The sequence below is a fragment of the Planctomycetota bacterium genome (assembly GCA_021414025.1).
GTDB lineage: Bacteria > Planctomycetota > Phycisphaerae > Phycisphaerales > SM1A02 > SYAC01.
The window spans coordinates 173015-230685 of the sequence record JAIOPG010000008.1; the positions used below are offsets into that span (position 1 = coordinate 173015).

Genomic DNA, 57671 nt, shown 5'->3' on the forward strand with positions numbered 1-57671 from the left:
AGTTGAATAGCAGTCATTTTGAAGATCTATATGGATCGTTTTGAGATTCATGTCGAATAACCTCTCATGATGAGCTTCCTTAGGCCCCCCCTCTTCGCTCGCCTTCTGACCAAATTGATCATGGTTGCGTTCATTGCGTTCTCGCCCGTAGCGGTCGGACAGTCGGTGTCTGCATGGGGCTACACGGGGTACTCCAACATTGACAATCTCTCGTCGCTCACGTGGGTGGCTGGTGGGTATACCCACACCATCGCGCTCAGATCGAACGGCACCGTTGGATGCTGGGGGGACAACACCTACGGCCAATGCAATGTGCCCGCAAACTTGAGCACCGTCACGCAGGTGGCCGGAGGCTTTGCCCATACGGTCGCGCTCAAAGCAGACGGCACGGTGGCGTGCTGGGGGGACAACGCACAGGGCCAGTGCAATGTGCCCGCTGACTTGGGCACCGTCACGCAAGTGGCCTGTGGCAAGTACCACACCATTGCGATCAAGTTGGACGGCACGGTCGTGGCATGGGGGCGCAACCTTTACTTGCAGTGCAACGCCCCCGCGGGCTTGGGGACGGTCGTTCAGATCGCCGGAGGAAGCAACCACACAATCTCAGTCAGTTCAAACGGAACGGTCGCGTGCTGGGGGTTCAACTTTTATGGCCAGTGCAACATACCAGCCGATTTGGGCACAGCCACTCAAGTTGCCGCAGGGGAAGCGCACAGCATCGCGCTCAAATCGGACGGAACCGTTGCGTGCTGGGGGGACAACTCAAAGGGTCAATGCAATGTGCCTGCAGACCTGGGCACCGTCACGCAAGTGGCCGCAGGCGACTATCACAACGTCGCTCTCAAATCGAACGGTTCCGTCGTATGTTGGGGTCGCAACACTTCCGGCCAATGCAATGTGCCCGCTGGCTTGGGGAGTGTCATTCAAGTCGTTGGAGGTGGTTCCCACACCACGGCGCTCAAATCGAATGGAGTCTCCCAAAGTTGGGGGGCAAACAGCGTCGGTCAGTCCGATGTCCCCGCAGACTTGGGCACAGTCGCTCAAGTGGACGGGGGCTCGACCCACACCGTCGCGATCAAAGCAAACGGCGCTGTCACGTGCTGGGGATACAACAACTATGGCCAGTGCAATGTGCCGGCAAACCTGGGCACCGTCACGCAGGTGGCTGCAGGTGATAATCACAACATCGCTCTCAAATCCGATGGGACTGTGGCATGCTGGGGGCGCAACGATTATGGCCAGTGCAATGTGCCGGCAAACCTGGGCACCGTCACGCAGGTGGACGGAGGTTCGTTACACACAATCGCGCTGACATCGGACGGCACGGTGGCGTGCTGGGGGGACAACTCGCAGGGCCAGTGCAATGTGCCCGCAAACCTGGGCGGCGTCACGCAAGTGGCCGGGGGTTCTTCCCACACCATTGCACTCAAATCAAACGGCTCCGTGGTGTGCTGGGGTCGCAATGTCGACGGCCAGTGCAATGTGCCCGCAAATCTGGGCACGGCCGCGCAGGTGGCCGCAGGCGGTTCACACACCATGGTTCTCCAAACCGATGGCACCGTCGTGTGCTGGGGATACCAAGGCTCGGGACAGTGCATTGTGCCGGCAAACATAGGCACCGTCACGCAGGTGGCCGCGGGAAATAGCTACACGATGGCGCTTCGAGACAATGGAACTGTCGTTGTCTGGGGAAGCAACCTGTATAGCCAATGCGATATCCCCGCAGACTTGGGATCTGTCTCTCACATCGTTGGTGGGGTGAATCACGTCATCACACTCAAATTTACAGCTCAATGCCCTACCGATCTGGATGGCTCGGGCGAAGTGGATGGCGGCGATCTCGGGCTCGTGCTGCTTGACTTCGGTCCCTGCGACGGATGCCCGACCGACCTCGATGGCTCAGGCGAAGTGGACGGCGGCGATCTTGGACTCGTGCTGCTTGACTTCGGTCCGTGCCCGTAAATTGAATACCCTCCGTCTTCAGTGAATCAACCTGCTTCGGGCAACAAGCTGCCGGCGCTGACGCTTTCCTTCTGGATCATGAAGATCTGCGCCACCACGCTGGGCGAGACGGCGGGTGATCTGCTGTCGATGACGCTGAATGTCGGCTACGCGGTGAGCACCGTGATCCTGCTCTCGGTGTTTCTGGCCACACTCTTTGGCCAGCTCCGCGCCCGCTCCTATCTTCCGTTCCTCTACTGGTCGGTGATTCTTTCGACCAGCACCGCTGGCACGACGATGTCGGACTTCATGGACCGCACGCTGGGCCTGGGCTACGCCACCGGCAGCGCAATCCTGTTGGGCTTGCTCCTCGCGATCCTCGGTTGCTGGCGTCTGACGGAGAAGTCCCTCTCGGTGACCAACATCCGGTCCTTCCGCGTCGAAGTTCTCTACTGGATCACGATTCTCTTCTCGAACACGCTGGGCACCGCGCTGGGTGACTATCTCTCCGACGACTCGGGGCTGGGATTCGCAGGCGGGGCCACGCTGGTCGGCGGACTGATCGCGCTGGTGGTGCTGGCCTATTTCTTCACAAAGATTTCGCGGACGGCGCTGTTCTGGATTGCGTTCGTGCTGACGCGACCCTTCGGCGCCGAGATGGGCGATGTGCTCACCAAGGACACCGACAAAGGCGGCCTGGGATTCGGCACGATCGGATCGTCGGTAGTGCTCGCCGCGGTCCTGATCGCGGTGATTCTCTACACCATGCCAAAACAGAAGCGGCCGTCCGCTGCAAGTTGACGGCGGCACTGCCGCTGCATCACTCGGACGATGGCGAAGACGGACGAATCAGCCCGCGCGAGGTGGAACGCCCAGCGCCTTGCGCTTGCCGTCCACGAACTCCATGTGGTGATCCACGTGGTGCGAATAGATCTCCACCAGTTGCTGCAGCGAGACCCGGCCCCGCTGCGTGTGGATGCCGGTGCGGGCGAAGGCCTCGGCCGGCAGCGATTTCAGCCATCGCGCGGTGAAGTTGCGCAGCGCCTCGAAGAGGTTCAGCACCTCGGCGATGTCCTGCTTGTCGCTGGGCAGCTTGGCGATGAAAAGGTTCTCGTCGTAGGCGATGAGCAGCGGATCGTTCTCCGCGACCATTCGCCGCATTCGATGCGTGGAGGCGAGATCGCTGTCCAGAATGTGCACGACGACCTCCTGGATGCTCCAGGTGCCGGGGCCGATGCGCTTGTTCAGCTGCTCCTTGGTCAGCCCGGCGCAGGCGGCGCGCATCTTGGCGGAACCCGATTCATATTCGGCGATGGCTGCAAGTGGTGTCGACATGGAGATGCTCCCGGGGATTACTTCTTGCCGCCCGGAGCGGGCGCAGAAGGCGGAGCATTGGCGGGCGAAGTCGGAGGCTTGCGGTCCTCCTCTTCCTTCTTGAAGAGCTCGTGGCCCTCATCCTGTTCCTTTGAGAGTTTTTCGTAGAGAGACTTGGCGGTCTTGGAATCGTTGGCCAATACCGCCTGCTCCAGCGCGATCGCGACGTTCAGGGTCTCGATGAGCTCGGTGCGCATGGCCAACTGGTACTTTTCGGTGTCGTCGCCGAACTTCGCCTTGGCCTGCGGTGCCATGGGAGCAGTCCCGATCAGGCCCTTGGCCGCGACGAGCCCGGCTTGGATCAGCTGGATGCTTTCAAGATCCTGCTTCTTGCTCGAGGCGTCGAACTCGGATTCCTCCAGCCCCTTGAAGCCCCGGTTGGACTGCTTCATGGCGCCCTCCATGTCCTGGGGTCCCCCGCCGGCACCCCGCACGCGCGGCGCGGCGCGATTGCCCCGCATCTTCGCGAACTCGGCCTCCTGGGCCTTGGCGAAGGCCTCGACCTCGGGCTTGTCGATGAAGCCATCCTTGTTGGTGTCCATGATGGCGGCTTCCTCGCGCAACTGGGCCGGGAACTCCTCGGGGCTCAGCTTGCCGTCGCCGTTCTTGTCGTTCTGCATGATGCGCTTCACCATCTCCTCGGCGCTGGGCAATCCCGGGGGACGCCCGGTGGCGGGATCGATCGTCGGCACAACCGGGCGCTGCGTCGCGGGATCGAGCTCGGGCGTCATCGGCGGCTTCGGCGGCGGATTCGATGGCGGGCTCTTTGGCGGGGTCTGCGCCCAAGCGAAAGAGCAGAACAACAGTGCCGCGGACGATAGAAGGGCGATGTTTCTCATAAGGATTGAAATGTTAGCAACTGCTATTGCGGGCACGGACCCCATTCAAGCAGCATCAACCCCATATCTCCGCCGTCCACCATGCCGTCCTGGTTCAGATCCGCCGCTTCATTCGCGGGGTCGGAACCGTATTCCAGCAGCAGCAATCCGGCATCCGCGCCGTCGACGTCGTCATCCCCGTTCAGATCGGCGGAGCAAACATTCTCCCCTTCGATCTTGACATCCATGCTCCCTTGCAACACCAGCGCCGGTCCGGTGAAGGGATTCAGAATTTCTCCATTCACAAAGTCCGGGATCGTGCCGATGAACCAGCCCGGCAGCTGGGTGCTATGCCCGTTGACCACATTGAAGATCTGGCCGGGCGGAGGCGGCGGCGCGATGAAGCCTGCGCCCAGCTCGACGGAACAGTGAAGGGCGCTCGGTGCCACCAGGTTTTGAAGCATGGAAGTGGAGCCAATGATGTTCATGTCTCCCCCCGCCCGCCACTCGAATTCGTTGACCACCGTCCCGATGGAGCTCTTGCAGGAGAGGAAGTATTTCTTGACCGTGATCGTCGTCACAAAGACCCGGTGCGATCCTGGCGCCATCATGTCGTCGTCGGCCGAGGCGTCCACGCTCGTCCCCGGCTTCAGGATGACTTCCTGGGTGCCGTCCTCTGCCCACACAATCAGGTCGGAAAGTTTCACCTCGAAATCAAGGGAGTTGTGCAGTGTGATGACATCGGCCTGGACGGTTGAAGTCCCAATCAAGAAAAACACCAAACCCCATGCGGTTGAATTTTTCATGCCGAACCTCGTTGTTGCAGGAAAGGTCCTTGCGGATGCGCGGGCGCGAGCCCGACAAGCCCATCCGAAAACGGCAATTCCAAAACGCAATCCTAGCCTATTGTTGCGGGGCGACCAAATCCGCGGCCTTCACGCAGCGGAATCCGACATGGTTGCTGGCGGTGCGCACCTCGCCCTTGCCGCGCGTTCCGACCATGTAACGGGTGCAATACTGGTCAGTGCAGAGGAAGGAGCCGCCGCGATGCACACGCTTCTTCTCGCCGGGCTCCGCCGGGTCGTATGGCGTCTCGGGTCCCCTCGGATTGCGTGGCACTCCGCCGGCCAGCTTCAACCGGGCATAGGTGTCCGCGCGGTACCAGTCGCTGCACCACTCCCACACATTGCCCGCGACATCGAAGAGGCCATAGGCGTTGGGTGGATATTGACCGACCGGCGCGATGCCCTTGAAGCCATCCTCGCCGGTGTCGCCATCCTTCACGGGGAAAGTGCCCTGGTAAATGTTGGCGACGAACTTGCCGCCGGGCTTGAGCTCGTCGCCCCACGCATAGAGCTTGCCCGCCGCGCCGCCGCGGGCCGCGAACTCCCACTCCGCCTCCGTGGGCAGCCGCTTGCCCGCCCACTTCGCGTAGGCCTCCGCGTCTTCGTAGGCCACCTGCACCACGGGATATTTTTCGCGCCCCTTGATGTCGCTGTTCGCCCCCGTGGGATGGCGCCAGTCCGCGCCGGGGACATAGCTCCACCACTGGAAATAATCGTTCAGAGGTACGGGCTTCGGCGTGGGCGTAAAGACCGTGGAACCCGCGACGAGATTCTCGGGCGGCGCCGTGGGAAACTCCTCCTTGGTCGGCTTCTGCTCGGCCACGGTGACGTAGCCGGTGGCCTTGACGAATTGCTCGAACTGCTCGTTGGTCACCTCAGTCGCGTCCATCCAGAAGGCGTCGGCGTAGACGCGGTGCACGGGCAGCGAGTCGAGCGTGGTGCCCGGAAGGCAGCAGACCGATTCGCTTTTTGCGTCGCTGCCCATGGAGAATTCGCCGCCCGGAATCCACACCATGCCCTTGGGAGCCGGTGATGGCGCAGCGATCTTGCTTGGAATAGTTGCCTCGAAAGGCGAAGCCGGCGCGGGCACGGATTGATCGGCAGAGCCCGCGAGCCCGAGCACGCCGGCACATGCGGCGGCGAGTACAACCAAACTTCGAATCCTCATGCGAGCATCCTAGTTGGGTTGAACGGCGGTGGGCATTGGCAGGCCCTCGCGGATGCGCAGCGAAAAATTCGGATCCTGATCGGCCTTGTTCGCCGCATCGTTGACATGGCTCCTCGCCACGAGTTCCTCGTACGGCAGGCTGGTGTCGATCCGGTGATTGGCGTACATCTGCTCGGCCGCGTAGCCGCTGAACAATATCTTCCAGCTCATGTGCGCGGGTAGATTGACCGACTTCGCGTTCTCAAGGACGTTGGTGGCGCAATTGCTCGTCGCGGCATTGTAGAACTGCGGTTCCCGCGCCAGCTGGTTGGCGTGCTCCAAGTATCCGAGCAGAAGCTCCCTCGCCTGTTCCGGTGTGAAGGTCGAGCGGTACAGATAGACATCCTCATGGCGATAATTGGTGCGGAGCCGGATGACGTCGCGCTCGTCGGAGAAGATGTAGACCAGCTCGAACTGCCGGAAGAAGCCCTGGACGGTGGAATAGGACTCGGATTGCTGCATGCGGGCCTCGATGGAGACGGCCAGATACTGGTCCCCGTCAAATCCGAAGCTGACCATGGCGTGCGCGATTGCCGGCGAGCCCCAGTACACCAGCATGGCATCGACCGTGCGCAGCTTGGAGAGGTCGTAGGTGCGGGTTTCCCAGCGCGGCGCGAAATCCGTCTCCGTCTTGTAGTCGAAGTTGCGGACATTGTGGATGGTCACCCGATCGCCGACGATTTCCGCGGAAGGAAGGGAGGCGGTCTCCGGCCTCCAATCCCGGTTGTTGGAGGGCGTCCGCGAGAAGAACCAGAGCACCGCCATGGCGAACATGGCGAAGCAGGCGAGGGCGCCGTAGCGGCGCGGCCGGATGAAAATCACGCAGGCGAGGGCCGCCGCGGCATAGACCCCCGCCGGAATCGCCCGGGGACTTCCACCGGCCAGATCGGTGTAGTAGACGGCGAGCACAGCCCATCCCGTGGTGCCCAGAAGGAGCATCGCCAGAAAAAAATATCCGACCGCCCTTGCAAGGGACCTCGTGCGGCGGATTTTCGGGGGCTGGGACGCGCCAGGCGAGTCGTTGACGGAATGAAGCGGTGAGGTTGAAGTCATCGCGTTGAGATATAAACCCGGGATTCAGGCATCGCCATCATTCGGAATCCAGCTTCTTGATGATCTCCGGCGGCAGCTGGCCCGGATAGCCGTCCTCGACCATCCAGAACCCGTTCTTGTGCACTTGGAGAGGGCGGCCATATTCCGCACCCGGAGGCAGCTGGTAGCGCAAGAAAAGGATCAGGTCGGAGCTGACGGCGGGATTGGAGTGAAAGTAGTCGTGGCCGAAGGCGCCGGTGTTGGAGACGTGGGCGTCGATGATTTGCGTCGACTTGGAAGTGCGCAACAACTCGAGTTCCTGGGGCGTGAACATGTCAGCCTTGACCTCGCCAAGCCGGCTCAGTCCGCCGAAGAGCCAGCTCGACAGCCCCAAGGCCCCGTCCTTGGAATTGATGTACATGGCGAAGCGCTCGGGCACCTGTCCCAACCGCACCGTGATGAGTTTTTGCATGACGATGTCCAGATCAATGTCGGGGGCCGCCAGCACCAGCGTGCCGAGCTTCAGCAGCTCACGGGTGTTCCGTCCGCTGGCGCGGATCTCCATGTAAAGCTCCCTCAATGCGTTGATGGTCGTGTCCGTTCCACGGCTGTGGCAGATGATGTTGATCTTCTTCACATCCGGGTTCTTGGCGATCTTTAGCAGCATCTGCTTGAGGTGGAACACCGTGAATTCGCTGGACGCGCTGTCGTAGTTGTAGCCGCGCAGAATGCCCGAGCTGCCGGCGGGCCATGTGTAGGCGATGGGCACGCCCTGCCGCCCGAAGAAATGCCAGAGCTGGGCGATAGTCTCCACCCCGTCGTCGAAGGTGTTGTTGTAGCCGTGGATGAAGAGATACACCTCCTTGTGCGTCGTCTTGGCCAGCTGGGCCGAAAGCTCGGCCTCCATGAAGCCTTCGGCGAGCAGCTCCTCTGCATCAACTTCGTCGCCGAGCATGTTGAAGGCCGCGGGATCGGCCGTCTGGTTAGGTATTGCGTTCACATCCACGATCTTGACCAGCGATCGCGGCGTGAGCGGGAATCGCACGATCTCGTTTGTATTAACAACCTCGACCTCCAGATTGACCGATCGATCCCTGGCTCGGCTGGCCTTGTCCAGTTCCTCCCAGGAGATGTTGTGGCCGAACTCGACCTGGCTGACTCCAAAGGCCACCGAACGGGAACGTACATATCCGTACTTTCTTCCATTCACTGAATCCGGATCGATTTCCGGAGCGCGGTCGGTGAAATAGAGCACGTCGACCTTGTTGTTCTGGAACTCCGGCGGCACATTTGGAAAAGGATCGACATCACCGGCCAGATACAGATTGGGCGTGGGCATCAGCTGGATCTTGTTCGAGCATCCAGCCAAAGCCACCAGCACGAGGACCGCGGCCGTCGCCGGAGCGACGAACCTTGCCGATGAACGGACCTTCAGGGTTTGAAGCGGGGACTCAATCATGCGCCCGCATCACTTGTCGCCTGAGCCGCGCTGCAAGCTCTCCAGCACGTTGTCGAGGGAGAAGCTGCCGGGCTTCTGGCTCGGTGGGTACTCCTTGAAGGTGGAGAGGAACTCGGCGACATACTCCTGCGCCGGCACAAGCACGAAGAGGTGATCCACGCGCCAATGCCAGTAGTCGATGGAGTGGTCGGCCGCCTCGAAGGGGTCGGAGCGGAGGTTGTAGATCTTGGGAAGCCGCAACGTGGCGTACGCCTCCTGCCAACCCGCCGCGCCTTCGGCGCGCTGCTCCTGGAAGACGATCTTGTATTGGTTCACGCGCAGGGCCGTCAGGTTGCCCTCGTCGCCGAAGTAGAAGAACTCGTGGCGCGGGCTGGGCGCCTTGCCGGCCAGCGCGTCGGTGAGGTTGTAGCCGTCGAGATGCACCTTGAAGGTCGCGTCGCCGATCTTCACGCCCTTGAGCAGCCGCTCCTTGACATCGGGCGCCCCGGCCGCGGCCAGCAGCGTGGGCAGCATGTCCTCGTGGGAGAAGATGTCGTTGAGGACGGTGCCGGGCTTGATGACTCCGGGCCAGCGGATCATGCAGGGCACTCGGTAGCCGCCTTCCCACTGGGTCCCCTTCTCGCCGTGAAACGGCGACTGGCCGCCGTCGGGCCAGGTCATCTTCTCGGCGCCGTTGTCGGTGGAGTACATGACGATGGTGTTGTCCTCCAGGCCGAGCTGCTTGAGCTTGTCCAGCAGCTGGCCGACCATCGAGTCATGCTCGACCATGCCGTCGGGATAGACGCCCAGACCGGTCTTCCCCTTCCATTCCGGGCCGAGGTGCGTCCAGATGTGCATGCGCGTCGAGTTCCACCAGACGAAGAAGGGCTTGTCGGATTTTGCCGCCTTCTCCAGATAGTCCAGCGTCGCCTTGGTGATCTCGGCGTCGATCGTCTCCATGCGCTTCTTGCCCAGCGGGCCGGTGCTCTCGATGCGCTGCGTGCCGTCGGGATTGGCCCAGCAGTGGAGCACGCCGCGGGTCGCGTACTTCGTGATCAGAGCCGGATCCTTGAAGTAGTCGGGGTTCTCGAACTCCTCCTCGGCGTTCAGGTGGTAGAGCGAGCCGAAAAACTCGTCGAATCCGTGGGCGGTGGGAAGAGTCGAGTCGGCGTCGCCGACATGGTTCTTGCCGAACTGCGCCGTCTGGTAGCCCTGCGCCTTGAGCAGCTGGGCGATGGTCACGTCGCGGGCCTGCAGTCCCTCCTTCGCGCCGGGCAGGCCGACCTTGAGCAGGCCGGTGCGGAAGCCGCACTGGCCGGTGATGAAGGCGGCGCGGCCCGCGGTGCAGCTCTGCTGGCCATACCAGTCGGTGAAGAGCGCGCCCTCCTTGGCGATGCGGTCGATGTTGGGGGTCTTGTAGCCCATCATGCCCTGGTTGTAGGCGCTGACATTCCAGTAGCCGATGTCGTCGCCCCAGATGATGAGGATGTTGGGCTTCTTGTCCGCGGCATGGGCCGGCGCGGTGAAGCCGATGATGGCGGCGCATGCGGTCAGAAGCGCAAATCCGAACGAGAGCAGATTGGTTTTCATAGGTCGGGCAAGTGTACGTTGAAAGCGAAGGAGCGACCGAGTCGTCGCCGGCATTCCTCGCTAGCGCCCGCCCGATCCGGCTGCCGACTCCTCCGCCAGAGGCATCTCCGAGGCGATCACGAGATCAATGACGGTATTGGTCCGGTGCTCGATTTGCAGGAACTGCGCCGCGTGGATCGGAGACACCTCTGCGGCGAGGCGCGTGTAGGTGCTCTGCATCAGGTCGACCTCGTCGCGCTGCAGCTTGAGCCAGTCTTTGGCAATCGCGTCAGCGGTGGCGTTGTCCACCTTTCCAGTGTCGATGGCGGTCAGGTAGCGCTTGATCAGCGCGATGCGTCGATCGCCCAGCACGAAGAGATCCGCCTCGTATTCGGCGTAGATCGGCCAGAACTTGGCGGCCTCCTCCGGGGTGAGGCGCATCACCTGGTTGATGATGTGGGCCTTGCCGGTGCTGAGCTCCGAGCGGACGCGGGCGACGTAGGCCGCCACTGCGGGATCTTGCTGGGCGGGATCCTTCGCAGGCGTTGAGGCGCAGCCGCACAGGAGGATCATGGCGAGAGGACCCGCGAAACGCGTAATTCGATGAGACATGGAAGTTTCCTTTCGTGGAAGTTCAGGGAGCGACGGAGATGGTGGCCGGTTGGGTGAGGCGGAACTCCAGGACGGCGCCGACCGGAATGGTCACCGACTCCCCCTTGCGAATCAACGATACCGCCCCGCCGATCGCGGCGCCCGCCGCTGCGCCCTGCCCGCCGTCAAAAGCGGCGCCAATGCCGGCGCCGATGCCCGAATTGCGCGCGGTCTTGCGGAAAGAGGTGGTGCCCGCCTCGGAGAAGTTGCTGGTCGAAAGCGGAACCAGCTGGCCGTTGACGATGAGCTGCGAGAGGCTGATCTCAAGTTCGGACTTGCCGAAGAGTCGTCCCGCCCTTTTCGATTCGTTAACCTTGCCGATGACGGAGGTGCCCGCCTTGGCAGCGACCACGCCGTCGACCATCAGGTCGTTCATCAGGAGCGCTTGGAATCCCATTCCTGCCTTGGAGTCGGAGCTCACCTGGCTCTTCATCTGCACCACCAGCAGCGTGCCCCCGGGCACGGTGACCTGCCGGGTCGCGACCGGCGTCGGCGCTGCGGCGGGAGCGGCCTGCGGAGGCGGAGCGGAAGGAGCGGTCTGTGCGAACGACGCCGTCGAAAATGCGCCCAGGATGATCGCTGAGACGAGAGAGTTGCGTGGAGCCATGATGCGGGCAGTGTATCCCGCAAACAACAATCCCCGGCGCAAGGCTCGAAGCCCGGCGCCGGGGGAGGAGAAGTGTTCCAGTGTTCCTAGAGCAGCGGAGTTCCCTTGGGCACCTTCACGACTGTGGTGCCGGCGATCTTGTCGTGCCACGACTGCCTCTGATCGTCGAAGGCGACCCAGATGAATCCCAGGCCGGCGACCGCCAGCGACAGGAATGAGCTCAACCCGCGCACCACGGCGATGCCGCCGTCCACGGGCCGGTCGTCCAGGCGCACAACCCTGAGGCCGCAGATGACGCCGCCGATGGTCGTGCCCTTGGTCGCCCACATCACCATGTTGTAGATGACGAACAACAGCAAGATGCCGCCGCCATCCATGTCCCAGTGGAAGACGTAGGAGACAATGGCGAACACGATGGAGACCATGAAGATGTCGAGGATCGACGCGATCAGGCGGATCCAGAAGCCCGCCCGCTCCATGGTGCTCGCGGAGAAATGCAATGCCTGCGGCGCTGCGCCAACGGCGCCGCCGGCGACCGGACTGACAAGCGGCGGCACGAACGCCGGAGCGGCTGGGGCCGTCGCGGTGACCTCGTCGGCCAGCGAACGCCGGTGATTCTTGTACATGAGCAGCAGCGTGTAGAGGACGATGCCGGTGCCGAACACACCCAGCACCTTGAAGAGCACGAAGCCCAGAATCGGCACGGTGTAGAGCAGCAGCACGATCGCCCCGCCAAGGATCACGGCGATGGCCGGATGCCCCGCGCCCTCGTCGAAGAGCTTGGTGATGCGGCGGCCGATCCATGCCAGCAGGACCACCTTGCCGAAGATTTCCGCGCAGCACATGGCGAGGGTGAACAGAGGGAGCAGCACGAATCCAATGCCAAGGGTCAGCGTCAGCAGCAGCAGAAGGGTGACCACCGGCGTCAGCACCATGATCAGCAGACTGGCCAGAATGGACATGCCGGGCCGCTGCTCAAGCGTCTGCACGCAGCGGTTCACGCCGGAGGGCGCCACCAGCGCCAGGAAGGCGTAGAAACCCAGGACCCCCAGCGCGATGTACCACGCCCACATCAGCTCCGCGTTGAAGGCCAGCGGCCGCGCGTAGAGCAGGCACTCCTTGACCCAGACCTGAATCCCCTCGAAATTGAATGGCCCGCCGATGGCGACGTGGTTGATTTCGCCCTTGATCACGGCCTTGGGATCGCGCTTGATCTCGCCACCGACGCAGACCGCTTCGCCATCGACCACAGCGTCGGGCCCGAGCTCGAGGTTGCCCATGATCGCGACGACATCGCCCTTGATGTGTCCGTTGACGTAGGTGCTGCCCATCACCGCCACCGCGGCGCCGCCCACGGTGCCGCTGTTGACCCGCGTGTTGCCGAGAATCGAAACGACCGCGTCGCCCACATTGCCCGAGGAGGTGGAGGAACCCATCACGGAAACCACGGCGTCGCCCACCTCGCCATTGGCGGTCGATGAACCGAAGATGGAGACCACCCCGTCCGCCTTCACCTCGGCCGGCTGAATGCTGTCCTTGCCGAAGCTGACGATCTCGTTGCCGGTGTGACTCCGGTGCACAATGGTGCCCCGCGAACGCCGGGTGCTCTTGACCGTTGTGGCAGGAGCGCTGCCGTCGTCCGCCTGGTCGTCCATCGCGGCGAGCTCGGCTGGTGCCTCGGGAGTCTCGGGCGCGGCAATCTCCGCGGATGAATCCACGGCATCGTCGCCGGCCTGCTCCGTCTGGGAGGGAGCCGCGGCGTGGGAAGCCTTGCAGGCCGGAACCACGGCCAGCGCCAACGCGAGCGCAAAGAGCATGGAGGCGAACTTGGAGATCAGGGGAAGTTGTGGCGAATTAGATTTCATTGAAGAGGGGTGTCCCATGGTTGCGGATGAAGGTGCGATAGGTGAAGGCGCAGAGGCCGAAGAAAGATGCGTAGAGCGCCGCGATCAGCGCGATGCTTCCGTAGTGCCAGAGCGGCGGAATGGTGGCCAGCATGTCGTTGGTGAAATCGAAGACCCAGGTGCAGGCGTTGAAGGCCTTGGCGAAAAGGCCCAGCCGGTCTTCACTCTGCTCCAGGAAGTCGCTGGTGCGGATGCCGTTGCTGAGGATATAGAAGGCGGTGACCACCACGACGCCGACCGTGGCGGCGAAGGCGAGGAAGGTCATGCGGATCCCCTCAGGCCATTCACTGAAGGACTTGCGGTGCCAGGGCAGCGCCGCCCGCTGCTCAATGGCGGCCATCACGCGCGACTCGAGGGTCCGCGGGGCGCGTCGTGATGGCAGCTCGCTCAGATGGCGGTGGATCAAGTGCTCGAGCTCGCGGGGCGACCGGTCACTCATGGGCGATTCTCGCGGACTCCAATGGCCCCGGCGTGCCGGCGCTGCGGGCCAGGATCTGCGCCAGTGCCTCGCGGCCGCGCAGGATGTCCGTCTTGATCTTGCTCAGCGACACGCCGAGCTTGCGGGCGATCTCCAGATAGGAAAGCTCGCCGAAGTGGAAGAGCACCAGCGGCACGCGCTGGTGCTCGGGAAGATTCTGCAGGGCCCGCTCGACCCAGAGGCGCCGCTCCGCGGAGTCATCCGCGGAGACCAGGGATTCGGGGGCGGCAAAATCGATCTGCTTCTCCCCTTCTCCGTCGCCGCCGCTGCGCTGCGCCATGTCGGTGAAGAAGCGCCAGCGCTTCTTGTAGCGCTGGAGGTAGTTGATGGAGAGGTTGGTGGCGACGGTCTTGAGCCAGCCGCCGGCGGTCTCGCTGTGTCGCAACGTGTCGAAGCGCTCGTAGGCCTTGACGAAGACATCCTGGGCGATGTCCTCCGCCTGCGCCTCGTTGCCAACGAGCCGCACTGCCGTTGAATAGACCATGTCCTGGTATTTGCGCATAAAGGTTGTAAAGTCGGCCGGAGCCGGCGTCCTCGGGGTTGGTTCGTTCACTCTGGAAACTTCATCCATGCTCAGGACACGGCGGGATGGGGTGAAGTTGCAGAATCTTCAGGACAGGCATTTTTGAGCCTCCAACCCCCGTGGAACGCGTCCGAAGGGGCTATTTGGTGTCCGCGACCTGCATCACCAGCAGGGTCCGATCGTCGTTGGCCGGGGCGCCCCGGGTAAATTCGTCCACAGCCTTCAGCGTCGCCTCCAGGAATTGTCCGGGCCCGCTCACACAGGGACGGATCGCCTTGTCCAGCCGCTCGGTGCCGAAGAGTTCGATGACGCCGGAGCCGTGGGCCTCGGTGATGCCGTCGGTGTAGAAGACCACCACGTCGCCGTTCTTGAAGGTGGCCGTGGTCTCGTCGTAGCGCTCATCGGGATTGATGCCCAGCGGCAGGCCGCTGACGCTGTTGAGCGGATCGATCGAGCCGTCGGCGTGGCGCACCCGCGGCGTGGGGTGGCCGGCGCTGGCGTAGGTGATCGAGCGCTTCGCCGGATCGTAGATGCCGTAGAACGCGGTGACGAAGGTGCCGGAGCCGGTGGTGTAGCGCGCGGTCAGATGATGGTTGATGAAGCTGAGCAGCCGGCCCGGCGGCTCGGGGGGTCCGTCGTGGGTGTGCGCGATGCTGTGGGTGACGGCCATGAAGACCGCCGCCGGCGTGCCATGCCCGCTGACATCGGCGATGAGGATCCCCCACTTGCCGCCGGGCAGCGGGAAGAAGTCGTAGTAGTCGCCGCCCGCCTGCGTGGAAGTCTGGTAGTGCGCCGCCAGGCGCAGCCCGGGGATTTCCGGCAGGCTCACCGGCAGCAGCGAGCGCTGGATGTCCGCGACGATCTGCATCTCGCGGTCCACCACTTCGTAGGCGGATTTCGCCTTGTCGGCCATCACCAACGTCTGGGTCGCCATGCCGAAGAGATTGCTCATCCACACATGCTCGGGCAGGCTCTCATGCCGGAAGGTGCCCGGCTCGCGGCTCAGCAGCACCACCATGTTGATGGCCACTCCCTTGTCGTAGAGCGGAATCGCCACCAGCGAGCGCATGCCTGCGAAGTACTCCGCGGCGGGATCGTCCGGCGCGATCTCGAGATCGTCGATGATGCGCGGCTCGTCGCCGTAGAGCAGCTCCCCCAGCAGGCCCCGGTCGAATTGGGGAAGGCGATCCTTCGATTGCCATGGATTGACGGCCTCCTTCCACTGGCTTGATCGCGTGATGCGGTAGCTCGGCGCCTGCAGGTCGCGGCGGCTCAGCGCCACCAGGCCGTCGCGCGGGATGAGCTCGGCCATGCGCTTGCCGTAGAGCTGGACCATCCGCTGCGGGTCGGTCTGCGAGCTCAACTCGCGCATCGTGCTGACGATGAGCTTGAGCTTGTCGCGCCAATCCGCCTTCTCGTCGAGAAGGCAATGGTCCCTGATCTTCGTCATGCGTGGATCGTAATCGAGCCCGCTCTCCGGGACGGCCCCTTCATGCCGATGCGCCGACGACATGGCTCAAGGCGGGGCCTTGAAGGACCGCAGGGACTCCAACGCCGCGGGATCGACCAGCGCCAGCACGAGCATCACCAGGACTGCCAGAGCGCTCGCCGCCACCATGAAGAGCACCTGCCCTCCCAGATAGACACCGATTCCCTTGAGGAAGGTGGTGACCCGGGGCCGGTCGGGGAAAAAGGTGAGGTAGGTGAAGCCGAAGAAGAGCAGCGAGAGCAGTCCGAAATAGGCCGGAGGCAACTCACCGGAAATCTTCCTGTAGACGAATGAGAGCATGGACAGCCAGAAAAGATGCCCGGTCGTGTAGAACAAAGGAACCGTGTGCTCGGTGAGGTTCAGGCCGCTGCGGCGAAAGAACAGAAACCGTGCGGCGAAGGCCTGGAACGGAATCGCCAGAAACACCACCCACTTGATATTGCTGGCGATCCAGTGCGCCATCAGGTCCGTGATGCGCGCGTTCGAGCTCGACAACTGGAAGGCATTCTGCTTGCTTTGGATCTGCTCCACGTAGTCCAGATCGAGAAGGCTCAGGAGCACAAGCAGAAGCGTGATCATCAGGAAGAAATACCCCACCGGGGTGCAGTACTTGACCCGATTGCCCGCGATGTACTCCCGCGCGACTTGGCCCGGACGGATCGTCAGATCCCGGAGGGTGCGGGGAAACTTGCCGTCGAATTCCAAGAGGCGCGCGACGATTTCGTTCAGGCTCTCCCGGAAGGTGATGCGCTGCGTACCGGACGACTGACCGCATTGGGGGCAGTAGCGGGCGGTGGTTTCGGCGCCGCAGTTCACGCAGGCGATTCGATCATTCCCGGGTTCGCGCGGCGCTGATGAATCCATCTCACTGGGATCAGATCAAGAATTCGCCTTGGCGGCCGGTGCCATTCGCGCGGCGGCCGGCACCAGCGGCTGGCTGGTGCACTCCTTTAGGAAGACCGCAAAATCCTTCTTGAACTTCTCGCGCGAGGGCTGGTGGATGTAGAGCATGTGCCCGGCCGGGTAGTAGGTGAAGCTCATGTTGGCGCGAATGGGAGGATCCAGGTTCATGCTCGCCACCACATTCTCGGCGCCGAAGAACGGCGTGGCCAGGTCGTAGTAGCTGCAGGTGACCCACACCTTGAGATAGGGGTTGCGCGTCATCGCCTTGCGCAGGTCCTCGGCGGTGTTGGGGAAGCCGTTGCCCGCATCGCCGAAATTCCACGGATAGACATCCCCGATGGTTTCATAGGACAAATCGCTCTCGAATTTCAGCTCGCGCCGAACATAGTCGTTGAACGCGGCGGTGAGCGGTCCGGAGACGGCCTCGTCGCTGGGGTCGTAGCCATCCCCCCTGCCCTCGCCCGGCGCGTAGCTGAGGCCGGTGAAGCGGGAATCAAAGCGCCCGACGATGCGGCCCTGCGGCTTGAGCAGCTCGGTGAAGAAAATGCCGTCGCGCATGCGCAGCTTGAGCAGGGTGAAATAGTCCGCCGACATTCCGGTGAAGCGGTTGAATTGCTCGGCGATCCTTTTCTTGTCCTCGGCGCTGACCGCGTCGCCGCGCAACAGGGCGAGGGCGTAGTCCTTGCCGGCGAAGGCGCGGGCCTCGGCGGCGACCTCCTCCACGCTCTTGGCCTGCATGTCCGGCGACAGCTTGTTGTGGTACCAGGCGGTGACGGCGTACGACGGCAGGAAATCGACGTAGGGATCGATGTTCTGCGGCGAAAACTCCAGCGTCTGGAAGTTCAGCACCGACGAAACCAGGATGATGCCGTTGAGATAGAGGCCGTAGCGGTTCTGCAGGTAATCGGAGAGGCCCGCGGCGCGGGTGGTGCCGTAGCTCTCGCCCAGCACGATTTTCGGCGAGAGCCAGCGGGAATTGCGCGAGGTGTAGAGGCGGATGAAATCGCCGACGCTGGCGATGTCCTCCTTGAGGCCGTGGAACTGCTTTGCGTCCTCCTTGGGCATGGGACGGCTGTAGCCGGTGGAGACGGGGTCGATGAAAACCAGGTCGGTCATGTCGAGCCAGGTGGACTCGTTGTCGGCCAGCTTGTAGGGCGGCGGCGGCGCCTCGCCTTCCGGCGTGAGCGCCGCGCGGCGCGGGGCGAACGAGGCCATGTGCAGCCAGACCGATGAGGAGCCGGGGCCGCCGTTGAAGGCGAAGGTGAGCGGGCGCGTGGCCGGGTCGGCGACATCGTCGAGGGTGTAGGCGGTGAAGAAGACCTTGGCCTTGGGCTTGAGGTTGTCCTTCAACTTGTTCGTGTCGGAATCTTTCTTGTCGGCGTTTTCCTTGGCGCCGGGACCCGATGGCGGCGCGTCGTCCTTGCCCTCCTCGGCCTTGAGCACCATGTAGCCCGCGGTCGCGTGGTACTTGATCTCCTTGCCGCCGACCACGATGGTGTGCGCGGTGACCGAGAGCACGGGTTCTTCGTCCGCAGCTTTCTTGTCGTCCTTTTCGGGAACGGTGACGGGCTTGGCGTCGGCGGGCTTGGTGTCGCCGGGCTGACGTGCCGCGCCGACGAGCATGGCGGGTGCCAGCAAAAGCAGAAGCGTGGCGGCCGCGATCCGAGTGGTGCTTGAATTGTTCATAGCAGGTCAGGGTAACGCGCCCTCCCGGTGGCGTGCTCCCGGAAGCGAGTCAGATTTCGCCGGATTCCCCGCTTTGAATTGGCGTTTGGCCCAGGAATTCTGCGACCGCGGCGGCGAGAGCCCTGACGCGCTGCTCGCGCCCATTCACGGTGTAGTCGAGGATGATGGCCTTGTCGGGCTGAGTAATTAGAAGATTGGCACGGAGGCACTTCCGCGGCTTGGAATTTTTCATCCCCCCGGAGAAATAAGTCTCCAACTCGACCGAAGTGTTGCCGACGAGCGCGAATTCATGCTGCTCGAGCTGGCCGCGGACGAGCGATCGACGGAGGTATTCGCCCTTTGAAATGCCCGCGTCGAGCACGAGCCTTTCCCGCTGCAGCAGGGCGTCCGTCATCAATCCCAGGATGAAGAGCAGGAACAGGGCGCCGAAACCGAGCACGAGGCGAGTTGCCCAATCGGGAAACTCCATCCAGAAATAGGCGACGCCACCGAGCATGGCGCCGAGGACGAGGAACCCACCGAGGAGATTCGAAAGTCCCTGGGGAACTCCGCGAAGCTCAAGGCGGACCGGATCCTGGGTGTGAATGGTCATGCGGTTGCGATGGCGTCGGGAGGACTGGCAACCTTTGCGCGGATGCCCTTGAGGACGACGCGAAGGCTGTCAAGCAGGTTGTAGTAGAAGATCAGCGCGATGAGCGGTCCGATCCCAACGCAGGGGAAGCCCAGGACGAAAATCAGAGGACCGAGCCAGCGCAAGCGCGTGGCGCCGTTGAAGATCTTGGCGCTGGGCACGCGCGGCGCCATCCAGCGGATGTAGTTCATGGCGGCGAAGAAGGCCACCACCCAAGCGACGAAATCAAAGACCTGAACGAGGATCGCGACCAGCGTGAGCACGATTTCAAGGACATCCTGCGATTGCATCGGCGCGGAGAGCACCGGTGTTGAGCCGAGGTGGAGGCGTGACATCAGCGAAGGGAAGTGCATGAACGAGGCTACGAGTTGCGTCACGGCGTTGACACCGGCGACCACCATGGCGGCGCGGATGATCCGCCGCGGCCGCTCCCCCTTGTTGGTGGAGAGCTGACCCGGGTCCGCCACGCTGAGTCGCCACCAGCCGTAGATCGACATGGCGATCACGAGCAGCTCAACGCCGTGTCGGATCGGTCCCAGCGCCGCCACCGACCAGCCCGGCGAGACACTGGTCGAGGTGCCGCCCGAGGTCGAGACCATGAACGTTCCAACGGCCAGGAATGTGAGAATGCCGAGTCCAATGAAGGACACGACATAAAGAATGATGGAGGCCTCGACCCAGAACACACCTTTGTGCAGCGAGGCGAGGTATTCCTCGCCGCAATACTCCAGAAGGTCGCCGCGCAGCGATCGCTCGACCGGCGTGCCGCACTCGGGGCACTTGCCCTCGGGGCTCAGGCCGAAGAGCGTGTAGCCGCAGCGGATGCAGAACTTGTCGGAGGGCACGGTCATGGGGCGCCACCATGTTCCACGGTCGCCGAGATCATGATGGGGCGATCCCGGGCTCGCCGTCGATTTTGGTGACGATGCCATTGAGCTCCCTGCGGAGCAGGATGAGCAGGATGAAATAAATCGTCATTGCCAAGAGAGTGCTGATTCGAGGGGCAGTGCTGTTCCAATCCCACAGGCACAAGGGAATTCCAATCCAAATCAAATACAAGGCTAATTGCTTGATGGGGACATTTGGAATGCGATCGGCAAGCCAGCGGATGTAGAGCAGTGCGAAACCGAAAGTTGCGAGCGATACAACCGTTATATAAATCACGATGACGATCACAAGCAGGATTGCCACATAGATCCCTTCAGGTCCAAAGGCATTGGAGGGAAACATGGCCAAAGGCGTGGTCATTGAGAGGAACCACGCAAGGGAATTGATCCCTGTGATGACGATGCCGATACGGAGAAGTCGTCTCCTCAGGCTTCCATTGTCGGCGGAAAGCCTGACCGGGCTCGGAGTGCTGAGACGCCATAATCCGTAAGTCGACATCATGACGGCCATAAATCTGAGGCCATCCCAGATCAGCTCGAATTCGTCCGACGGGTTGTTCGAAGCCTGCTTGATGTGAGACCCGGGACCGAAGTTCGTGGTGTAATCAATGAAAACCGGCAGGACCTTCACCACGATGGAAGCCATGATCCAGAACACACCCGATTGAAGCTTGGTGATGTGTTCCCTGCCAGAATTTTCCAGCAGGGGGCCGCCCGCTTTGACGAAGCCAAGGTCCTGGTAAAGGGCGATGGCCGGAATATTCGTGCGGGTCACAACGAGATGCACTTCCCGCTCCCCCTGCGCGACGAGGTCCTGCATGGCGTTGATCAGGCCGGCGCGGGCAAGCCCCTTGCGTTTTGCGATCGGAGCCGTCATCGAGAACGCAATGAACGGCCGGTCCTTCCAGCGCGTGACCAGCGTGGCCGAGAAGATCACTCCCCCGCTCTCGACAACCTTCGAGCATTCGGGATTGAGGGGGCCGTACTCCCCGGCGAATGTTTTCTGAATTTCCTTCGTCGCGTCGTCAAGCGTTTCCCCCTTGTCATCGACGGTGCCCTGGTAGGCGGCGAGCATGAGCATCGCCAAATCGGGGATGTCCGATTCCTTTGGAGTGCGCATGCCGTCCACTTGCACTCGCTCGCGTTGACCGAGCTGGGCCCGCATATGGAAGCGCGGAATTTTTTGGCTCATCTTGCGGAAGCGGCGGACGATTTCGCGCGCCGCGTCGCGGTGGATTTCGAACTCTTCGCCTTGTTCGTCGAGCCCCTGGCGTTCGCGGCCGTTCGCTTGGCTTTCGCTTTCACCGCATCGGCGCGCGATTTTTCATACCACTCGACGTATTGCTTCACGGTGGTGCGCTTGATGATCTGCCCAACCACCTCCAGCGGCAGGTCTTCCAGCTTCTTGAAGCGGATGCAGCACTTGCCCATGTCCAGTTTTCTGCCCGACTTCGCGAGCTCGCTGCGCAGCCACGCCTCGTTCTGCCGAGAGCCGCACATCACATACAGCGACATGTAGTTCTTCTGCGAGGCCAGACCTGCAAACCCCAGCGGCAGGCTTGGGTCGCAGTGGTACCCCGGCGGATAGAGGCTCTTGGGCACGCTGTAGGCGATCATGCCGTAGGCCATGCCCTCCTCGAAACCCTTGTTCAGATTCTTCATGATCGTCTTGTGCACCGTCGAAATCGCGGCGCGTCGGTCGGGTGGAAGTTCGGCGATGTACTTCGCCGGTGTTGTCGCTTTGCTTTGCATGAGTTCCTCTTATTTTTTCCCGGACAATTCCGCTGGCGCGGTTGGTGCCGCTGCAGGCGGTGCCAGAGGCGTCGCGGCAGCCGGCGGCTCGCCTTCTTTCATTGTCATGGTCATCTCCATCTTCTGCTCGATTGATTGTCCCTCTCCTTCGACCGTCCTGAACATGCACGACTCGCTTGCAACTTGCATTGCCGAATCCTTGGGAAACGGATTGTTCAAACTCATTGTCATCCGACCATGACCGCTGGAGGCATATGAATGCAAACGCGCTTTTGCGTCGGGCGGCATACCGGGTATGTCCATGTCCTGCGGCGGCGCTGTTTGCTTCAATTCCACCTGAAGGTTCAGCAGGTCGCCTTCGATTTTCTCCAGCGTCATCGTCGATTCCTGCGTCATGTTCATCCCATTCACGGATATTTCTGACTGCACCTTCCATTTGCCACCAACCCCCACCGCTTCTTCCGGCAACGGCGTGACGAACTGATTCATCGAATCACGCACGCTCTCCACCTGGTTTTTCGCCATCGCATTGGCGTCCGGCGGCATGCGACGCTCCATGTTCTTCAACAACCCTCGATTCGTCATCGTCGAATTCATCGTCATTCCGATTATGGATTTCATCGAGTCCCGCACCGATGCGGAGACCGATGGGGGAAGGCCCGGCGCATCAGCCACCCTGACATCGGTGATCACGAAGTCGCATGCAAAATCGCCGTTGGGCTGCACCTCGGCAATGTGCAACTTGTACACCACCGTCATGGCGGGCATTCCCTGCATTTTCATTGTGCCGTTCTGAATGCTCATTTGCATGGTCATGAACATCGCGGGGGACGCGTCTTTGACGACGGAGAATCGCAAGACACTTCTCGGCGCTTGCCCGGCGTCCAACAATGTGATTATCGGCGAACTCGGTTTCGTCTGCGGCGCGGCGGCGGGCTGCTTGGCTTCCTGCGCCATCAATTGACTTGCTGGCGTCGCCGCAAGAATCACCACACACCACAATGTTGCACATTTCATTGCGTATCTCCTCGAATCGTCGCATTAAACCCGGGTTCCATCTTGTGAGCCTACTCCGTTGCGAAACCTCGCCCGGCGTAGGGCCAGTAGCCGCCGCGCATGTTCATCACCTTGAAGCCGTGGCGGGCCAGATACGCGCCGGCCCGCGCGCTGCGGTTGCCCGAGCGGCAGTACACCAGGACATCGCGATTCTTGTCGAGCTCGCCAATCCGCGCCGGAAGCTGAATGAATGGAATGTGCGCGGCGCTGACCAGATGGCCCGCCTCGAATTCCTGCTTGCTGCGGACATCCACCACTTGGATCTTGCCGCCGCAGACGCATTCGTTGGCGCGGCCGGGGCTGATCTCGTCGATGCGGTCCTGCCAGCAGGGCTCGTCGGCGACCTTGTCGAAGGACTTCGGCGAAATGAACCCAACAACGGAGTCAATGCCCACGCGGGAGAGAAGCCGCACCACGCTCTCCACCTTGTCCGCCTCCGCGAGAATAATGACCTCGTCGCCCGGCTCCACATAGTTGGCGACCGTCGGGCCGAAGTACGGGTCGAAACCGGCGCTGATGGATCCGGGCCAGTGCTTGTCCAGGAACTGCGCCCAGGGCCGCGTGTCCACAATCACGCAGTGCGGGTCGCAGGCCGTGGCGGCGAACTCCGCTGGGGAAAGCTCGCGCGGCTGCGGCAGTTTGTCGATGATCGCGGCCCCCTCTTCGTTGGCCTTCTTCACGCGGCCGAAATAAGGCGGCGGATCGGGCTGGTCCCGCAGGAGCACGCGGGCGAATTCCTGCGCGTCATCCTTGGAGCGCAGCGGCCGATTGATGACGCGCTCGATGCCCATGGTGGTGCGCGGCAGGCGGCAGATGAGTTTGCCGCAGGCGCTGCCGGCGCCGTGGCCCGGCAAAATCATCGTGTCGCCGGGCAGATCATCCAGCATCTCCAGGCTGTTGCGCAGGCGCTCCGCCGCCTGATCCACGGTCATGCCGCCTGAGGTGAGAAAACCAAGATCGGGGCGGCCCACGTCACCGGCGAAAAGAAAATCGCCCGACACCAGAAGCTGCGGATGCCCGTCGACGTTGAGCACCTCGTAGGAAATGCTCTCGGTCGTGTGTCCGGGCGTGTGCCGCACGCGAAAGCGCAGCGTGCCCACGGAAAACTCATCGCCCTCGCACACCTTGACCACGCGCGCCTCGGGATGGAACGGCCCCGTGGTCACCCACTTGGGCAGCACGCCCAGGCCGCTGACATAGGCGGTGACCGGATGCTTGGCGGCGAAGGCGTTCATGCCGCTGAGAAAGTCGGCATGCAAGTGAGTCTCGGCGACGGCGGTGATGGTGAAGCCGGCGTGTGCCGCGTCCTTCAGGTAGCGATCGATGTCGCGGGCAGGATCGAACAAGATCGCCTGGTGCGTCTGCGGGCAGGCCACGAAGTAGCTGGCTTGCGCAAGGGACTCGTCGTAGACGCGGCGCAGGATCATGAAGGGTCAGGATACTCTCGCATCCTCGGCCAATCCCGGATTTTTCACTATACACTTCTGCTTCCGCAATCACGCCACAACCTCCGGAGCCCACCCATGAATCCGATCCCCCACTTCGTCCGAACGGTCGCCTTGGCCACCCTCAGCCTGGCGGCGTGCAACGCCAATTGGAGCGTCCATCCCTTCACCGCCAATGAAGCCGTGACGCAATCGTTCACGACCACGGTTCCAACCCGCGTCGTGGCCGAGATGTTCAACGGCAGCATCGAGGTCATCACCGGAACCGATGCCACGATCAAGATCGACGTGGACAAGCGCGGCGGCGGCGACACGCAGGCCGCAGCCCAGGAGGACCTCAAGAATGTTTCCGTGACCATGACGCAGACGGGCGACACCGTCAGCGTGATCGCCAAGCGCACCGACGCGCGGGTCGACATCGGCAATAGCGGCGCGTCGGCCAGCCTGCGCGTGCCGGCGGGCACGGTCCTTGAACTGCACTCGGGCAACGGCAAGGTGGTCGTCTCCGGTCCGGTCGGCAAGTCGAAGGCCGTGACCTCCAACGGCGGCATCGAGGTCAAGGGCGCGGCCGGCCCGCTGAGCCTCACCACCAGCAACGGCAGCATCACAGTCAATGGCGGCTCGGGTCAGCTCACGCTGGAAACCAGCAATGGCGCCATCAACATCACCGCGGACAACGTGGACGTGTCGGCGCGCTCCTCCAACGGCGCGATCAACTTCAAGGGATCGCTGGCCGCGGGCGAGCAGACCTTCCGCACCGGCAACAGCAGCATCAAGCTGACGCTGCCCGAGGGCGCCGCCTTCAGCTTCGACGCCCAGACCAGCAACGGCAAGATCAACTCCGATTTCAAGGTGACCGCCTCGGGCAATTTCAACGACACTTCGCTCCAGGGCACCGTGGGCGAGAATCCCCAGGCCAAAATCGTCCTGCACACCAGCAACGGCAACATCTCGCTCAAGCAGAGCAAGTAAGAAACAATTTGACGCTGTAAACAAAGTGGGCCTCGGAGTCATCCGAGGCCCATTTATTGTTTCAAGTTCGATGCAAACTTACGGACAGGCGCCAAAACCCAGCAGCAACAACCCGATATCCGCCCCATCGACTTCGCCGGAGCCGTCCAGATCGGAAGGGCAGCCCGGGCATGGCCCAAAGTCCAGCAGCATGAGCCCCACATCTCCGCTGTCGACCTCTCCGGATCCGTCGAGATCGCCGAAGCATGGCGCAATGTTGACGACCACTTTGAAATTGTCGTACTCGGTGACGCCGCCCGTGATCGCGGCGCTGAAGCTCGCATTCATCGTGACAAAGCCGAAGCGGATCGGCATGCCGGTCGCCGAGAAATCCGGGATGCCGGGACCGTTGATGCAGTAGAAGTTCGATGCCACGAGTCCGGTCGCGCTGAAGGTGTTCCACGCGGGACCCGAGAGGTTCATGAAGGGCGACTGCACATAGATCTGCCCGCCCTGCTTCAGCGCGAAGGCAAGTCCGGGGATCTGCCCATTGATGACGCTGATGGTCTGCGCCTGGACTTTGAAATCGACGCTGGCGATCGCGCCGAACATGGTCGCCTCGTATCGAGTCGATGAATTGGTGCCGTAACGGCTGAAGGCATAGAACCAGCCGGAATTGGCGGTGACGCTCTGGGTGATCCGGCGATAGGAACCGGGGTTGCCGCCCAGCGGAATCTGGCTGGGAGTGCTGGTGCCGCTGCCGACAATTTCAAAGCCCCATTCACTCGGATTGAATATGCCGTCCTCGAACTCCACGGTGTCGGCGAGGGCGACTGCGGGCAGGGCCGGCGCGGCCAAAAGGCAAAGCAGACTGGCCACGCGAAGGAGGCGGAGGCGACTTGAAACGAAGTTGCGACTGTCTTTCATGGTGATCTTTCGAAATGGATCTTGGAACAAAAGTTTGCATCAATTCATCAATGTTGATTTCAGAGTCACTCGCACGCGCCGAAGCTCAGCAGCACCAGCCCGATGTCGCCGCCGTCGACCTCGCCCGATTCATCAAGATCGGTCGTGCAACCGGGGCACGGTCCGAAGTCCAGCAGCACCAGACCGATGTCGCCGCCGTCGACCTCTCCCGAGCCGTCGAGATCGCCGAAGCATGGAGGCGGCGCGATGTTCACCGTCACCTGGTAGTTGTCGTACTCGAAGACGCCGCCCGTGGAGGCGCCGTTGAAGCTTCCATTGATCGAGACGAAGCCGAATCGAATCGGGGCGCCGGAGTTGGAGAAGTCCAGCGATTCACCGCCAATGCCATTGATGCAGGTGAAGTCCGCGGGGATGAGTCCGCTGTGGCTGTAGGTGGTCCACGAGCCGGCAAACTGGCTGAAGAACTGGTTCTGCACGAAGATCAGTCCGCCCTGCTTGATGCCCATCGAAAGGTCCGGAACGATGCCGTTGAGGACGCTGACCGTCTGCGCCTGGATGGAAAAATCCACGCTCTCGATCGCGCCCTGAGCCGAGGGGACATACCGCGTCGACTGGTTGGTGCCGAATTTGCTGAAGGCGAAGAACCAGCCCGTGTCGGGATCGACTGCCTGGACAATGCGGCGAAAGGCTCCCGGATTGCCGCCGCTGGTGACCTGGCTCGGCGTGCTCTCGCCGCTGCCCACGACCTCGAAACCCCAGCCGGCCGTCGGGAAGGTGTCGTCGGAGAAGACCACGGAGTCCGCGGCCGCGGTTGGAGCCAGCGCCAGCATGGAGGCCACGGCGCAGAACATCGACATCTTGTTGCGTGAATTCATCTTGCTCTCCTTGATGTGAAATCGAAAGAAAAGCTCACCCGGGATCGAGGAAGCTCAAGTGCAGTTCGGCATGGCGAAAGTGAAGCTGGTTCCATTCATCGTGGGTGAACTTGCCGAACACGACGCTCGGGACCCGCTTGGACTCGCTCTTCTGGCGATGGATGGCGCTGCGGAGCGCGTTCAATCCATCCTGCGTGGAGGTCGGTCCGAAGACCAGCTCCGCGGCCGCGTTGGGCGGCAGCGTGAACCCCGCCGACATGTGACGCAGCACGCGCTTCTTCATCAGCGGCCCGATCAATTTCACGAACCAGGGCGGCTGGGACTTGGCGCCGTCGATCGACATGTTCATGGCATAGGCCAGGTGGGCGAAGACCTGCCCCGGCGACCAGTTCCCGAGCTGCTTGACGCTGCGGGCGGCGGCGATGCGCTCAGCTTCCTTCAGGATCTGATCGAGAGACTCAAACTTGAGTTCGCGCCGACCCTTGACCTTGCCGGTGACGACCGGAGCGCCCTGGGGTGGCCCCGAGTGAGTGCCCGATGTCGGCCGATCCAAGGTCGATGTCGCCATGGGGAAATCCTATCGAAACAACAAGATCGGTTCAATACACAAAAGGCACGAGCCGCTTGGTGTTCCCCATGTATTCGAGGTATTCGGCGCCGAGTGCCCTGAGCAACGCTCGCTCCTCCACCGAAATGCGCCACAGGAAGACTGCGACGATCGGCGCCACGAGCACGATCGTCGCCGCCCAATTGAAGAGCAGCAGACCAAGACCGAAGGCGATCAGGAGCACGCCGGTGTAGCTCGGATGCCTCACAAATGTGTATGGACCATCGCGCACGACGCGGTGGTCCGCAGCGATCGCCACATCCACGGTGAAGAAACGGCCCAAGTGGAAGATGGACCACCACCGAAGAATGGCCCCGCCCAGGAAGAGCGAGGCGGCAAGCCAGTACACCGTGCTGGAATAATCGAAGTCGAACTGCGGCAGCCAGTGCGAAATGCGAATCGCTCCGTAGATCGACGCGGCGATGGCGATCCACAGCATGAAGAGCGAGCCCTTGTCCTTGGTCGTGGCGGATGAGCCGGCGCGCTTGAACAGGGCCAGTGCGATCTCCGAGAGACCGAAGGCCATGAAAAAATAGCTTGTTGCTAGGTGCGGCATGGATCTCGTTGGGCGGGACGCTTGCCCTTTGCGCTCACGCCTTTCGATAGAGGCCGTGCTGGTAGTAGAGCCAGGGCAAGGCCGGCGCCGAGCGGACCAGGGTCCAGCCGCTCGAGGGGCGCATGCGCTCCTCGTAGCGCTTGCGGGCTTCGCGCAGCGCCGCGTCGTCGAAGATGTCGATGACCTCGGTCAGCAGTCCGGTGGACATCGCCGCCTTGATCTCGGTCGGGTTGGCCTCCACGATGCCGATGCTCTCGGGGGAATACTTGCCGACGGTGTTCTTGGAGTAGAACCACTGCGCGGAGCGGTCGATCAGCTCGAAGTAGCTCTGGATGACCTCGCGGTCCATCTCCGCCATCGAGTTGATGTTCATGAGGAGGTCGTGCGGCGGGATCCCGGAGGCCTGCTCGGCCTGGACGAATTCGAGCTTGCGGAAGTCCTCGGGGCGCAGGACCCGCTTCAGGTAGCGCTGCGAGAGCGCCAGGCATTCGGGCAAATCGATGATCGTGTAGCGCGTCAGCTGCGGACGCGTGACCAGCAGGACATGGGCGGTGCGGCCGAAGCCGGCGCCGATCTCGCCGATCGATGCAACGCCGGCGAGATCCTTCTCCAGGAAGAGGACCTCCTCAATGGACTGCAGATAGTCAAGATCCACCGCCATTCCGCGGGCCTTCACCGTGACCGGCGCGCCGACGGAAGTGTCCAGCATCTTGTGGATCTCGAAGAAGCGCTCCGGCATTCCAACGAGCATGTTGAAAAGCACCGTCTTGTAGTTGCGCTGGTTGCGCGCCACCGGATCCCAGGAGGAAAGGCGGTTGTTGAGCGTGCCGGGACGGCGGAAGGTGGCCAGGTCGATGGTCTGCGCCTGCGCGAAGACCCCCTTCTGCAGCCCCTGCCACAGCGCGCTGGCCCGGAAGTTGTCGCTCGTCCGCGTCATGCGTGTGGATGGTAATGCATCGGCCGCGAATCACGGCGCGGCGGGAGGCATTTCCGCGGGCTCCTCGGGCGCCGCCGCCCCCAGCAGCGTGCGCTCGCGGTTCTCCACGAATTGCTGCAGATAGAGCGTGCGATAGCGGCCATGCGCCCGCATGAGCTCCGCGTGCGTGCCGCTCTCCACGATCTCCCCCTGGTCCACCATCAGGATCTTGCTGGCATGGCGGATGGTGGAGAGGCGGTGCGCGATGATGAAGCTGATGCGCTCCGCGAGCACGCGCTCCACGGCGCGCTGGATCTGCCGCTCGGTCTCGCTGTCCACGCTGCTGGTGGCCTCGTCGAGCACGAAGACATCGGGATCCTTCAGGAAGGCGCGGGCCAGGCTCAGCAACTGCCGCTGCCCCAGGCTCAGGCGTTCGCCCCCCTCGCCCACCACGCAGTTCCACGTGTCCTCGAGCCGCCTGACGAAATCATCGGCGCCGACGGCGCGGGCCGCGGCCATCACCTGCTCGTCGGTCGCTTCCAATTTCCCGTAGCGGATGTTCTCCATCACGCTGACATTGCGAAGCCAGGGGCTCTGCTGCACCACGCCCAGGCGCCCCTGGTGCCAGCTCAGGGCGCGCTCGCGCATGTCCACGCCGTCCAGCAGAATGCGCCCGCTGGTCGGCTCGTAGAAGCGCCCGGCCAGGTTGACGATCGTGGTCTTGCCGGCGCCGGTGGCGCCGACCAGCGCGATCGACTCGCCGGCGCGGACCTCCAGCGAGAAGTCCTTGAGCACCGGCTCGCCCACCACGTAGCCGAAGCTGACATGGTCGAAAGTGATGCAGCGGATGCGCGGCGGCCCGCCGTCATTGGCCTCGCCCGGCTTGGGTCCGCCCGCCGCCCGCAACGCGTCCACCTTGGCGCGCACCTGCGGCGAATCCTGGATCTCGGGCACGGTGTCGATGAGCGACTGCACGCGCTCCGCCGCGGCCTGGGCGCCGAGCAGATCGACCACGCGCTGGCTGGCGTCGATCATCGGCCAGGTGAAGAGCAGCGCGTACTGCATGAAGGCGATGAGCTCGCCGGGCGACATCCGCCCCGCCTCGACGCGCAGACCGCCGCGCCACAGGGCGATGGCCACGCCCAGGAAACTCATCGACATCACCACCGGCACGAAGACGCTGCTCTGCACGCCGTTGCGGAAACTGTGCTCCTCCATCTCGGCGGCCAGCGCGCTGAACTCGCGGTCGCTCTCCGCCTCGCGGGCCAGGCTCTTGGTGGTGCGCACGCCGGCGATCGCCTCGTTGAAGGAGGCGGTGATGCGCGAGTTGGTGCGCCGCACCAGGCGCGAACTGTGCAGCAGCCGCTTCTGAAAGACCGCGGCCGCGATGGCCAGCAGCGGCAGCAGGCCCATCATCCAGAGCGCCACCCGCCAGTCCAGCGCCAGCATGAAGGCCGCGCTGCCCACCACGCTGGTCGTCGCCCAGAAGACGTCGAGCATCACCCAGGGCACGATGCCGCTCACCTTGGAGCAGTCGCTGGTGAGCCGCGAGACCAGCCAGCCGGTGGGGCGCCGGTCGAACCAGCTGAAGGGAAGCTGCTGCAGGCGCTCGAAGGCCTCCTCGCGCAGGTCGAAGGCCAGGCCCGCGCTCAATCGTCCCGCCGCCGAGATGAAGATCCACACCGTCGCGCCGAATGCGAAGCCCATGCCCGCCCAGTAGACGACCATCCACCAGAAGTGATCGGTGGTGCCACGCGTGATGGCTTCGTCGAAGAGCCAGGCGTTGAGCGTGGGGCGGAAGCTCTCGATCAGCGCGATCACGACGCCGGAGACCACCATGATGATGGCGGCGCCGCGGCGGCGGATGGCGATGGAGAAGATGCGCCGCCACAATCCAATGGCGATGCCTTTGGGCGGCGGCGCGTCGAGTTCGTCCTGCATCGCGTTCATGGCGCGGGCTCCTCCGCTTCGAGTTCCGCCTGGATGTCCCACAATCGTCGGTAGAGGCCGGGCCGCGCGATCAATTCCTCGTGCGTTCCCTGGTCAGTGACCCGCCCGCGCTCCAACACCACGATGCGATCGGCCTCGGCCAGCGTGCTCAGCCGGTGGGCGATGACCACCGTGGGAAGTCCCTTGCGATTGCGCATCGCGTCCAGGATCCGCTGCTCGGTCTCGCCGTCGACGGCGCTCAGCGCGTCGTCCAGGATCATCAGGTCCGCGTCGCGCACCAGCGCGCGGGCGATCGCCAGGCGCTGCCGCTGCCCGCCGCTGAGGGTGATGCCGCGCTCGCCGATGACGGTGTCGTAGCCCTTCTGGAAGCGCTCCACGCTGGAGTGGATGGCCGCGTCCTCGGCGGCGCTGACCACGCCCTCGTGGGTGAGGTCGGCGCGGGCCAGCCGCACGTTGTCGCGCACGCTGCGGCTGTAGATGAAGGGCGGCTGCAGCACGCTGGCGGTGCGGGCGCGGATCAGGCGCCGATCGAGCGTGTCCAGCGGCGTGCCCCCTTTGGTGATGCGGCCGGAGGTCGGCTCGTAGAAGCGCTGCAGCAGCGATGCGATCGTGCTCTTGCCGCTGCCCGAGGGACCCATCAACGCCACGGTCTCGTTCGGCCCGACGGTGAAGCTCACCTTGTCCAGCACCTGCGCACCGCCCAGGTAGCTGAAGCTCACATCGTGGAACTCCACCGCGCCGGCGGGCAGTCGCTCGGTGGCCATCGGCTCGCCGGGCCGCGCCTCTTCCACCTTGGTGTCCAGCACTTCGTGCAGCCGCTCCAGCGCCACCAGCGCCTTGCCCAGATCGGCCAGCATGCGCCCCAGCATGCGGATGGGCCAGATGTACATGTTGGTGGCGAAGAGGAAGAAGAAATATTCGCCGGCGCCCAGCGTGCCGTGGGCCACGCGCCACAATCCCGCGACCAGCACCAGCAGCATCTGGGCCAGGCATGTCACGTCGCTGAGGCTCCAGAAGCGCGAGAAGGCGTCAAAGAGCGCGATGTCCGCGTCGCGGTGCTCCTGGTTGCGCTTGCGGAACTCCTCGCGCTCGAAACGCTGCCGCCCGAAGGCCCGCACCACGCGGATGCCGGTGATGTTCTCCTGCGCCCGCGCGGTCAGGCGACCCTCGGCCTCGTCCTTGTGGCGGAAGCGCCGGCTCACCACGCGGAAATAAAGCACCGCGAAGGTCACGATGGGGATCACCAGCGCCAGGCTCACCATCGCCATGCTGACATCGATGGCCAGCATCAGCGGCACCGCAAGCAGCACCAGCAGAATGGAACGACCCATTTCGGCGATCTGGTTGGAGAGCAGGTTCTGCACGGTGTCCACGTCGCTGGTGCAGCGCTGCAGCAGGTCGCCGCTTTCGGTCTTGTCAAAGTAGGGAACGGGCAGGCGGATCAGGTGCGAATGCACCCGCTCGCGCAGGCGGCGGGCGCTGGCTTGGCTGGCCCGCGCCGTCATGCGGCCGCGCACCACGCTGAGCACCGCGGCGCAGAGCGCGGCGGCGGCGATGACCACGCCCGCGACCCAGAGGTGCGCGTGCAGAAAGTCGACGCCGCCCAGCAGCTCGGTCACCTTGCGGCTCAAGGGCGGTGCACCGCGCGGGCTTTGGCCGAAGACCACATCCATCACGCTTTGGGGAACCAGCGGCACCACATATTGCAGCGCGGCGACCAGGCCCTGCACCACGATGGCCGCGGCGTAGAGCGGCCGATCCCGGCCGAGGACCGTCCAGAGGTCGGCGAGTCGGCGGATGGATGGAGCGGGTTTGGGCTGGGCGGGCTGCTTCGTCACGGATTTGGCGATCGTAGCAAAGCCGCCCTGCCAACATCACGTGCCGTCCGTCAGTCCGGGCCCCAATAATCCAAGCATGCATCACATGTAGCGCAGCAATCGCCAAAATCAAGCAGCAAAAGCCCAAGGTCGCCCCCGTCGATCTCGCCGTCCCCATTCAGATCCGACTGCGGGGAGTACCCGCCATAATCCAGAAGCAGCAAGCCGACATCGGCGCCGTCGATATGCAGGTCACCATCCAGATCGGAGGCGCAGGAGTGCAGGACGCAGGACTGCAGCCTCTCCTGCTGCACCACCATCGGCCCGGTGTAGGGACCGAAGATTTCACCGCCGGCGAAATCGGGATTGGTTCCGATGAACCAGCCGGGCAGCGCCGGAGTTTGGCCGTTGGTCACCACGAACTGGGCGCCGGGCGGAGGAGGCGGCGCGACGATGCCATCGCCCAAATTCACCGAGCAGCACAAGGCCCTTTCCTGCAGCGGATCCACCAGCATCGCGGTGGAGCCGATGATGCTCACATCGCCGCCGTTCTTCCATTCGCCTTCGCCGACGCCCACTCCCTTGAAGGAAAGAAAGTACTTCTTGACCTTCTTCGAGGTCACATAGACGCGGCTCTCGCCCTCCTTGATCACATCGTCGTCGGCGGAACCGGCGGCGTCCGTGCCGGGCTTCAGGATGATCTCCTGCGTGCCGTCCTCGGCCCAGACGATCAGGTCTGAAATTTTTGTGTCCCATGGAAATGTGTTTTTCACCGTGACCACGTCGGCCCGTGCGCTCGATGCCAACGCCAAAAGAATTCCCGCCCCCATGATGGAATAGTTTTTCATCGGAACTCCTTGTTGTGATCGGAATCGAAATTCAGATGCCCGGGCGAGTGTCCGTGAGTTCCATCCGAAGATGGCGATTCCAAAGGGCAATGCTAGCGAATGGGCCGAGTGCGAACAAGGATGTTCGGATTCATCGGCGTCGACGCAACACGAGACCGGCAAGACCCATCAAAGCCGCGGCGCCTGGAACCGGAACCACATCCTGCGATCCCGCCGAGAAAGTCCAGGCCGCCTGTCCCGAATCCACGCCATCGAACGAGGAATTAAAGGTCCACACCTTGCCATTGGTGGTGAATTGAGTTTGAGCGTCGCTCTTCAAGTTGGCGGCGGCCAGAACATAGAGGGTGGTTCCGCCGGTTTGTGCGGTGGACTTGCCCACAATATTGAGCCACACCGTCATCGTCGGCAGGCCGCCACTGGCGGCAATGTCCGTGGTCTTCAGGCTGAAGCGGCCGAGCATGATCATGTGGTCGGAATAGGCCGTGGTGTTGGTTTCAAAGCCCGGATCCAGCGGGTCACTCTGGGCGACGCCCGCCCCGCCGCCAGTACCGATGATGGACCCGACATTGGAGTTTGGATTCGCGAAGCTGGGATCGGCGATGATGGAGCCCGAAGCGCCGAGTCCCTGACCGCGGCAGCCGATCGTGACGAAAGAATCCCAGGTGCTGTTGCCCGCAACGGAGCCCGGGAGCCAACTGGTGTTGCTGTGTTGGAAGGCCAGCCCACGGCTGTTGACCAGCTTCGAGTGCTTATCGACGCCAAAAGTGGAGGAACCGGTCGTGCTTTCTCCGCCAAAATTCACCACACGCTCGCCGTTGGTGCCCGTGCCAACGCTCGAGTTGTATTTGATAAAGACATCCATGACTGAATACTCGACGCCTGCAGAGGTGACGATGTAGTTGTGCGCGTAGAGCCCCTGCATGCCCGAGACCGAGGCGCTGGCGGCTCCGGCGAAGGAGAGTGCGAGCAGTGTGGAAACCATGTGGCCTGAAGTATTCATGATGGGTGATTCCTTGGGAAAAGGGGAGTGAGGGAGAGTGGTGTCAGTTTGAGTTTCGATGTGCGTTTCGTCGACGCGGCAGGAGTCCGGCAAGTCCGATCAGGGCCGCGGCGCCTGGAACCGGAACGGCATCCGCTCCACTCGCAAATGTCCAGGCCTCCTGGCCGGAATTCACGCCGTCGAAGGATGAAGTGAAGACCCAGGTTTTTCCGTTCGTGGTGTACATGGTCTGGGCGTCGCTTTTCAGGACCGGCCCCGCCAGCGTGTACAAGGTGGTTCCGCCCGTCTGCGCAGTGGACTTCCCGACAAATATCCCTGCGATGTCCAACTTCGCCGGGCCGCCGGCGGCGACAATGTCGCTCACCTTCAGGCTGAAGCGGCCGATCATGATCATGTGGTCGGCGGCGCCCGTGGTGTTGGTTTCAAAGGCCGGGTTCAGCGGGTCACCCTGGGCCCAGCCCGGTCCGCCAACGGTTCCCTGGATCGATCCCACAAGATGTTCGGGATTCACAAAGGTGGGATCCACATAGACACCGGCCGAAGCGCCCGCGCCCTGCGTGCGCGAGCCGATGGTGACGAAAGAATCCCACGTGTTGTTGCCCGTGCCGAACTTCGCATTCGCTCCGGGAAGCCAGCTGCCGTTGCTGTGCTGGAAGGCCAGTCCGAGGCTGTTGACCACGTGGGAGTGCTTGTCAACACCGAAGGTGGCGGAATCGGTCCCTTGCGATCCGCCGAAAACCACCACGCGTTCGCCGTTGGAACCCGTGCCCACGCTCGAATTGTATTTGATGAAGACGTCCATCACGGAGTAGTCAATGCCGGCGTCGCTGACGATGTGGTTGTGCGCGTACAGGCCTTGCACGCCGGAGACCGAGGCGCCGGCGACTCCTGCGAACGAGATCGCGAGCAGTGTGGAAACCATGTGGCCTGAAGTATTCATGATGGGTGATTCCTTGGGACAAAGGGAGTGAGCGAGAGTGATGTCAGTTTGAGTTTCGATGTGCGTTTCGTCGACGCGGCAGGAGTCCGGCAAGTCCGATCAGGGCCGCGGCGCCTGGAACCGGAACGGCATCCGCTCCACTCGCAAATGTCCAGGCCACCTGGCCGGAATTCACGCCGTCGAAGGATGAAGTGAAGTTCCAGGTCTTTCCGCTTGTGGTGTACATGGTCTGGGCATCACTCTTTACATTGGCGCTTGCAATGGTGTACAGGGTGGTTCCGCCGGTTTGCGCGGTTGACTTGCCAACAAAATCGCACCACATGGTCATTGAGGCGGTGCCGCCATTCGCGAGTATGTCGCTGACTTTCAGCGAGAAGCGTCCAAACATGATCATGTGGTCTGCATGGGCAGAGGTGTTGGTTTCAAATGCGGGATCGAGGGGATTTTCCTGCCGTACACCGGCACCGACGTAGCCCGAACTGTTCGAACCCCCAATGATTGATCCGACATCGGAATTTGGATTCATGAATTCAAGATTGCCGTGCACACCCCCGGAATTGCCCGCTCCCTGCGTGCGGGCGCCGACCGTAAGAAACGAATCCCAGGTGTTGTTCCCAGTGCCGCCGTGGGCGCCGGCACCGGGAAGCCAACTGATGTTGCTGTGTTGAAATGGGAGACCAAGATTGTTTTCATATTTCGATATTTTATTGACGCCATAAGTGGCGGAATCGGTGGTGGACTGCCCGAAGAAATTCACCACGCGTTCGCCATTGGAGCCGGTCCCGACATTGGAATTGAACTTGAGAAAGACATCCATGACGGAGTAGTCGATGCCGCCGTCGCTAACGATGTAGTTGTGCGCGTACAGGCCTTGCACGCCGGAGACCGAGGCGCCGGCGACTCCTGCGAACGAGATCGCGAGAAGCGTGGAAGCGATTTGATTTGTGGGTTTCATGATTCAGGGATTTCGTTTCTGTGATTTGATGGGATGAAGGGAAGAGATGGATTTCGCCGACTCAGCTTCGTCGACGCGTCCTGAGTCCGGCGAGTCCAAGCAGCAAGCCCGCGCCCGGGGCCGGCACAGCAAAGGTCCAGGCCTCTTGGCCGGAGGTCGTCCCATCGAACGACGAGTCAAATATCCATGTCTTGCTGTTCGTGGTGTACTTGGTCTGGGCATCGCTCTTCAGGTTGGCGCTGGAAATGACGTACAGGGTGGTTCCACCGGTCTGCGCGGTTGACTTGCCCGTGATATCGCACCACACAGTCATTTGGGGGACACCACCATTGGCAACTATGTCACTGACCTTGAGCGTAAATCGCCCCATCATAATCATGTGGTCGGGCTGAGCAGAGGTATTCGTTTCAAAGCCGGGATCGAGCGGGTTCAGCTCACCGACTCCAGCTCCGACATATTTGGAACTGCTGTTGTATCCGCCAATGATGGAGCCGACATTGGAATTGGGATTCATGAAATAGGGATCTGCGTATGAACCCGCGGAATTTCCCGCTCCTTGAGTCCGTGCACCCATGGTGACAAACGAATCCCATGTGTTGTTGCCTGTGCCTCCATTTGCACCCGCGGCGGGAAGCCAACTGATGTTGCTGTGTTGGAATGCAAGACCAAGGCTGTTTACATACTTTGATGTCTTATCAACTCCATAGGTTGAGGCGTCGGTCGTGGCTTGGCCGTAGAAACCAACCAGACGCTCTCCGTTCGCGCCGACGCCGACATTGGAGTTGAATTTCAGGAAGACATCCATGACCGAGTAGTAAGTGCCCGAATCATTGACGATGTAATTGTGGGCGTACAGACCCTGGGCTCCCGAGACCGAAGCGCTCGCGGCGCCGGCGAAGGAGAGGGTGAAAAGCGTGGAAGCGATTTGATTGGTGTGTTTCATGATTCAGGGATTTCGTTTCTGTGATTTGATGGGATGAAGGGAAGAGATGGATTTCGCCGACTCAGCTTCGTCGACGCGTCCTGAGTCCGGCGAGTCCAAGAAGCAACCACGCACCCGGAGCGGGAACCGCGAAGGTCCAAGCCTCTTGCCCGGACGTGGTGCCGTCGAAGGACGAATCAAAGATCCAGGTCTTCGCGTTTGTGAGGTACTTGGTCTGGGCATCGCTCTTCACATTGGCGCTGAACAAGTTGTACAGCGTCGTGCCGCCGGTTTGTGCAGATGACTTTCCCACGAAGTCACACCACACCACCATCTTCGGGGCCCCGCCACTGGCGACAATGTCGCTGGCCTTGAGCGAGAAACGACCAAGCATGATCATGTGGTCGGCATAGGCGGACGTGTTGGTTTCAAAACCGGAATCAAGTGGATTGTCCTGATTCCAACCCGCGCCCGTGTAATCCGCGCCAATGGACCCGCCAATGATCGAGCCGACATTTGAATTCGGGTTCAAGAATTGAGGTTGTGGATGGATGTTGGAGGTGTTTCCAGCGCCCTGCGTGCGTGCGCCGACGGTGACGAAGGAGTCCCACGTGTTGTTGCCGGTGCCGCCGTTGGCGCCGGCGGCGGGCAGCCAGCTGACGTTGTTGTGCTGAAAGGCGAGGCCTAGATTGTTTTCAAACTTGGAAGTCTTGTTGACGCCAAACGTTGAGGTATCGGTGGTGAACTGACCGAAGAAATTCACGATGCGCTCGCCGTTCGTGCCGGATCCGACATTGGAGTTGTACTTGATGAAGACATCCATCACGGAGTAGTAGGTGCCCGCGTCGTTGACGATGTAATTGTGGGCGTACAAGCCTTGGGCTCCCGAGACGGAGGCGCTGGCGGCACCGGTGAACGAGATCGCGAGCAGTGTGGAAACCAAGTGGTTTGATTTATTCATGATGTGGGAACCTAGGGAAGCAGGGAGAAAGGGAGGGGGAAAGCGTGAAGGGTGATTTCACCTGGCGTTTCGAAATGAATTCCGTCGACGCAGCATGAGTCCGGAGAGTCCAAGAAGCAGCGTCGCGCCCGGTGCGGGAACCGCGAAGGTCCAGGCCTCTTGGCCCGATGTGGCTCCATCAAATGACGAATTGAAGGTCCAAGTCCTGGTGCCATCCGTGTACATGGTTTGGGCATTGCTTTTCAAATTGGCGCCGCCAAGGGTGTACAGAGTGGTTCCGCCAGTTTGGGCAGTTGATCGGCCCACGAAATCCAGCCACACGATCATTTTGGGGATTCCGCTGGCAACAATGTCCGTCGTCTTCAGGCTAAAGCGGCCGATCATGATCATGTGATCGGGGTACGCCGAGGTGTTTGTTTCAAACGAGGGATCGCTCGGATTGTCCTGATTGACGCCGGCCCCCGTGTATGCCCCACCCGGCAATGAGCCGCCAATGATCGAGCCGACATCCGAATTTGGATTTAGGAACTGGAGATTGGCGTGCACACCTGCGGTGTTGCCCTCTCCTTGGGTGCGGGATCCCACCGTTAGGAATGAATCCCAGGTGTTGTTGCCGGTGCCGCCATTGGCGCCTGCGGCCGGAAGCCAGCTGATGTTGTTGTGCTGGAATGCCAGGCCGATTGAGTTCTCGAACTTCGAGATCTTGGTCACGCCGAAAGTCGAGGTGCCGGTCGCGTTTTGCCCGAAGTAATTCACGACCCGCTCGGCGTTTATTCCAGTGCCGACATTGGAATTGAATTTGAAGAAGACATCCATGACCGAGTATTGGACGCCCGCGTCTGTGATGAGATAGTTGTGCGCGTGCAAGCCTTGCAACCCCGAGACGGAGGCGCTGGCGGCGCCGGTGAACGAGATCGCGAGCAGTGTGGAAACCAAGTGGTTTGATTTATTCATGATGTGGGAACCTAGGGAAGCAGGGAGAAAGGGAAGGGGAAAGCGTGAAGGGTGATTTCACCTGGCGTTTCGAAATGAATTCCGTCGACGCAACAGGAGTCCGGAGAGTCCAAGAAGCAGCGACGCGCCCGGAGCGGGAACCGCGAAGGTCCAGGCCTCTTGGCCGGACGTCGTGCCGTCGAAAGACGAAGTAAAGTTCCAGATCTTTGCGCTTGTGGTGCATTTGGTCTGCGCATCGCTCTTCACATTGGCGCTGAACAAGTTGTACAGCGTCGTGCCGCCGGTTTGCGCGGTGGACTTGCCGTTGAAGTCGCACCAAACAACCATCTTCGGGGTTCCGCCATTGGCCACAATATCGCTGGCCTTAAGCGAGAAGCGACCCAGCATGATCATGTGGTCGGGATTCGACGAGGTGTTGGTCTCGAATGCCGGATCCAGCGGATTACCTTGGACAAAGCCGGCGCCAATGTAATGACCATTCGTGTTCGATGCGCCCATGATGGAGCCGACATTGGAATTCGGATTCAAGAAGAAGGGATCCGCAAACACACCAGCGGTGTTGCCCGCCCCCTGGGTTCGGGCACCAACCGTGACGAACGAATCCCAGGTATTGTTGCCCGTGCCACCGTTGGCGCCGGAACCGGGAAGCCAACTGATGTTGCTGTGTTGAAACGGGAGACCAAGGTTGTTTTCAAACTTCGATATTTTATTGACGCCAAAGGTTGCGGCATCGGTGGTGGCCTGGCCAAAGAAATTCACAATGCGTTCGCCATTCGAGCCGGTGCCGACATTGGAGTTGTACTTGACGAACACATCAATGACGGAGTAGGAGTTACCCGCGTCATTGACGATGTAATTGCGTCCGTACAAGCCTTGGACGCCCGACACCGAAGCGCTCGCTGCGCCGGCGAAGGAGAGCGTCAGCAGCGTTGACGCGATGAGGCAAGGGTGACTCATTGGCAAAACCTCGGACTATGAAATATGGAAGAGGGAACGAAAGGGAAGCGAACGAAAGGGGAACCACGGAAGGCCGCCTGGGAGGACCGCCAACCTCCATTCGCGGGCATGGATTATTGGATCCAGCAAATTATGAAAGGGAGTGTGATTTTCCGATTTTCGTCAATCATCGCCCCGGCGATGACGTTTCTGATTCAAAATCCCATCAAATCAGGATTCAACCGCCAAAGTGACGGCGCCGTCGCAACCCAAGTCCGGCAAGTCCGAGCAAGGTCGCAACGCCGGGACCCGGAATATCCACTTTCGCTCCCGCGAAAGTCCATGCCTCCTGCCCCTCATTCACGCCATCGAAAGAGGAGTCAAAGGTCCAAACGTTGCCGCTGGTTGTATACATGGTTTGAGCGTCGCTTCTTACGTTGGCAGACAGCAGGCTGTACAGAGTCGTCCCGCCGGTTTGAGAAGTCGATTTACCCACGAAGTCGCACCACACCACCATCTTGGGCGCACCTCCGCTGGAAATAATGTCACTGATCTTAAGTGTGAAGCGGCCCATCATGATCATGTGATCTGAATAGGCCGATGTGTTGGTGGCAAAATCGGGATCGTGGTGCCCATCACCCGCAAATCCGGCACCGACATACCTTGGGCCCGAAGAGCCGCCCAGGATGGATCCGACATTGGATTGAGGATTCAAAAAATAGGGATCCGCGATGATGTGATCAGCGTAACCCGCGCCCTGGGTGCGGCAGCCGACGGTGACGAAGGAATCCCAGGTGTTGTTACCCGTGCCGCCGTTGGTTGCCGAGCCCGGAAGCCAGCTCAAATTACTGTGTTGAAACGCGATTCCGAGTGTGTTTTCAAATTTTGAAGTCTTGTTGACCCCATAGGTCGAGGTGTCGGTGGTGGCTTGTCCAAAGAAATTTACAACTCGTTCGCCATTGTTGCCTGTTCCAACATTGGAGTTGAATTTCAAGAAGATGTCCATGACGGAGTAGCTGACTCCTGTGTCCTGGACGATGTAGTTGCGTGCGTAGAGTCCTTGGACGCCCGAGTCAGAGGCGCCAGCCGCGCCTGCGAAGGAAATCGCGAGAAGGGCTGAAGTCATGGAACCGAAGTTTTTCATAGGAAAGATCCTTTGGGTCAAGCAAGACGGAATAGAAACAAACCCGATCCCTCCACGAACGAATTTGAACGACGACCCATCAACATTCGCGTCGATTGGTTATTGGATCCGTCCGAATTTGAATTCGCGGATATTTCTTGCAATCACGTTGCGGAAGGATGCCGGCTTCCTCCCCCGGGAAAGCGAATGTCACACGTGCAAGGTTCGATTCACTTGCGAAGTGCGGACAAAATGCCCAGTGCCGTCGCGGCCACGATCAGGCCCCAGGCGAAGGCCCGCATCGACCGCCATCGCGACTTCAAGATGGAACCGATGGTCCACCCCGCGGCAGTCAGAGCGACGCCGGTCCACACGTCGACCGGCTTCTGATCGTTCGCGTAGCGCGGCGTGCCCAGCTCCCACACGCCGATGACGGGGCCGCGGAAGTTGGCCGCGATTTGAAGCGCGACGATCGCGAGGCCGATGCCTGCGATCATCCCGAGCACGAACCACATGAGACCGAGTCCGATGGACGCGGCCGACGCGTTCGTCCCCTCGTTTCCCGCGCCGGATGCCGCGCCGCTCGCGGCCAGCCTGCTCCGCTTGCGCCACATGAAGACCCCATGCACGACTCCCGCGACTCCGGCTCCCGCAAGGGTTCCCAGGATGACTTCGGTGCCGGCTCCAAAGCCCGCCGTGACCGCGATGAGCACCGCGATGCCAAGCCATGCGATCACCTGCCAGAGCGCCGCGGCCCAGGCGATCGTGAGAATGAGATCCGGGTGCCTGGTTCGCCGGATCCAATTCCAGACTGTGAAAGCGATGCCCAGCCCGATCACGCCGAACGACCAGCGAAAGGCCAGTGCGCCCAAGTCCAATTCGATGTTGGCCCGTTGCTCGACGGGTTGCCAGGGCCAGCGCACCGGGGCTTTCATGCCTTCGGCGTATGGAACGGGAGGATTCCAAATGGGCGACTTCGTGCGAACCGAATCTCCATCCCCTTCTTTCAATTCGAAGGTGCCGCCGTCATACCAGCGGGTGGGATTGTCGGGAGTGTCCGGGTTGTAAAAGCGCCCGGTCCATGTTGGAAAGATCGCTCCGTAGACCAGCCAGATCGTCAGCAGGCAGAGATAGAGGTTTCGGCGGATGAGTGTCTTGCGATCGGTGGAGGACTGGGTCACAGGTTCAGGGACTCGGGTCCTGCTCGTCGCGCGTGCCGAACATGCGCGGCGCGACTTTGGCGTAGACCACCGACACGCCGATGAAGAGCAGGCCGACCACGACGAAGATCAGCGCCCGCCACACCAGATCGACATTCTTCATGTCAAAGACCAGGGCCTTGAAGAAGGTGATGCCCAGAAGCCCGAGGCCCGCGTACCGGGCCGTCGAGGCGCGGCGCGTGAAACCGATCAGCACCAGCGCGACGCCGTAGAGACCCCAGTAGACGCTCAGGCCCGTCTGCACGCCGCTCCAATCGGGAGTGAACCAGCGGTTGATCTCGAAGCTTCCCAGGACCAGACCGATCAGGGCGATGATGCCCAAATTGACATGAATCGCCCGCTTGATTTCCCCCCTGCGGAGTTCGCCGGAAGGACGGGCTTCGTTGCGCAGGATTCCGATGGCGGCGACCAGCAGCGCCGCCACCAGCGCGCCGACGGCGAATTGAAGGTTGAGCACCACCCGCACCGGGGCGATCTCACGCTCCATGCGGAAGACAATGGTGTCGAAGGTCAGCCACGCCAGGCCGGTGGCCAGCAGCAGCAGCCAGCCCGAGGTGAGCAGCCCGTTCATGCGGCGCAGCTTTCCCACCACCATCATCGTCAGGCCGCCGACTGCCCACAGCGCAGTCCACAGCAATCCTCGCAACTGCACCGGCGGCCACGCCGCAAGAAAGTGGGGCCAGGGTTCGCTCACGCGGCAGAGTGCGCGGTCGACTTCAAAAGACGCACCCCACAGCACCACAAGGCACGAAGCGATCGGCACCAGCACTTCGGTGCGCTGCAGCGGCAGTTGGAAAAACGATTCGTCCGCGCTGAGCGGCGCGTCGCCCGCCGCGTCCGCGCGCGTCAGGCTCACCAGCACGATCGCGCACACTGCCAGCGCGATGCCCACCAACATCTGCACATTGGCCAGCGGCAGGGATCCGATCACCGCGTTGGAATCGCCCAGCAGCCAGAACTGCAGCGTGTCGACGAAGATCCACTTGATGGCGCAGAGGCAGAGCATCAGCCAGGCGAAGACCATCAGGATCGCCGGGGCGGAACCCGCCGCAGAGGAGTGCGTTCGCCGCACGGAGCGGATCATCAGCCCCAGGCCCAGCGCTCCGAAGGACCACAGCAATGTCAGCAGAAGCTGCCGCATGTGCGACACCGCGCCCCACGTTCCGGGGGAGCCGACGACTCGGCGCACCACGGCGCGATCGATCTCAAAGCTCATCGCCACCAGGGCGAAGAGGACGCCGACCACCAGAATCCACTGCCAGAGGTTGCGGCCGGGATCCATCGAGAGCGGGCCGGCCGTGGAACTCTTGCGCTGCGGACTCCGCAGGATCCGGTAGGCCCACCAGCCGGTCGCGGCAATCGCCACGGCCATTCCCATCTGCCAGTTCACAATCGGAAGCGCGTCGGACGCGGACCACGAGGGGTTCATGCGCGACCCCAGGGCGTCGACGATCAGCCAGCGGGCCGCCGTAAGGGTCAGCGTCAGCAGCGCGATCTCGAAATACTTCTGCCGGCGACCCCACGACTCCAGGGCCATCAGGAACACCACGCCAAAGAGCCAGCCGCCGGTCAGGGTCAGGTTCGTGCAGCAGGCCGCCATCAGAGCCAGCCATTGAATGTTTCCCAGCGCCGCCAGTGTCACCGGACCACGCGGCGATGCCGGCTCGATTCGGAAGCGAATGCGCTGCGCCGCAAGATGGGTCACCATGAGCGCGTCGAGGGCCAGAATCGACCATCGATTGATGTGGAAGTCGCCCATGGTCCAGATCTCGGCGCGCATGATGGGCGGCAACAAGTCGAGGAACCACACACGAGTCAGAGCCAGCGCGCCGACCACCAGTCCGTAACTCGTCACTCCCTTGGAGGGCAGTCGCCGCCCGAGCTCGACGGCGGCCAGCGCGATCGCCAGCCAGCCGATCGACTGGCCGAAGCCCTCGAACTGCAAGCCGACCGCCGTGCCCAGCAGGACGCCGAATTGCAGCCACAGCGCCACCGCAAGCTTGTCCATCGGAGTGATGGGTCGGTTGCGCAGGGCGTCAAGCCTGGGGCCGAATTGCAGCGCGATCACGGCGCTCAAGAGGCCGACCGCGAACGTGAAAGCACCCAGCCACTGCCCACCGGTTGCAGTGGCGCTGCGGAGAAGCCAGCAGACGCCGGTGACATAGAGCGTGGTGATCGTCAACACGGTGGCGACATTGCCCTGCGCCGACTGACGGCGCAGCGCGGCGTAGACGCTTTCCAGCAGCGTCATCCCCCACCACATGCTCATGAACACGATGGCCAGCACCGTCTGCGAGGAGTTCCCCAGCAACCACATCAGCGCCAGCACCGTGTGCGCCACCAACGCCACATAGCGCAGCCGGCGGAAACTCCGCGGCACCAGCGCCGAAAGCCCCAGCGAAATGCCCAGCAGCATCGTCAGATAGCCCAGCAGCACCAGGTCGTTCCCGCTCTGGCCGCGCAGCAGCAGCGGAGTCAGATAGCCGCCGACGATCGACAGCACGCCGATGCTCAGGAAGCGCGTGCGGTAGGTGATGGCGAGTCCGATGACGGCCACCACGGCCATCAGCACGAAGGCCCCCTGCACTTCCAGCAGGTCGAAGAAGCGGAAAGTGGCGAACGCATCCAGATAGAGCGTGCCCAGTGCGGCGCCGAAGAGGCCGGCCGAAGCGGCGCGGCCGATGCGCCGCAGGGCGATTTCTCCGCCGACCATCATGGCGACGCCGGCCAGGGCGATGCCGATGCAGCGCGCCGAAGGCGGAAGACTTCCCCACCAGCCGCGCTGCACGCCGACCGCGATCGCGAAGGCCGCGCCCAGTAGCACGGCAATCGCGCCGACCCACGCCATGGCCTTGCCGCCGATCATCAATTCCAGCGATGACGACCGGGCCGGCCGCTCCATCACGGCGTCGCTGGGCGAGAGTTTCGGCAAGGTGCGGATGGCGTCGGATGTGTCCGGAACGCGTGCGGCGACCGCCGGCGCTGCATGGACCACGGGCTCAATGACGGGTGTCGGCGTCGGCGCCGCATGTGGCGCCGGGGGCGGAGAAGGTGACGTTTCTTTCAACCGTTCGGCGATACTTGTCCAAGTGTGCGCGACCGGTGGAGTGACCGGCTCCGCGGGCAGCCCGATGGGATGGGATGGCTGCGCTTGCGACAAGCTGTAGAGGCGAAGCATGCGCTCGACCTTGGCCAGCCTTTCGGCAAGCCGCTCCACTTCGCGCTTGAGATCTTCCGGTTCGCTCACGCGTCCCCCCGCTTCACCGAAATCCATCCCGCGATGGCGCCGGCCAACGCCAGCCCCAGCAGCACGCCGACCGGCAGCGCCATGTCGGTCACGGTGAAGCCGCGCCAGATCGCCCCCTCGACGGCCTTGATCGCCCACTTGAAGGGCGAGACCGAGCTGATCATCTGCATGACCGGCGGCATGAAGAAGAGCGGGATCGAGCCGCCGCCGATCAGGGCCAGCACCAGCACGATGGCGCGCCCGGCGCCATGCGCGGCGGCCTCGGTGCGGAACATGCCGCTGATCAACATCATCACGCCGGCGCCGGCGGCGCTGGAGGCGGCGATCGCGAGCGCGAGCATCGGCAGGTTGCCCAGGTTGACGCCAAAGAAGAGCCTCGCCACCAGCATGAGCAGCACGATGCCGATGGCGCAGGCGATGAAGCAGCCCAGCGCCTTGCCGCAGAGGATCTGGCCGCGCGAAATCGGCGCCACCGAAAGCCGCAACAGCGTGCCGCGGGCCCGCTCGGTGGCGATGCCGGCGCTGAAGGCGGCGATGCATGACATCAGCACCCACGCGATGCCCTGCGGAAAGGTGACCGCGTAGGTGCTCGGCGGGCCGTCCTTGTTCGATTCAAGCTCGACGAGCGTGATCTTCGCGGGCGACCAGCCGCCGCCCCCGCCCAGCGGTCCGCCCCCCGACGCCTTGTCGCCGGCTCCGCTGCCGGCGGAGATCTTTTCGACGGTCGAGAACAATCCCCTGAACAGCGACTTCTCGCCGCCGCTCATGGTGGTCGACGCGTCGATGCCGGCGCGCGACTTGTCGAGCATGCGCTTCAACTGATCGGGATTGCCCATGGCGCCGCTGAGCTGCTTGAACGCCATCTCATTCAACTTGCCCACCAGCAGGCCCGACTCGGCCTTGCGCGACGGATCCACGATCGCGTCGATCTTGATTCCGCCTCCTGCGAACACATTGTCCGAGTTCTCCTGGTAATCCTTCGGCAGCACGATGCAGGCCAGCGCGTCGCCTCGCTTCACCAGCTTTTCACCCTCGGCGCGGGTCGGCACCGTGTGGGCGCTGAGGATCGAATCGTCGTCGAGGTCCTTGATGAATTTCGCCGAGGCTTCCGAGTGAGACTCGTCCAGCACCACCAGGTCGAGCGGGCGCTGCCCGGCCTCGCCGCCGAAGAGCATGCCGAAGAAGACCGCGATCAGGATGGGAAAGACAAAGGTGAAGAAGGCGTTGGCCTTGTCGCGCATGAGCAGCTTGAGGTCGTTCAGGGCGATGGTGAGGATGGGGCGCATGGATTCGCGGGATCAGTCCCGCAGGCTCCTTCCGGTCAGGGAGAGGAAGACCGACTCGAGGGTGGGTCGCTCCACGCGCACTCCGCTCACGTCGCCGCGGGCCAGAGCCGAGGAGATTTCCCGCAGCGGATCCTTGGTGAGGACGCGCTCCTCGGCGGCTTCGCCATTGCCGTTGGAGCGCTCGACCACCACGGCGCTGTCGCCTCCGTGGCGCGAGACCAGCTCCGCCACCGTGCCGACATCGAGCAGCTTTCCATTGTCGATCACGCCGACGCGGTCGCAGAGCTTCTGCGCCTCCTCCATGTAGTGGGTGGTGTAGACGATGGTGCAGCCGCCCTTGGCCAGAGTGCGCACCAGGTCCAGAATGCTGTTGCGCGACTGCGGATCGACGCCGGCCGTGGGCTCGTCCAGCAGCAGCAGCGGCGGCTTGTGCAGGAGCGCCACCGCCAGGTTGAGCCGGCGCTGCATGCCGCCGGAGTATCCGCTGACATGGTCCTTCGCACGGGCCGAGAGCCCAACCAGCTCGAGCACTTCGGCAACGCGGGACTTCGCATCGGCCAATCCGTAGAGCCTCGCGAAGAAGAGCAGATTCTCGTTCGCCGAGAGGTTGCCGTAGAGCGCGATCGCCTGCGGCGCCAGGCCAAGTTTGCGGCGCACCTCGGGATCCATCGGCGAGCCGGCGCCGACGAGCTCGACCGTGCCGGAGTCGGGCCGCAGCAATCCCATCGCCATGCTGATCGTGGTGCTCTTGCCCGCGCCATTGGGACCGAGCAACCCGAAGACCTCGCCGGTGCGGATCTCCAGCGAAAGTCCGTCGACCGCCCGGACGCTGCCGAAGGATTTTCGAAGATCAGTGAGCCGGAGCATGCGCGGCGATGCTACCAGTACAATTTCCACACCACGGAGCCATGGAGATGCGCATGATCCTCTATATCGTCCTCGCAATCTTTGGCCTCATCGTTCTGCTCATCGGCGCCCTGGGCATCATCGGCTCCTTCCTGCCCGCAACGCACACCGCCACCATGAGCGTCACCGTGGCCATGCCGCGCGAGAAAGTCTGGGCGCTGCTGGACGATGTCTCCGCTTTCCCGACCTGGCTTCCCGGCATCGACAAGATCGAGATGCTGCCCGACCACGACGGCCACCGCGTCTTCCGCCAGCAGCAGGGCCGCAATTCCTTCGTGCTCGAGGAGACGGTCAAGACGCCGCCGAGCCTCGTCACCCGCACCATCGCCGACGACAACGGCATGTTTAGCGGCAGGTGGGAGCACCGCTTCGAGGATGCGGGTTCGGGCGGAACCAGGATCACCGTGACTGAAACCGGCACCGTCAACAGCGCCATCCCCCGCGCCATCATGCGGCTCTTCACGGGCTACGACTTCTACCTGACCAAATTCGGCGAGGCCCTCAAAGTCAAGTGCGGCGCCTGAATACTTACGCCATCGAGTGAAGCGCCACTCGGTTGCCTTCGCTGTCCTCGAACAAGCCCATGTAACCGTATTCGGGGCTGATCTGGAGCTTGGCCCGCAAAATCTTGCCGCCGAATTTCTCGACCCGATTCAGAACCGCGTTGAGATCGGGACCGGCGTCGAAGTACACCATCGTCCCCTTGTGGCTCGGTTCGTAGGTGGCCTGCTTGATGAGTGCGCCATGCATCTGAGCCCCGTCGGTAAAGGCGGCCATCTGAAAGTCGGGTCCCACCTGCAAGACGCGCAGCTTGGTTTCGAAAATTCCCTCGTAGAATTTCTGCGCCCGCGCGAAATCAGCCGTCGGAATTTCAAACCATGCAATTTTGCCGGCCATGTTTGCTCCTTGAAATGTCGAACTGCAAAGTGAACGGAGAAATTTATTCGTCCGGATTGACTGCCTTGTAGGCCAGCGCAGCGCAGGCACCGCCCGCGAAGCATCCGACCAGGTAGACCCAGAAGTTGGCGGCTGCCGTCAATCCCATCACGGTGATGCCGGTCGCGACCGCCGGGTTGTACGCACCACCCGAAACCGCGCCGCCTGCGAACGCCCCCACCACGACGGTGAAGCCGATCGCCAGTCCGAAGTAGGAATTGCCCGCGGACTTCTTGGAGGTCGCGGTGTTGAGCACGACATACACCAGGGCGAAGGTAAAGATGAACTCGTTCAACAGGGCCTTGGGCACATCCAGGGTCATCGCGGTATTCGCCGGATTGCCCTTGAAATAGGCGACGGCCCAGGCGGCCACGAAAGCGGCTGCACATTGGGCGACCCAATAGGGAATCACATCCTTCGACGCGCATTTGCCGCGCATCCAGACGCCGAGCGTGACCGCGGGGTTGTAGTGCCCGCCGGAGATCGCACCGCCGGCGTAGACCATCACCATGAGCGTGGCGCCGATCGCGATCGGCGCGAACTTGGTCGACCCGGGATCCATCACGGTCAGACCCACGACCAGGACCAGGAAGAATGTGCCGATGAACTCCACGATGTAATTTTTCATGCTTGACCTTTGAAGAGGTGGTTGAGAAGCACTGGATTGAGCGAGCTCAATTCGGGAATCCATTCCCGTTTTTATCCTACTGGATTTTTTCGGGATGCGCTTCGGCGAAACGCGCCGTTGTGGTGCGGGATGCGAATCGATTCAGAGGCTTGCAGCGCGGAGTCTGCCCGCTTCGCGATAGACTGGATGAGCCAAGGACAACAAGGAGATTTCACAATGTTTCTACGCATGGTCTACGACGAGAAACTGGCCGAAGCCGCCTATGTGATCGGGTGCCAGCGCACCGGGGAGGCGATCGTGATCGACCCCGAGCGCGACATCGACCGTTACGAAAAGCTGGCCGCCTCCAATGGCCTGCGCATCGTGGCCGTGGCCGAAACTCACATCCACGCGGACTTCCTCTCCGGCGCGCGGGAGTTCGCGGAGAAGGGCACGAAGATCTATCTCTCCGACGAGGGCGACGCGGACTGGAAATACCAGTGGCTCGACAAGAAGACCGGCGGCGGCAGCTACAACCATCGCCTGCTCAAGGATGGCGACACATTCCAGGTGGGCAACATCGAGCTCAAGGCGATGCACACGCCGGGGCACACGCCGGAGCACATCTGCTTCATGGTCACCGACCGCGGCGGCGGCGCCGACAAGCCCATGGGCGTGGCCACGGGCGACTTCGTCTTCGTCGGCGACCTTGGCCGGCCCGATCTGCTCGAGAGCGCTGCGGGAATCGCGGGCAAGGCGGATCCCTCGGCGCACCGCCTCTACAGGACGGTTCAAAGTTTCATGCAGTGGCCCGACTACCTGCAAGTCTGGCCGGCGCATGGCGCCGGAAGCGCCTGCGGCAAGGCCCTGGGCGCCGTGCCGCAGAGCACCGTGGGCTACGAGAAGATGTTCAACCCCTCGATCAAGGCCGCCGACAATGAACAGCGCTTCGTGGACTTCATCCTGAAGGAGCAGCCCGAGCCCCCGCTCTATTTCGCGCGGATGAAGCGCGACAACAAGATGGGGCCGAAAGTGCTGGGCGGCGTGCCGAAGATTCCGCCCATGACCGCCGCGGAATTCAAGAGCGTCGACGGCTTCAAGAACGCGATCGTGGACACGCGGCCGTGGCCCGCGTTCATGGCGGGGCATGTTCCCGGCGCGCTGTCGCTGCGGCTGAACAGTTCGTTCAGTACAGACGCCGGCTCGGTCGTCGCGGAGACGGAGAGGATCTATTTCATCGTCGATCCGGCGCGCCTGGACGAGGCGACGCGCGACCTGATCCGTGTGGGCCTGGACAACTTTGGCGGCTGGTTCGACGCCGGTGCGATGAAGTCCTACGAGGCCGCGGGCGGCAAGCTTGTCCCCACCGCCGAGGTCACCGTCGCCGAGGCGCAGGATCTGCTGGACACCAGCAACCCCTTCGTGCTGGATGCGCGGCGCAACGCCGAGTTCGTCGAAGGGCACATTCCCGGCGCCTTGAACATCGCGCACACGCGACTGCTCTCGAATATTTCGAAAGTGCCCAAGGATCGTCGCATTCTCGTCAACTGCAAAAGTGGAGGCCGTTCGTCGCTCTCCTGCTCGCTGCTGCAGAAGCATGGCTACGAAGTCGCCAATCTCGCCGGCGGAATGCTCGCCTGGGAGCAGGCCAAGGTGCTGGTTGAGAAATAATCCGCGGGAAATGCTCGCGTGATTTTGATCCTGCTCGGAGCCGCGGCGGTCGGCCTCGCCCTGGGGCTGCTCGGCTCGGGCGGCGGCATCCTGACGATTCCCATCCTGGTCTACCTCGTCGGCCACGACGAGAAGAGTGCCGTGGTGGAATCGCTGGCGATCGTCGGCGCGATCGCGCTCACCGGCGTCATCCGCGCGTCATTTCAGAAGCGCGTGGACTTCCGCAGCGCCGCGCTGCTCGCGTTTCCGGGAATCGCGGGAACGATCGCCGGCGTGTACGTGGGGGAATTCATTCCCGGCGCCGTGCAGTTGCTGCTGCTTGCGGGACTCATGCTCACGGCCTCACTGCTCATGTTTCGAAGCGGTGCCACGGCAATCGCCGCGACGCCCGGGGTGAAGAAGACCGGATCGTTGTGGTTGATCCTGTTCCAGGGTTTTGCGCTCGGATTCACAACAGGCTTGGTCGGGGTCGGCGGTGGATTTCTAATCGTGCCGGTGCTGGTGCTCATGCTGCGCTTGCCGATGCCGGTGGCGGTGGCCACAAGCCTGGCGATCATCGCGGTGAACTCCACCGCGGGATTCTTGAACTATTGGATGGCTGGCAGCGGCGGCGAAGCGGGCGCCATCGCTCCATGGCGGATCGACTGGACCATCATTGGCGTATTCACAGTGGCGGGAATTGCAGGGAGCCTGGTCGGAAACCATTTCGCGGGGCGCATCGATCCGCGGATGCTCAAACGCGTCTTCTCGATCTTTCTGGTCGTCATGGCCGGATACATCGTGGTTCGTCAGGCGCCGCGTGCGATGCCGGGCTGGTTCGGTCAAGCCGCTCCTATCCATCCAACTTCTCGCTAGCATTTCAGAATGTCCGTCACCGCCAATCCATATAAGGAAGCGAAGCCCCGCCAGGTGCAGCAATGGCTGAGCCAGGGCGAGGCGGTTCTGGTCGATGTGCGCGAGGCCGATGAGCACGCCCGCGAGCGGATCCGCGGGGCGATTTTGGCGCCGCTTTCCAAGTTCGATCCGGGCAAGGTGCAGGAACTGGCCAAGCCCGGGCAGAAGCTCGTGGTGCATTGCCACAGCGGGCGTCGCTCGGCCGACGCGGCGCTCATGTCGACCGCGTTCTGCAAGCCCGGCGTCGAGGTGGTCAGCATGGTCGGCGGCATCGAGGCGTGGAAAAGCGAGAATCTTCCGGTAGAGGTCAACGCGACAGTTTCGCGGATCAGCGTGATGCGGCAGGTGCAGATCGTGATCGGCGTCGGTGTGCTGGGCGGCTCGGCGCTGGCGTGGTTTGTGCACCCCGGCTTCGTCGCCATCCCGGCGTTCTTTGGCGCAGGCCTGCTCTTTGCCGGCGCGTCGGGCACCTGCGCCCTGGCCTCGATCCTTGGCGGCATGCCCTGGAACAAGGGCGCCGCGGGCTCCGATTCCTGCGCTACCTGATTGCGCCTTCGCTACTTGACCGCGGCTTTCGGCGCGTCGCGCCGGCTCTGCGTATAGATGATGAAGGTCGCCCGGTCCTTGTCCTTCTTCTGGTCGAACTCGCACGCGTCGCTGCTGACCAGCGACACGGTCGCCACCTTGTCGTAGGGGCGCAGGTTCTTGAACTCGGCCACGGTCGCGCCGCTGCGATCGATATGGAAGCACCCCGCGATGTGCACCACGCGGTATTTGGGCCGAGCGTTTGCCGCGGAGTGCGCCATCGTCGCATCCCACATCAATTGCGCCGCGATGAACTTGTCCACTTCCTCATCGGTGACGACGGGCGTTGGCTGCCCCTCCTCCTGGCGCATCTCGACCATGAAGGCGCGGAAGTCCTCGCGGTAGCCCTCGTTTTTCAACGCCGGTACGTCGAAGAGCGCACGTTCCTCGCTGGTGACCGGGGGCAGCGCCTGCATTCCCTCCTTGGAGACAGTGCGCACATACTTGCGCGGCGCGTTGGCGGCGATGATCACGCCGCCCTGGTATTTCGCGTCGTCCAGAATGGGCTGGTACCACGCCATCCAGGAGCCCTTGCCCGCCCAGGCCAGACTGTTGGTCTTTTCGGCAAGCATCTGCGCGTCGATCTTGCCGATGCGCCACTGGTCGGCGTAGATCTGCTCGTCGCGCTCCAGCATCTCCATGCTCAGCGCGCCGCTGGGCCACGCCGCGAGCAGTTCAAGGACGATGCGCGCCTCCAGCGCGTGGCCGTGGGCGTCGTCGTGCGACTCGCCCAGGAAGACCGCGTCGCACTGGATCAGCTCGCGCATCATCGCCAGCCAGGTCACCGGCGCGCCGTCGCGGGTGAAGAGGCAGACCTGGCCCGGATCGACTTCGACGGCGACGGCGGGTTTTTCAATCGGCGCGGGCGCGGCGCATCCCGAGAGGACGACAGCGATCGCGGCGGTCGTGGTCCAAAAAAACAATCTGCAAGCGTGCTGCATTGCCGACGAACCTGCCTCCGCAAAAGGTTTCTCAAGCCGTGGTCGCGTCCTCTTCATGGGCTGCATATTGCCAGCATTGGGCGGGATGTGCATCCCCCCGCCGGGCCATACATTGGCAATGATGAGCAACCAACGACCGGTCATTGTGGTCTCGGGACTGCCGCGCTCGGGCACCAGCATGGCCATGCAGATGCTGCAGGCGGGCGGAATCCCCGTGCTCACCGACGCCCTCCGCACCGCCGACGAAGACAACCCGCGCGGCTATCTCGAATTCGAGCGCGTCAAGCAACTCAAGAGCGACAAGGCGTGGCTGGACGACGCGGCCGGCAAGGCGGTGAAGATCATCCATCTGCTGCTGATGGAACTGCCCGCGAACCGCCCCTACAAGGTGATCCTGATGCGCCGCGAGCTGCGCGAGGTGGTGCGCTCGCAGTCGGTGATGCTGGAGCGGAGCGGGCGCAAGGGGGCGGCGCTGCCGCCGGAGCGGCTGATGAGCGTCTTTGAAGCGCAGCTTGCCGCCGTCAAGGCATGGCTCGCGGAGCGCCCCAACTTCGAGGTGATTGAACTGGACCATGCCGAGTTCATCTCGAACCCGCGGCGCCAGGCGCAGGCGATCAACACGTTTCTCGGCGGAGGCCTGGACGAAGCGGCCATGGCCAACGCCGTGGACCCCTCGCTGCATCGCAACAAGCAATCGTGATTGAATTCGCGCCGCCCCGGCGCTCGATCGCCCAACCTCACGCGTTCGGCTTCGAGCGCAGCCGCTGCTCGAACGCCTGCCAGCCCCATGCGGGCACACGCACCGGCGGAGATTTCGCCGCGCCCTTTTCCGCGCGGGCGGCATCGACCCCTTCGACCTGCTTGAGCAGTAGATCGGCTTGCGCGGCATGCTTCGCGGCCGGCTCACTCAGGTTGAGGGCTCCGCAGACCAGCGTCATGAAGCGATGGGTGTCGACCAGGTTGGGCTGCATCGAGAGAGCCACCTCGAAGGACTGCCGGGCGTGCGGAAAATCCTCCAGCCAGGCCAGCGCCACGCCGAGAAGAAAATGGGCCTCGGGGAGCAGGTGGTGCAGCTCGGCGGCCCGAATCGTGTGGTCCACCGCGTCATCAAACCGCTTCAGTCCGAGCGAAGCCCGCGCCAGACCCAGGTGCACCATCGGATTGTCCGGCTCGAACTTGCCCGCCTGCTGGTAGAGGCGCAGGGCCTCTTCAAACTTGTCGAATGCGCAGAGCAGATTGCCCAGCGCCAACGCGTACTGACCTTGCGATCCGAGCCGTTTCACCAGCCGCTCGGTCTCCTTCTTTGCCTCGTCCATCCGGTTCAACTGGATCAGAGCGCTGGCCAGCATCAAACCCGCGTCGACATCCTGCGGATTTTCCGCAAGGATTTTCTGGAAGCCTTCCACGCACTCCGCGAATCGATTCGCCAGGTATTGCATCTTGGCCAGGTCGCTTTGATATCGCTTCTCACCGGGGCACTCCCGAAAGAGTTCCTCCATAATGGGCAGGGCCAGGTGCGGCCGGCCTGTCGAGGAGTAGGTGACGGCAAGATTGAAGCGCGTTTCGCGGCGCACCAGATCCAGCTGCGCCTGCACGCCTTCGGAAGGCGCCGCCATGTACCCCAGGTCGACCAGTTGCTGCAGCGCGTCCTGCGACTCGAAGGGATCGCTGCGCATTTCGGCGGGATGCATGGCCGCGTTGCCCTCCACGGCGTCCCAGCTTTCGATGGGCGGAATGTTCCGGTCCGGCTCCAGGGCTTCGAGCAGCGCTCGGCCATCCATGTCGCGGCCGGCGGGAAGCCCCAGCAGCGCCAAAGCGGTCGGCGCGATGTCCAGCAGATTGCTCGACACGATCGCGGCGCCGCGCTTCACGCCGGGCCCCGACATCGCCAGCACACCGAAAGGGCGGTGCCACATGGCTTCCATCGCGGCGCGCTCCTTGGCGTCGTCGGTGTTGATCGTGGGCCGCCGATGGTCGGAATGGAAGCCATGGTCCGACAGCAGCAGCACGGTGGTCCCCGGTCCGGCCGCCTCCAGCAGCTCGCCCAGCATCCGGTCGTGCAGCTCGTAGGTCCGGTTCATCACGCCGCCGAACCAGCGCACCTCGTCCTTGTGCACGTGCGGCATCCGCGGCGCCACGAACTGCATGAAGTGGTGGCCGATGGTGTCGATGGTCTCGTAGAACACCATGGTGCAGTTCCAGTCGGTCGAACCGCGCAGAATGGAGAGGGTCGCCTGATGCACCGACTTCATTCGCGCCAGCTGCTTGGCCAGCGCCCGGGGCCGCTCGTCGCCGCGTTTCAAGTCGTGAAGCATGGGGATCATGGCGAGCACTTCCTCGCGCTTCACGCCGGAAGTCGCCACGCGGCACGCGGCCAGAGATTCGCTCAATGACTCTGGATGGACGGCCGCCGCCTGCAGCGCCCACGGCATGCTCGCGTCGGCAGGTTCGCCCTCCTGGAAAAGATTGGTGACGCAGGCGCCGCTGATCGGCTCGGCGGGGTGCGAGGCGTACCAGCTCACCGCGTTCACCTTCAAGCCGGCCTGGGTCAGGATGTTCCACAGCGCCTTGGTGCGCCGGGTGGTGCTGGCCGCGATGCGAACCCCTCCGCCGGCGGGATTGGGCTCCACGAAATTCAGGATTCCATGCTTGTCGGCGGTTTTGCCGGTGGCGATGGAGGACCAAAGAATCGGCGAGAGCGTCGGCTCAAGTGTGGCCAAGTCGCTGCGGACCCCCGCTTCGACCAGTCGCTTCAAATTGGGCATCTTTCCCTGGGCCATCAGGGGGTCGATCAGGTTCCAGTCGGCGGCATCCCAGCCAATGATGAGCAATCGTTGATTGGCGGGCATCGGGTCGATCATATTGGGGAAAATGGCTGGTTTCGCCTTTCAAACAGGCCAAAGGACTCGAAATACCGCACTTTCGGCGCTGAATAAAGAAGCAAAAAATCCAGTGTTTTTAAGAATTTAAGTTGATTTTAACCGCTTATGGGCTAGTTTGAGCCCACGCCGCGAAATCGGCGTTCCCTTTCACTTCCCTTTCTCTGTTCCCTTTCCCCTTCCTGGAGTTTCTCATGAATAACCGTCTTAGTCGTCATTTTGCAGCTTGCGCCGTCGCAGCTGCCGGCGTCGCCGTCCTTGGCGCTGCACAGAAGTCTGATGCAGCCCTGGTGTACAGCGGCATTCAGAACATCGCAGCCCCTGCAACAACTGCAGGTCTGTACCTCAACCTGATCACGGGCGACAATGGAGTCACTCCAGGCGATGCTCCTGGCTGGCACATCAACCCGTGGAGTTCCTCTGTCCTTCGATTCGGAACCAATTACCCGGTTCCCGATGTCTATTTCTGCGGCACCACCTCATCGGGCACCGCGGTGAACCTGAACGCCGGCAGCTTCCTGATGTTCGATGGATCGGCGAACAACGCCAGCACCATGAACGGTGCGTATGGATGGTCCTTCAGCAGCAGCGCCGTGCTTGTCGGAGCCCCCGCTGGACAGTGGAAAGTGAACTCGGACAACTATGTGGGTGTTCTTTCCTTTGAGAATGCAACCGATGTGCTCATCGGCTGGGTTCGCATGCATGTCGGTGCGACCATTTTGGATCGCACCGTTGTGGATTGGGCCTACGACATCGGCGATGGCTCGCAGGTTGTCGAAGTGGGTGCGGTTCCTGCTCCAGGAGCGCTCGCGCTCGTGGGTCTCGCAGGCTTCGCAGCCCGTCGTCGTCGCGCCTGAGTTTGCAACTTTGAATTGACACTACGCTGGCGGCTCGCAAGAGCCGCCAGTATTATTTTTCCATCGGTGAATGAATGACATTCGGCCGAGTTTGCCGCTGCGTTTTCGGTGGTTGCATCCTGAAACCCTCTCTACGATTCGTGCCATGAGCAAGTCCCAGTCCATCCC

At 62.6% G+C, this 57671-nt stretch carries 54 protein-coding genes; 9 read left to right on the forward strand and 45 right to left on the reverse strand.

Annotated features, from left to right (window positions below; translation table 11 throughout):
- Window positions 1-120 precede the first annotated feature (120 nt).
- Both K8R92_11790 and K8R92_11795 read left to right on the forward strand, forming a co-directional pair.
- Window positions 121-1962, forward strand: coding sequence for a hypothetical protein (locus tag K8R92_11790; protein ID MCE9620571.1), 1842 nt, complete (start codon window positions 121-123; stop codon window positions 1960-1962).
- A gap of 78 nt (window positions 1963-2040) precedes the next feature.
- The gene (locus K8R92_11795) at window positions 2041-2742 is read left to right on the forward strand and encodes a hypothetical protein (GenBank protein MCE9620572.1); all 702 of its coding nucleotides are present in this window, start codon (window positions 2041-2043) and stop codon (window positions 2740-2742) included.
- Between the two features lie 48 nt (window positions 2743-2790).
- On the opposite strand, the gene K8R92_11800 is transcribed toward K8R92_11795, so the two are convergent.
- From K8R92_11800 to K8R92_11900, 21 genes are all read right to left on the reverse strand, one after another.
- A complete protein-coding gene (locus K8R92_11800) occupies window positions 2791-3276 on the reverse strand; it encodes a DinB family protein (GenBank protein MCE9620573.1) in 486 nt (161 codons plus the stop codon).
- A 17-nt stretch (window positions 3277-3293) separates the two neighbouring features.
- Window positions 3294-4154: a hypothetical protein gene (locus tag K8R92_11805; protein MCE9620574.1), complete on the reverse strand. Its 861-nt coding sequence runs from the start codon at window positions 4152-4154 to the stop codon at window positions 3294-3296.
- A gap of 23 nt (window positions 4155-4177) precedes the next feature.
- Window positions 4178-4939: a hypothetical protein gene (locus K8R92_11810; protein ID MCE9620575.1), complete on the reverse strand. Its 762-nt coding sequence runs from the start codon at window positions 4937-4939 to the stop codon at window positions 4178-4180.
- A 97-nt stretch (window positions 4940-5036) separates the two neighbouring features.
- A complete protein-coding gene (locus K8R92_11815; GenBank protein ID MCE9620576.1) occupies window positions 5037-6146 on the reverse strand; it encodes a formylglycine-generating enzyme family protein in 1110 nt (369 codons plus the stop codon).
- A 9-nt stretch (window positions 6147-6155) separates the two neighbouring features.
- Window positions 6156-7124 carry a DUF4105 domain-containing protein gene (locus tag K8R92_11820; GenBank protein MCE9620577.1) on the reverse strand — a complete coding sequence of 323 codons (969 nt, stop codon included), beginning with the start codon at window positions 7122-7124 and terminating at the stop codon, window positions 6156-6158.
- Between the two features lie 151 nt (window positions 7125-7275).
- Window positions 7276-8676, reverse strand: coding sequence for an alpha/beta hydrolase (locus K8R92_11825; protein MCE9620578.1), 1401 nt, complete (start codon window positions 8674-8676; stop codon window positions 7276-7278).
- 9 nt (window positions 8677-8685) lie between these two features.
- Complete coding sequence (locus K8R92_11830; GenBank protein MCE9620579.1) at window positions 8686-10245, reverse strand: arylsulfatase; 1560 nt, start codon at window positions 10243-10245, stop codon at window positions 8686-8688.
- A 60-nt stretch (window positions 10246-10305) separates the two neighbouring features.
- Window positions 10306-10836, reverse strand: a complete 531-nt coding sequence (locus tag K8R92_11835) for a hypothetical protein (GenBank protein ID MCE9620580.1) — start codon at window positions 10834-10836, stop codon at window positions 10306-10308.
- A gap of 22 nt (window positions 10837-10858) precedes the next feature.
- Complete coding sequence (locus tag K8R92_11840; protein MCE9620581.1) at window positions 10859-11482, reverse strand: hypothetical protein; 624 nt, start codon at window positions 11480-11482, stop codon at window positions 10859-10861.
- A gap of 86 nt (window positions 11483-11568) precedes the next feature.
- Complete coding sequence (locus tag K8R92_11845) at window positions 11569-13347, reverse strand: RDD family protein (protein ID MCE9620582.1); 1779 nt, start codon at window positions 13345-13347, stop codon at window positions 11569-11571.
- On the reverse strand, window positions 13337-13825 hold the full coding sequence (locus K8R92_11850) for a hypothetical protein (GenBank protein ID MCE9620583.1): 489 nt from the start codon (window positions 13823-13825) through the stop codon (window positions 13337-13339). The genes K8R92_11845 and K8R92_11850 overlap by 11 nt, the downstream gene beginning before the upstream one ends.
- Complete coding sequence (locus K8R92_11855; protein ID MCE9620584.1) at window positions 13818-14417, reverse strand: sigma-70 family RNA polymerase sigma factor; 600 nt, start codon at window positions 14415-14417, stop codon at window positions 13818-13820. The genes K8R92_11850 and K8R92_11855 overlap by 8 nt, the downstream gene beginning before the upstream one ends.
- A gap of 109 nt (window positions 14418-14526) precedes the next feature.
- Window positions 14527-15837 carry a PP2C family protein-serine/threonine phosphatase gene (locus K8R92_11860; GenBank protein ID MCE9620585.1) on the reverse strand — a complete coding sequence of 437 codons (1311 nt, stop codon included), beginning with the start codon at window positions 15835-15837 and terminating at the stop codon, window positions 14527-14529.
- A gap of 66 nt (window positions 15838-15903) precedes the next feature.
- The gene (locus K8R92_11865) at window positions 15904-16692 is read right to left on the reverse strand and encodes a DUF3667 domain-containing protein (GenBank protein ID MCE9620586.1); all 789 of its coding nucleotides are present in this window, start codon (window positions 16690-16692) and stop codon (window positions 15904-15906) included.
- A 63-nt stretch (window positions 16693-16755) separates the two neighbouring features.
- The gene (locus K8R92_11870; protein ID MCE9620587.1) at window positions 16756-18402 is read right to left on the reverse strand and encodes a peptidase S10; all 1647 of its coding nucleotides are present in this window, start codon (window positions 18400-18402) and stop codon (window positions 16756-16758) included.
- A 112-nt stretch (window positions 18403-18514) separates the two neighbouring features.
- On the reverse strand, window positions 18515-19057 hold the full coding sequence (locus tag K8R92_11875) for a hypothetical protein (GenBank protein ID MCE9620588.1): 543 nt from the start codon (window positions 19055-19057) through the stop codon (window positions 18515-18517).
- A complete protein-coding gene (locus tag K8R92_11880; GenBank protein MCE9620589.1) occupies window positions 19054-19947 on the reverse strand; it encodes a hypothetical protein in 894 nt (297 codons plus the stop codon). The genes K8R92_11875 and K8R92_11880 overlap by 4 nt, the downstream gene beginning before the upstream one ends.
- A gap of 31 nt (window positions 19948-19978) precedes the next feature.
- Window positions 19979-21175, reverse strand: a complete 1197-nt coding sequence (locus K8R92_11885) for a GNAT family N-acetyltransferase (GenBank protein MCE9620590.1) — start codon at window positions 21173-21175, stop codon at window positions 19979-19981.
- Window positions 21172-21735: a DUF1801 domain-containing protein gene (locus tag K8R92_11890; protein ID MCE9620591.1), complete on the reverse strand. Its 564-nt coding sequence runs from the start codon at window positions 21733-21735 to the stop codon at window positions 21172-21174. Before K8R92_11890 ends, K8R92_11885 begins: the two co-directional genes overlap by 4 nt.
- A gap of 9 nt (window positions 21736-21744) precedes the next feature.
- Window positions 21745-22752, reverse strand: a complete 1008-nt coding sequence (locus K8R92_11895) for a hypothetical protein (protein ID MCE9620592.1) — start codon at window positions 22750-22752, stop codon at window positions 21745-21747.
- Between the two features lie 50 nt (window positions 22753-22802).
- The gene (locus tag K8R92_11900; GenBank protein ID MCE9620593.1) at window positions 22803-24218 is read right to left on the reverse strand and encodes an MBL fold metallo-hydrolase; all 1416 of its coding nucleotides are present in this window, start codon (window positions 24216-24218) and stop codon (window positions 22803-22805) included.
- 96 nt (window positions 24219-24314) lie between these two features.
- Here K8R92_11900 and K8R92_11905 point away from each other — a divergent pair, with 96 nt between their 5' ends.
- Window positions 24315-25208 carry a DUF4097 domain-containing protein gene (locus K8R92_11905; protein ID MCE9620594.1) on the forward strand — a complete coding sequence of 298 codons (894 nt, stop codon included), beginning with the start codon at window positions 24315-24317 and terminating at the stop codon, window positions 25206-25208.
- 78 nt (window positions 25209-25286) lie between these two features.
- Here K8R92_11905 and K8R92_11910 read toward each other — a convergent pair whose 3' ends face one another.
- The 20 genes from K8R92_11910 to K8R92_12005 all read right to left on the reverse strand — a co-directional run bounded on the left by K8R92_11910 (window position 25287) and on the right by K8R92_12005 (window position 48094).
- Complete coding sequence (locus tag K8R92_11910) at window positions 25287-26066, reverse strand: hypothetical protein (protein MCE9620595.1); 780 nt, start codon at window positions 26064-26066, stop codon at window positions 25287-25289.
- Between the two features lie 113 nt (window positions 26067-26179).
- On the reverse strand, window positions 26180-26989 hold the full coding sequence (locus K8R92_11915) for a hypothetical protein (protein ID MCE9620596.1): 810 nt from the start codon (window positions 26987-26989) through the stop codon (window positions 26180-26182).
- Between the two features lie 34 nt (window positions 26990-27023).
- On the reverse strand, window positions 27024-27557 hold the full coding sequence (locus tag K8R92_11920; protein ID MCE9620597.1) for a DUF1569 domain-containing protein: 534 nt from the start codon (window positions 27555-27557) through the stop codon (window positions 27024-27026).
- Window positions 27558-27588: 31 nt separating this feature from the next.
- Window positions 27589-28152 carry an isoprenylcysteine carboxylmethyltransferase family protein gene (locus K8R92_11925; GenBank protein ID MCE9620598.1) on the reverse strand — a complete coding sequence of 188 codons (564 nt, stop codon included), beginning with the start codon at window positions 28150-28152 and terminating at the stop codon, window positions 27589-27591.
- Window positions 28153-28186: 34 nt separating this feature from the next.
- Entirely contained in the window at window positions 28187-29089 is a 903-nt protein-coding gene (locus K8R92_11930; protein MCE9620599.1) for a putative sugar O-methyltransferase, read from the reverse strand.
- Between the two features lie 30 nt (window positions 29090-29119).
- Window positions 29120-31018: an ABC transporter ATP-binding protein/permease gene (locus tag K8R92_11935; GenBank protein MCE9620600.1), complete on the reverse strand. Its 1899-nt coding sequence runs from the start codon at window positions 31016-31018 to the stop codon at window positions 29120-29122.
- Window positions 31015-32856, reverse strand: a complete 1842-nt coding sequence (locus K8R92_11940; protein MCE9620601.1) for an ABC transporter ATP-binding protein/permease — start codon at window positions 32854-32856, stop codon at window positions 31015-31017. The genes K8R92_11935 and K8R92_11940 overlap by 4 nt, the downstream gene beginning before the upstream one ends.
- A gap of 50 nt (window positions 32857-32906) precedes the next feature.
- On the reverse strand, window positions 32907-33683 hold the full coding sequence (locus K8R92_11945) for a hypothetical protein (protein ID MCE9620602.1): 777 nt from the start codon (window positions 33681-33683) through the stop codon (window positions 32907-32909).
- A gap of 130 nt (window positions 33684-33813) precedes the next feature.
- Window positions 33814-34665, reverse strand: coding sequence for a hypothetical protein (locus tag K8R92_11950; GenBank protein MCE9620603.1), 852 nt, complete (start codon window positions 34663-34665; stop codon window positions 33814-33816).
- A gap of 61 nt (window positions 34666-34726) precedes the next feature.
- A complete protein-coding gene (locus K8R92_11955; protein ID MCE9620604.1) occupies window positions 34727-35605 on the reverse strand; it encodes a hypothetical protein in 879 nt (292 codons plus the stop codon).
- 61 nt (window positions 35606-35666) lie between these two features.
- Window positions 35667-36383, reverse strand: a complete 717-nt coding sequence (locus tag K8R92_11960) for a hypothetical protein (GenBank protein MCE9620605.1) — start codon at window positions 36381-36383, stop codon at window positions 35667-35669.
- Between the two features lie 256 nt (window positions 36384-36639).
- A complete protein-coding gene (locus tag K8R92_11965) occupies window positions 36640-37521 on the reverse strand; it encodes a hypothetical protein (protein MCE9620606.1) in 882 nt (293 codons plus the stop codon).
- A 61-nt stretch (window positions 37522-37582) separates the two neighbouring features.
- The gene (locus K8R92_11970) at window positions 37583-38461 is read right to left on the reverse strand and encodes a hypothetical protein (GenBank protein ID MCE9620607.1); all 879 of its coding nucleotides are present in this window, start codon (window positions 38459-38461) and stop codon (window positions 37583-37585) included.
- Between the two features lie 57 nt (window positions 38462-38518).
- Window positions 38519-39277: a hypothetical protein gene (locus K8R92_11975; GenBank protein ID MCE9620608.1), complete on the reverse strand. Its 759-nt coding sequence runs from the start codon at window positions 39275-39277 to the stop codon at window positions 38519-38521.
- Between the two features lie 195 nt (window positions 39278-39472).
- On the reverse strand, window positions 39473-40372 hold the full coding sequence (locus tag K8R92_11980) for a hypothetical protein (GenBank protein MCE9620609.1): 900 nt from the start codon (window positions 40370-40372) through the stop codon (window positions 39473-39475).
- Window positions 40373-40589: 217 nt separating this feature from the next.
- A complete protein-coding gene (locus K8R92_11985) occupies window positions 40590-41495 on the reverse strand; it encodes a hypothetical protein (GenBank protein ID MCE9620610.1) in 906 nt (301 codons plus the stop codon).
- Window positions 41496-41704: 209 nt separating this feature from the next.
- Window positions 41705-42655 carry a hypothetical protein gene (locus tag K8R92_11990; GenBank protein ID MCE9620611.1) on the reverse strand — a complete coding sequence of 317 codons (951 nt, stop codon included), beginning with the start codon at window positions 42653-42655 and terminating at the stop codon, window positions 41705-41707.
- 4 nt (window positions 42656-42659) lie between these two features.
- Entirely contained in the window at window positions 42660-45941 is a 3282-nt protein-coding gene (locus tag K8R92_11995; GenBank protein ID MCE9620612.1) for a DUF2339 domain-containing protein, read from the reverse strand.
- A complete protein-coding gene (locus K8R92_12000; GenBank protein ID MCE9620613.1) occupies window positions 45938-47227 on the reverse strand; it encodes an ABC transporter permease in 1290 nt (429 codons plus the stop codon). Before K8R92_12000 ends, K8R92_11995 begins: the two co-directional genes overlap by 4 nt.
- Window positions 47228-47239: 12 nt before the next feature.
- Entirely contained in the window at window positions 47240-48094 is an 855-nt protein-coding gene (locus K8R92_12005) for an ABC transporter ATP-binding protein (protein ID MCE9620614.1), read from the reverse strand.
- A 53-nt stretch (window positions 48095-48147) separates the two neighbouring features.
- On the opposite strand from K8R92_12005, the gene K8R92_12010 reads away from it, so the two are divergent.
- Entirely contained in the window at window positions 48148-48657 is a 510-nt protein-coding gene (locus K8R92_12010; protein ID MCE9620615.1) for an SRPBCC family protein, read from the forward strand.
- Between the two features lie 4 nt (window positions 48658-48661).
- On the opposite strand, the gene K8R92_12015 is transcribed toward K8R92_12010, so the two are convergent.
- On the reverse strand, window positions 48662-49030 hold the full coding sequence (locus tag K8R92_12015; protein MCE9620616.1) for a VOC family protein: 369 nt from the start codon (window positions 49028-49030) through the stop codon (window positions 48662-48664).
- A 43-nt stretch (window positions 49031-49073) separates the two neighbouring features.
- Window positions 49074-49697, reverse strand: a complete 624-nt coding sequence (locus K8R92_12020) for an aquaporin (protein MCE9620617.1) — start codon at window positions 49695-49697, stop codon at window positions 49074-49076.
- A 216-nt stretch (window positions 49698-49913) separates the two neighbouring features.
- Here K8R92_12020 and K8R92_12025 point away from each other — a divergent pair, with 216 nt between their 5' ends.
- The 3 genes from K8R92_12025 to K8R92_12035 are packed head-to-tail and all read left to right on the forward strand — an operon-like array spanning window position 49914 to window position 52787.
- Window positions 49914-51347, forward strand: coding sequence for an MBL fold metallo-hydrolase (locus K8R92_12025; protein MCE9620618.1), 1434 nt, complete (start codon window positions 49914-49916; stop codon window positions 51345-51347).
- Between the two features lie 18 nt (window positions 51348-51365).
- Window positions 51366-52202 (forward strand): sulfite exporter TauE/SafE family protein, encoded by an 837-nt coding sequence (locus tag K8R92_12030; protein MCE9620619.1) that lies wholly within the window; start codon window positions 51366-51368, stop codon window positions 52200-52202.
- Window positions 52203-52211: 9 nt separating this feature from the next.
- Entirely contained in the window at window positions 52212-52787 is a 576-nt protein-coding gene (locus tag K8R92_12035) for a rhodanese family protein (protein MCE9620620.1), read from the forward strand.
- An 11-nt stretch (window positions 52788-52798) separates the two neighbouring features.
- On the opposite strand, the gene K8R92_12040 is transcribed toward K8R92_12035, so the two are convergent.
- Window positions 52799-53767 (reverse strand): ChaN family lipoprotein, encoded by a 969-nt coding sequence (locus tag K8R92_12040; GenBank protein ID MCE9620621.1) that lies wholly within the window; start codon window positions 53765-53767, stop codon window positions 52799-52801.
- Window positions 53768-53885: 118 nt separating this feature from the next.
- Between K8R92_12040 and K8R92_12045 the strand changes: the two genes are divergently transcribed.
- Entirely contained in the window at window positions 53886-54467 is a 582-nt protein-coding gene (locus tag K8R92_12045; protein ID MCE9620622.1) for a sulfotransferase, read from the forward strand.
- A gap of 37 nt (window positions 54468-54504) precedes the next feature.
- On the opposite strand, the gene K8R92_12050 is transcribed toward K8R92_12045, so the two are convergent.
- Window positions 54505-56616 carry an alkaline phosphatase family protein gene (locus K8R92_12050; GenBank protein ID MCE9620623.1) on the reverse strand — a complete coding sequence of 704 codons (2112 nt, stop codon included), beginning with the start codon at window positions 56614-56616 and terminating at the stop codon, window positions 54505-54507.
- Window positions 56617-56840: 224 nt separating this feature from the next.
- On the opposite strand from K8R92_12050, the gene K8R92_12055 reads away from it, so the two are divergent.
- Window positions 56841-57503 carry a hypothetical protein gene (locus K8R92_12055; GenBank protein ID MCE9620624.1) on the forward strand — a complete coding sequence of 221 codons (663 nt, stop codon included), beginning with the start codon at window positions 56841-56843 and terminating at the stop codon, window positions 57501-57503.
- The last annotated feature ends 168 nt before the right edge of the window (window positions 57504-57671 follow it).

Excerpts from the sequence above, each read along its gene's own strand:
- K8R92_11790 (MCE9620571.1), top strand. The coding sequence starts at position 121 with ATGGTTGCGTTCATTGCGTTCTCGCCCGTAGCGGTCGGACAGTCGGTG.
- K8R92_11795 (MCE9620572.1), top strand. The coding sequence starts at position 2,041 with ATGAAGATCTGCGCCACCACGCTGGGCGAGACGGCGGGTGATCTGCTG.
- K8R92_11800 (MCE9620573.1), bottom strand. The coding sequence starts at position 3,276 with ATGTCGACACCACTTGCAGCCATCGCCGAATATGAATCGGGTTCCGCC.
- K8R92_11805 (MCE9620574.1), bottom strand. The coding sequence starts at position 4,154 with ATGAGAAACATCGCCCTTCTATCGTCCGCGGCACTGTTGTTCTGCTCT.
- K8R92_11810 (MCE9620575.1), bottom strand. The coding sequence starts at position 4,939 with ATGAAAAATTCAACCGCATGGGGTTTGGTGTTTTTCTTGATTGGGACT.
- K8R92_11815 (MCE9620576.1), bottom strand. The coding sequence starts at position 6,146 with ATGAGGATTCGAAGTTTGGTTGTACTCGCCGCCGCATGTGCCGGCGTG.
- K8R92_11820 (MCE9620577.1), bottom strand. The coding sequence starts at position 7,124 with ATGCTCCTTCTGGGCACCACGGGATGGGCTGTGCTCGCCGTCTACTAC.
- K8R92_11825 (MCE9620578.1), bottom strand. The coding sequence starts at position 8,676 with ATGATTGAGTCCCCGCTTCAAACCCTGAAGGTCCGTTCATCGGCAAGG.
- K8R92_11830 (MCE9620579.1), bottom strand. The coding sequence starts at position 10,245 with ATGAAAACCAATCTGCTCTCGTTCGGATTTGCGCTTCTGACCGCATGC.
- K8R92_11835 (MCE9620580.1), bottom strand. The coding sequence starts at position 10,836 with ATGTCTCATCGAATTACGCGTTTCGCGGGTCCTCTCGCCATGATCCTC.
- K8R92_11840 (MCE9620581.1), bottom strand. The coding sequence starts at position 11,482 with ATGGCTCCACGCAACTCTCTCGTCTCAGCGATCATCCTGGGCGCATTT.
- K8R92_11845 (MCE9620582.1), bottom strand. The coding sequence starts at position 13,347 with ATGAAATCTAATTCGCCACAACTTCCCCTGATCTCCAAGTTCGCCTCC.
- K8R92_11850 (MCE9620583.1), bottom strand. The coding sequence starts at position 13,825 with ATGAGTGACCGGTCGCCCCGCGAGCTCGAGCACTTGATCCACCGCCAT.
- K8R92_11860 (MCE9620585.1), bottom strand. The coding sequence starts at position 15,837 with ATGACGAAGATCAGGGACCATTGCCTTCTCGACGAGAAGGCGGATTGG.
- K8R92_11870 (MCE9620587.1), bottom strand. The coding sequence starts at position 18,402 with ATGCTCGTCGGCGCGGCACGTCAGCCCGGCGACACCAAGCCCGCCGAC.
- K8R92_11875 (MCE9620588.1), bottom strand. The coding sequence starts at position 19,057 with ATGACCATTCACACCCAGGATCCGGTCCGCCTTGAGCTTCGCGGAGTT.
- K8R92_11880 (MCE9620589.1), bottom strand. The coding sequence starts at position 19,947 with ATGACCGTGCCCTCCGACAAGTTCTGCATCCGCTGCGGCTACACGCTC.
- K8R92_11885 (MCE9620590.1), bottom strand. The coding sequence starts at position 21,175 with ATGAGCCAAAAAATTCCGCGCTTCCATATGCGGGCCCAGCTCGGTCAA.
- K8R92_11890 (MCE9620591.1), bottom strand. The coding sequence starts at position 21,735 with ATGCAAAGCAAAGCGACAACACCGGCGAAGTACATCGCCGAACTTCCA.
- K8R92_11895 (MCE9620592.1), bottom strand. The coding sequence starts at position 22,752 with ATGAAATGTGCAACATTGTGGTGTGTGGTGATTCTTGCGGCGACGCCA.
- K8R92_11900 (MCE9620593.1), bottom strand. The coding sequence starts at position 24,218 with ATGATCCTGCGCCGCGTCTACGACGAGTCCCTTGCGCAAGCCAGCTAC.
- K8R92_11905 (MCE9620594.1), top strand. The coding sequence starts at position 24,315 with ATGAATCCGATCCCCCACTTCGTCCGAACGGTCGCCTTGGCCACCCTC.
- K8R92_11915 (MCE9620596.1), bottom strand. The coding sequence starts at position 26,989 with ATGAATTCACGCAACAAGATGTCGATGTTCTGCGCCGTGGCCTCCATG.
- K8R92_11920 (MCE9620597.1), bottom strand. The coding sequence starts at position 27,557 with ATGGCGACATCGACCTTGGATCGGCCGACATCGGGCACTCACTCGGGG.
- K8R92_11925 (MCE9620598.1), bottom strand. The coding sequence starts at position 28,152 with ATGCCGCACCTAGCAACAAGCTATTTTTTCATGGCCTTCGGTCTCTCG.
- K8R92_11930 (MCE9620599.1), bottom strand. The coding sequence starts at position 29,089 with ATGACGCGGACGAGCGACAACTTCCGGGCCAGCGCGCTGTGGCAGGGG.
- K8R92_11935 (MCE9620600.1), bottom strand. The coding sequence starts at position 31,018 with ATGAACGCGATGCAGGACGAACTCGACGCGCCGCCGCCCAAAGGCATC.
- K8R92_11945 (MCE9620602.1), bottom strand. The coding sequence starts at position 33,683 with ATGAAAAACTATTCCATCATGGGGGCGGGAATTCTTTTGGCGTTGGCA.
- K8R92_11950 (MCE9620603.1), bottom strand. The coding sequence starts at position 34,665 with ATGGTTTCCACACTGCTCGCACTCTCCTTCGCCGGAGCCGCCAGCGCC.
- K8R92_11955 (MCE9620604.1), bottom strand. The coding sequence starts at position 35,605 with ATGGTTTCCACACTGCTCGCGATCTCGTTCGCAGGAGTCGCCGGCGCC.
- K8R92_11965 (MCE9620606.1), bottom strand. The coding sequence starts at position 37,521 with ATGAAACACACCAATCAAATCGCTTCCACGCTTTTCACCCTCTCCTTC.
- K8R92_11970 (MCE9620607.1), bottom strand. The coding sequence starts at position 38,461 with ATGAATAAATCAAACCACTTGGTTTCCACACTGCTCGCGATCTCGTTC.
- K8R92_11975 (MCE9620608.1), bottom strand. The coding sequence starts at position 39,277 with ATGGATGTCTTCTTCAAATTCAATTCCAATGTCGGCACTGGAATAAAC.
- K8R92_11980 (MCE9620609.1), bottom strand. The coding sequence starts at position 40,372 with ATGAGTCACCCTTGCCTCATCGCGTCAACGCTGCTGACGCTCTCCTTC.
- K8R92_11985 (MCE9620610.1), bottom strand. The coding sequence starts at position 41,495 with ATGAAAAACTTCGGTTCCATGACTTCAGCCCTTCTCGCGATTTCCTTC.
- K8R92_12000 (MCE9620613.1), bottom strand. The coding sequence starts at position 47,227 with ATGCGCCCCATCCTCACCATCGCCCTGAACGACCTCAAGCTGCTCATG.
- K8R92_12005 (MCE9620614.1), bottom strand. The coding sequence starts at position 48,094 with ATGCTCCGGCTCACTGATCTTCGAAAATCCTTCGGCAGCGTCCGGGCG.
- K8R92_12010 (MCE9620615.1), top strand. The coding sequence starts at position 48,148 with ATGATCCTCTATATCGTCCTCGCAATCTTTGGCCTCATCGTTCTGCTC.
- K8R92_12015 (MCE9620616.1), bottom strand. The coding sequence starts at position 49,030 with ATGGCCGGCAAAATTGCATGGTTTGAAATTCCGACGGCTGATTTCGCG.
- K8R92_12020 (MCE9620617.1), bottom strand. The coding sequence starts at position 49,697 with ATGAAAAATTACATCGTGGAGTTCATCGGCACATTCTTCCTGGTCCTG.
- K8R92_12025 (MCE9620618.1), top strand. The coding sequence starts at position 49,914 with ATGTTTCTACGCATGGTCTACGACGAGAAACTGGCCGAAGCCGCCTAT.
- K8R92_12035 (MCE9620620.1), top strand. The coding sequence starts at position 52,212 with ATGTCCGTCACCGCCAATCCATATAAGGAAGCGAAGCCCCGCCAGGTG.
- K8R92_12040 (MCE9620621.1), bottom strand. The coding sequence starts at position 53,767 with ATGCAGCACGCTTGCAGATTGTTTTTTTGGACCACGACCGCCGCGATC.
- K8R92_12045 (MCE9620622.1), top strand. The coding sequence starts at position 53,886 with ATGATGAGCAACCAACGACCGGTCATTGTGGTCTCGGGACTGCCGCGC.
- K8R92_12050 (MCE9620623.1), bottom strand. The coding sequence starts at position 56,616 with ATGCCCGCCAATCAACGATTGCTCATCATTGGCTGGGATGCCGCCGAC.
- K8R92_12055 (MCE9620624.1), top strand. The coding sequence starts at position 56,841 with ATGAATAACCGTCTTAGTCGTCATTTTGCAGCTTGCGCCGTCGCAGCT.